General features: G+C 64.9%; 53 protein-coding genes and 1 tRNA gene (1 of these 54 only partly in view). 37 read left to right on the plus strand and 17 right to left on the minus strand.

What is annotated here, in order from left to right; translation table 11 throughout:
• The 4 genes from ACREB4_RS09075 to ACREB4_RS09090 all read left to right on the plus strand — a co-directional run.
• Positions 1–961: pseudouridine synthase (locus tag ACREB4_RS09075; protein WP_431587892.1), on the plus strand; the 961-nt coding region annotated here is incomplete at its 5' end.
• The gene (locus ACREB4_RS09080) at positions 948–2,204 is read left to right on the plus strand and encodes a multidrug effflux MFS transporter (protein ID WP_431587893.1); all 1,257 of its coding nucleotides are present in this window, start codon (positions 948–950) and stop codon (positions 2,202–2,204) included. The genes ACREB4_RS09075 and ACREB4_RS09080, both read left to right, overlap by 14 nt.
• Before the next feature lie 6 nt (positions 2,205–2,210).
• Positions 2,211–3,176 (plus strand): tRNA (adenosine(37)-N6)-dimethylallyltransferase MiaA, encoded by a 966-nt coding sequence (gene miaA / locus ACREB4_RS09085; protein WP_431587894.1) that lies wholly within the window; start codon positions 2,211–2,213, stop codon positions 3,174–3,176.
• Positions 3,177–3,284: 108 nt separating this feature from the next.
• Positions 3,285–5,246 (plus strand): methyl-accepting chemotaxis protein, encoded by a 1,962-nt coding sequence (locus tag ACREB4_RS09090; protein WP_431587895.1) that lies wholly within the window; start codon positions 3,285–3,287, stop codon positions 5,244–5,246.
• Here the strand turns inward: ACREB4_RS09090 and ACREB4_RS09095 are convergent.
• The gene (locus tag ACREB4_RS09095) at positions 5,228–5,776 is read right to left on the minus strand and encodes a MarR family winged helix-turn-helix transcriptional regulator (protein ID WP_431587896.1); all 549 of its coding nucleotides are present in this window, start codon (positions 5,774–5,776) and stop codon (positions 5,228–5,230) included. The genes ACREB4_RS09090 and ACREB4_RS09095 overlap by 19 nt on opposite strands.
• A 100-nt stretch (positions 5,777–5,876) precedes the next feature.
• Between ACREB4_RS09095 and ACREB4_RS09100 the strand changes: the two genes are divergently transcribed.
• From ACREB4_RS09100 to ACREB4_RS09110, 3 genes are read left to right on the plus strand one after another with little or no spacing between them, the layout of a single operon-like run.
• Positions 5,877–7,673 (plus strand): ABC transporter transmembrane domain-containing protein, encoded by a 1,797-nt coding sequence (locus ACREB4_RS09100; protein ID WP_431587897.1) that lies wholly within the window; start codon positions 5,877–5,879, stop codon positions 7,671–7,673.
• 10 nt (positions 7,674–7,683) lie between these two features.
• Positions 7,684–8,529, plus strand: coding sequence for a thymidylate synthase (locus tag ACREB4_RS09105; protein ID WP_431587898.1), 846 nt, complete (start codon positions 7,684–7,686; stop codon positions 8,527–8,529).
• Positions 8,526–9,029, plus strand: coding sequence for a dihydrofolate reductase (locus tag ACREB4_RS09110; protein WP_431587899.1), 504 nt, complete (start codon positions 8,526–8,528; stop codon positions 9,027–9,029). The genes ACREB4_RS09105 and ACREB4_RS09110 overlap by 4 nt, the downstream gene beginning before the upstream one ends.
• Before the next feature lie 31 nt (positions 9,030–9,060).
• Here the strand turns inward: ACREB4_RS09110 and ACREB4_RS09115 are convergent, their stop codons facing one another.
• Positions 9,061–9,978, minus strand: a complete 918-nt coding sequence (locus ACREB4_RS09115) for a LysR family transcriptional regulator (RefSeq protein WP_431587900.1) — start codon at positions 9,976–9,978, stop codon at positions 9,061–9,063.
• 105 nt (positions 9,979–10,083) lie between these two features.
• Here ACREB4_RS09115 and ACREB4_RS09120 point away from each other — a divergent pair, with 105 nt between their 5' ends.
• A complete protein-coding gene (locus ACREB4_RS09120) occupies positions 10,084–10,833 on the plus strand; it encodes an SDR family oxidoreductase (protein WP_431587901.1) in 750 nt (249 codons plus the stop codon).
• Positions 10,834–10,849: 16 nt separating this feature from the next.
• Here the strand turns inward: ACREB4_RS09120 and ACREB4_RS09125 are convergent, their stop codons facing one another.
• Positions 10,850–12,067, minus strand: coding sequence for a DAPG hydrolase family protein (locus ACREB4_RS09125; RefSeq protein WP_431587902.1), 1,218 nt, complete (start codon positions 12,065–12,067; stop codon positions 10,850–10,852).
• A 115-nt stretch (positions 12,068–12,182) separates the two neighbouring features.
• On the opposite strand from ACREB4_RS09125, the gene ACREB4_RS09130 reads away from it, so the two are divergent.
• Positions 12,183–12,767, plus strand: a complete 585-nt coding sequence (locus tag ACREB4_RS09130) for a TetR/AcrR family transcriptional regulator (protein ID WP_431587903.1) — start codon at positions 12,183–12,185, stop codon at positions 12,765–12,767.
• Here the strand turns inward: ACREB4_RS09130 and ACREB4_RS09135 are convergent.
• Together ACREB4_RS09135 and ACREB4_RS09140 are read right to left on the minus strand one after the other, a co-directional pair.
• A complete protein-coding gene (locus ACREB4_RS09135) occupies positions 12,751–13,836 on the minus strand; it encodes an MBL fold metallo-hydrolase (protein ID WP_431587904.1) in 1,086 nt (361 codons plus the stop codon). The genes ACREB4_RS09130 and ACREB4_RS09135 overlap by 17 nt on opposite strands.
• Positions 13,833–14,717 carry a fumarylacetoacetate hydrolase family protein gene (locus tag ACREB4_RS09140; protein WP_431587905.1) on the minus strand — a complete coding sequence of 295 codons (885 nt, stop codon included), beginning with the start codon at positions 14,715–14,717 and terminating at the stop codon, positions 13,833–13,835. Before ACREB4_RS09140 ends, ACREB4_RS09135 begins: the two co-directional genes overlap by 4 nt.
• 98 nt (positions 14,718–14,815) lie before the next feature.
• Here ACREB4_RS09140 and ACREB4_RS09145 point away from each other — a divergent pair, with 98 nt between their 5' ends.
• Complete coding sequence (locus tag ACREB4_RS09145) at positions 14,816–15,445, plus strand: TetR family transcriptional regulator (RefSeq protein ID WP_431587906.1); 630 nt, start codon at positions 14,816–14,818, stop codon at positions 15,443–15,445.
• Positions 15,446–15,505: 60 nt separating this feature from the next.
• Here the strand turns inward: ACREB4_RS09145 and ACREB4_RS09150 are convergent, their stop codons facing one another.
• Positions 15,506–16,069: a TetR/AcrR family transcriptional regulator gene (locus ACREB4_RS09150; RefSeq protein WP_431587907.1), complete on the minus strand. Its 564-nt coding sequence runs from the start codon at positions 16,067–16,069 to the stop codon at positions 15,506–15,508.
• A 94-nt stretch (positions 16,070–16,163) separates the two neighbouring features.
• On the opposite strand from ACREB4_RS09150, the gene ACREB4_RS09155 reads away from it, so the two are divergent.
• The gene (locus ACREB4_RS09155) at positions 16,164–17,810 is read left to right on the plus strand and encodes a GMC family oxidoreductase (RefSeq protein WP_431587908.1); all 1,647 of its coding nucleotides are present in this window, start codon (positions 16,164–16,166) and stop codon (positions 17,808–17,810) included.
• Here ACREB4_RS09155 and ACREB4_RS09160 read toward each other — a convergent pair.
• From ACREB4_RS09160 to ACREB4_RS09170, 3 genes are read right to left on the minus strand one after another with little or no spacing between them, the layout of a single operon-like run.
• Complete coding sequence (locus ACREB4_RS09160; protein ID WP_431587909.1) at positions 17,807–18,514, minus strand: anti-sigma factor; 708 nt, start codon at positions 18,512–18,514, stop codon at positions 17,807–17,809. The genes ACREB4_RS09155 and ACREB4_RS09160 overlap by 4 nt on opposite strands.
• Position 18,515: 1 nt before the next feature.
• Entirely contained in the window at positions 18,516–19,166 is a 651-nt protein-coding gene (locus ACREB4_RS09165) for a sigma-70 family RNA polymerase sigma factor (RefSeq protein WP_431587910.1), read from the minus strand.
• Positions 19,167–19,216: 50 nt separating this feature from the next.
• Entirely contained in the window at positions 19,217–19,735 is a 519-nt protein-coding gene (locus tag ACREB4_RS09170; protein WP_431587988.1) for a fasciclin domain-containing protein, read from the minus strand.
• A 234-nt stretch (positions 19,736–19,969) separates the two neighbouring features.
• Between ACREB4_RS09170 and sodC the strand changes: the two genes are divergently transcribed.
• Positions 19,970–20,491, plus strand: a complete 522-nt coding sequence (gene sodC, locus ACREB4_RS09175; protein ID WP_431587911.1) for a superoxide dismutase [Cu-Zn] SodC — start codon at positions 19,970–19,972, stop codon at positions 20,489–20,491.
• A gap of 74 nt (positions 20,492–20,565) precedes the next feature.
• On the plus strand, positions 20,566–21,351 hold the full coding sequence (gene xth, locus ACREB4_RS09180) for an exodeoxyribonuclease III (RefSeq protein WP_431587912.1): 786 nt from the start codon (positions 20,566–20,568) through the stop codon (positions 21,349–21,351).
• Positions 21,352–21,357: 6 nt separating this feature from the next.
• Here the strand turns inward: xth and mutY are convergent, their stop codons facing one another.
• The 3 genes from mutY to mutM all read right to left on the minus strand — a co-directional run bounded on the left by mutY (position 21,358) and on the right by mutM (position 25,424).
• A complete protein-coding gene (gene mutY / locus ACREB4_RS09185; RefSeq protein ID WP_431587989.1) occupies positions 21,358–22,437 on the minus strand; it encodes an A/G-specific adenine glycosylase in 1,080 nt (359 codons plus the stop codon).
• A 44-nt stretch (positions 22,438–22,481) separates the two neighbouring features.
• Positions 22,482–24,515, minus strand: coding sequence for a dynamin family protein (locus ACREB4_RS09190; protein WP_431587913.1), 2,034 nt, complete (start codon positions 24,513–24,515; stop codon positions 22,482–22,484).
• A gap of 66 nt (positions 24,516–24,581) precedes the next feature.
• On the minus strand, positions 24,582–25,424 hold the full coding sequence (gene mutM, locus ACREB4_RS09195) for a bifunctional DNA-formamidopyrimidine glycosylase/DNA-(apurinic or apyrimidinic site) lyase (protein WP_431587914.1): 843 nt from the start codon (positions 25,422–25,424) through the stop codon (positions 24,582–24,584).
• A 53-nt stretch (positions 25,425–25,477) separates the two neighbouring features.
• Between mutM and ACREB4_RS09200 the strand changes: the two genes are divergently transcribed.
• From ACREB4_RS09200 to ACREB4_RS09235, 8 genes are all read left to right on the plus strand, one after another.
• Positions 25,478–27,313: a tetratricopeptide repeat protein gene (locus ACREB4_RS09200; RefSeq protein ID WP_431587915.1), complete on the plus strand. Its 1,836-nt coding sequence runs from the start codon at positions 25,478–25,480 to the stop codon at positions 27,311–27,313.
• Positions 27,310–27,876, plus strand: a complete 567-nt coding sequence (locus ACREB4_RS09205) for an outer membrane lipoprotein LolB (RefSeq protein WP_431587916.1) — start codon at positions 27,310–27,312, stop codon at positions 27,874–27,876. The genes ACREB4_RS09200 and ACREB4_RS09205 overlap by 4 nt, the downstream gene beginning before the upstream one ends.
• A 1-nt stretch (position 27,877) precedes the next feature.
• Positions 27,878–28,762 (plus strand): 4-(cytidine 5'-diphospho)-2-C-methyl-D-erythritol kinase, encoded by an 885-nt coding sequence (gene ispE / locus ACREB4_RS09210; protein WP_431587917.1) that lies wholly within the window; start codon positions 27,878–27,880, stop codon positions 28,760–28,762.
• A gap of 151 nt (positions 28,763–28,913) precedes the next feature.
• A tRNA-Gln gene (locus tag ACREB4_RS09215) sits at positions 28,914–28,990 on the plus strand.
• A 124-nt stretch (positions 28,991–29,114) separates the two neighbouring features.
• Positions 29,115–30,077 carry a ribose-phosphate pyrophosphokinase gene (locus tag ACREB4_RS09220; protein WP_431587918.1) on the plus strand — a complete coding sequence of 321 codons (963 nt, stop codon included), beginning with the start codon at positions 29,115–29,117 and terminating at the stop codon, positions 30,075–30,077.
• 93 nt (positions 30,078–30,170) lie between these two features.
• Entirely contained in the window at positions 30,171–30,794 is a 624-nt protein-coding gene (locus ACREB4_RS09225) for a 50S ribosomal protein L25/general stress protein Ctc (protein ID WP_431587919.1), read from the plus strand.
• Between the two features lie 91 nt (positions 30,795–30,885).
• Positions 30,886–31,521: an aminoacyl-tRNA hydrolase gene (gene pth, locus ACREB4_RS09230; RefSeq protein WP_431587920.1), complete on the plus strand. Its 636-nt coding sequence runs from the start codon at positions 30,886–30,888 to the stop codon at positions 31,519–31,521.
• Between the two features lie 26 nt (positions 31,522–31,547).
• Positions 31,548–32,033 carry a hypothetical protein gene (locus ACREB4_RS09235; protein ID WP_431587921.1) on the plus strand — a complete coding sequence of 162 codons (486 nt, stop codon included), beginning with the start codon at positions 31,548–31,550 and terminating at the stop codon, positions 32,031–32,033.
• Here ACREB4_RS09235 and ACREB4_RS09240 read toward each other — a convergent pair.
• From ACREB4_RS09240 to rsmD, 3 genes are read right to left on the minus strand one after another with little or no spacing between them, the layout of a single operon-like run.
• Positions 32,025–32,309 carry a YfhL family 4Fe-4S dicluster ferredoxin gene (locus tag ACREB4_RS09240; protein ID WP_431587922.1) on the minus strand — a complete coding sequence of 95 codons (285 nt, stop codon included), beginning with the start codon at positions 32,307–32,309 and terminating at the stop codon, positions 32,025–32,027. The genes ACREB4_RS09235 and ACREB4_RS09240 overlap by 9 nt on opposite strands.
• Before the next feature lie 14 nt (positions 32,310–32,323).
• Positions 32,324–32,833 (minus strand): pantetheine-phosphate adenylyltransferase, encoded by a 510-nt coding sequence (coaD, locus tag ACREB4_RS09245; RefSeq protein WP_431587923.1) that lies wholly within the window; start codon positions 32,831–32,833, stop codon positions 32,324–32,326.
• A 31-nt stretch (positions 32,834–32,864) separates the two neighbouring features.
• A complete protein-coding gene (rsmD, locus tag ACREB4_RS09250) occupies positions 32,865–33,554 on the minus strand; it encodes a 16S rRNA (guanine(966)-N(2))-methyltransferase RsmD (protein ID WP_431587924.1) in 690 nt (229 codons plus the stop codon).
• Between the two features lie 58 nt (positions 33,555–33,612).
• Here rsmD and ftsY point away from each other — a divergent pair, with 58 nt between their 5' ends.
• Positions 33,613–34,767, plus strand: a complete 1,155-nt coding sequence (ftsY, locus tag ACREB4_RS09255; RefSeq protein ID WP_431587925.1) for a signal recognition particle-docking protein FtsY — start codon at positions 33,613–33,615, stop codon at positions 34,765–34,767.
• A gap of 12 nt (positions 34,768–34,779) precedes the next feature.
• Here ftsY and ACREB4_RS09260 read toward each other — a convergent pair whose 3' ends face one another.
• Together ACREB4_RS09260 and ffh are read right to left on the minus strand one after the other, a co-directional pair.
• The gene (locus tag ACREB4_RS09260) at positions 34,780–35,586 is read right to left on the minus strand and encodes a DUF2726 domain-containing protein (protein WP_431587926.1); all 807 of its coding nucleotides are present in this window, start codon (positions 35,584–35,586) and stop codon (positions 34,780–34,782) included.
• Positions 35,587–35,766: 180 nt separating this feature from the next.
• A complete protein-coding gene (gene ffh, locus ACREB4_RS09265; RefSeq protein WP_431587927.1) occupies positions 35,767–37,149 on the minus strand; it encodes a signal recognition particle protein in 1,383 nt (460 codons plus the stop codon).
• Positions 37,150–37,190: 41 nt separating this feature from the next.
• On the opposite strand from ffh, the gene ACREB4_RS09270 reads away from it, so the two are divergent.
• The 15 genes from ACREB4_RS09270 to ACREB4_RS09340 all read left to right on the plus strand — a co-directional run.
• Complete coding sequence (locus ACREB4_RS09270) at positions 37,191–38,045, plus strand: cytochrome C assembly family protein (protein WP_431587928.1); 855 nt, start codon at positions 37,191–37,193, stop codon at positions 38,043–38,045.
• Positions 38,046–38,064: 19 nt separating this feature from the next.
• Positions 38,065–38,313 (plus strand): PP0621 family protein, encoded by a 249-nt coding sequence (locus ACREB4_RS09275; protein ID WP_431587929.1) that lies wholly within the window; start codon positions 38,065–38,067, stop codon positions 38,311–38,313.
• A 3-nt stretch (positions 38,314–38,316) separates the two neighbouring features.
• Entirely contained in the window at positions 38,317–40,176 is a 1,860-nt protein-coding gene (locus ACREB4_RS09280; RefSeq protein ID WP_431587930.1) for a two-component system sensor histidine kinase NtrB, read from the plus strand.
• Entirely contained in the window at positions 40,173–41,741 is a 1,569-nt protein-coding gene (locus ACREB4_RS09285) for a sigma-54-dependent transcriptional regulator (RefSeq protein ID WP_431587931.1), read from the plus strand. Before ACREB4_RS09280 ends, ACREB4_RS09285 begins: the two co-directional genes overlap by 4 nt.
• Positions 41,738–42,331 (plus strand): 1,6-anhydro-N-acetylmuramyl-L-alanine amidase AmpD, encoded by a 594-nt coding sequence (gene ampD / locus ACREB4_RS09290; protein WP_431587932.1) that lies wholly within the window; start codon positions 41,738–41,740, stop codon positions 42,329–42,331. Before ACREB4_RS09285 ends, ampD begins: the two co-directional genes overlap by 4 nt.
• 233 nt (positions 42,332–42,564) lie before the next feature.
• The gene (locus ACREB4_RS09295; protein ID WP_431587933.1) at positions 42,565–45,462 is read left to right on the plus strand and encodes a ribonucleoside-diphosphate reductase subunit alpha; all 2,898 of its coding nucleotides are present in this window, start codon (positions 42,565–42,567) and stop codon (positions 45,460–45,462) included.
• 173 nt (positions 45,463–45,635) lie between these two features.
• Positions 45,636–46,847, plus strand: a complete 1,212-nt coding sequence (locus ACREB4_RS09300) for a ribonucleotide-diphosphate reductase subunit beta (RefSeq protein WP_431587934.1) — start codon at positions 45,636–45,638, stop codon at positions 46,845–46,847.
• Between the two features lie 134 nt (positions 46,848–46,981).
• Complete coding sequence (locus ACREB4_RS09305; protein ID WP_431587990.1) at positions 46,982–47,446, plus strand: histone H1-like DNA-binding protein; 465 nt, start codon at positions 46,982–46,984, stop codon at positions 47,444–47,446.
• Positions 47,447–47,537: 91 nt separating this feature from the next.
• Entirely contained in the window at positions 47,538–47,714 is a 177-nt protein-coding gene (locus ACREB4_RS09310) for a hypothetical protein (protein ID WP_431587935.1), read from the plus strand.
• A gap of 228 nt (positions 47,715–47,942) precedes the next feature.
• Complete coding sequence (locus tag ACREB4_RS09315; protein WP_431587936.1) at positions 47,943–48,437, plus strand: FxDxF family PEP-CTERM protein; 495 nt, start codon at positions 47,943–47,945, stop codon at positions 48,435–48,437.
• 166 nt (positions 48,438–48,603) lie between these two features.
• Positions 48,604–50,268, plus strand: coding sequence for an energy-dependent translational throttle protein EttA (gene ettA / locus ACREB4_RS09320; RefSeq protein ID WP_431587937.1), 1,665 nt, complete (start codon positions 48,604–48,606; stop codon positions 50,266–50,268).
• A gap of 195 nt (positions 50,269–50,463) precedes the next feature.
• Entirely contained in the window at positions 50,464–51,477 is a 1,014-nt protein-coding gene (locus ACREB4_RS09325; protein WP_431587938.1) for a hypothetical protein, read from the plus strand.
• Positions 51,478–51,684: 207 nt separating this feature from the next.
• Positions 51,685–52,737, plus strand: coding sequence for a putative solute-binding protein (locus tag ACREB4_RS09330; protein ID WP_431587939.1), 1,053 nt, complete (start codon positions 51,685–51,687; stop codon positions 52,735–52,737).
• A gap of 108 nt (positions 52,738–52,845) precedes the next feature.
• The gene (locus ACREB4_RS09335) at positions 52,846–54,993 is read left to right on the plus strand and encodes a TRAP transporter large permease subunit (RefSeq protein WP_431587940.1); all 2,148 of its coding nucleotides are present in this window, start codon (positions 52,846–52,848) and stop codon (positions 54,991–54,993) included.
• Positions 54,994–55,070: 77 nt separating this feature from the next.
• Positions 55,071–56,385, plus strand: partial view of a zinc-dependent metalloprotease gene (locus ACREB4_RS09340; RefSeq protein ID WP_431587941.1) — the start only. Its footprint extends 1,376 nt past the window's final position; the window shows 1,315 of its 2,691 coding nt (coding positions 1–1,315); it begins with the start codon at positions 55,071–55,073; its stop codon lies off the right edge, out of view.

Raw genomic sequence — 56,385 nt, forward strand, 5'->3', positions numbered from 1 at the left:
GCATCGGCAAGGCCGCGATGACCGCCCGCGTGGTCCAGCGCCTCAGCGTTTCGATGACCGCCGTCCTGATCCGCGCAACGACCAGCGGCCGCCGCCCCCGGCTCAGCAAGACTTCCGCAAAGACGGCCGCCGTGCCCAGGGCCCACGCCCCACGCCAGTTCCAGCACAAGCCACCGAAGGCAGCGTCGATCACGATGGCCGCATCCGCCTGTCCAAGCTGATGAGCGAGCGCGGCCTGTCCTCGCGCCGCGAAGCCGACGAGTGGATCGAACACGGCTGGGTGCTGGTCGATGGCGAGGTCGTCAGCGAACTCGGTTCGCGCGTCTACCCGCACCAGGAGATCACGATCGACTCCGCGGCCAAGACGCAGCAGGCCCAGCGGGTGACCATCCTGATCAACAAGCCCATCGGCTACGTGAGCGGCCAGGCCGAAGATGGCTACGAGCCCGCCTTCGTGCTGATCCGCCCCGAGAACCAGTGGAAGGAAGGCGACCGCACGAAGCTGACCTTGACGCGCGGCCACCTCAAGCACCTGGCCCCAGCGGGCCGGCTCGACATCGACTCCACCGGCCTGCTGGTGCTGACGCAGGATGGACGCATCGCACGTGAACTGATCGGCGAAGATTCGAACGTCGAGAAGGAATACCTGGTGCGGGTCGAACTGCCCGACAACCCCGAAGAAAAGAACATTTCCGGCGTTTTCCCCGGCGAGTTGATGGACAAGCTGCGCCATGGCCTGATACTGGATGGCATCGAGCTCAAGCCCGCCAAGGTGTCGTGGCAAAACGAGCAGCAACTGCGCTTCGTGCTGCGCGAAGGCCGCAAGCGCCAGATCCGCCGCATGTGCGAGTTGGTCGGCCTGAAGGTGGTCGGCCTCAAGCGCGTGCGCATGGGCCGCATCGTGCTGGGCGACCTGCCGCTGGGCAACTGGCGCTTCCTGCACCCTGATGAGCGCTTCTGAAGAGGCGACGCGCCCGCCCGCCACCTGGGTGGTCGTGGTGGCGCTGTCATTGCTGCTGGGCCTGCAACCCATCACCACCGACCTGTACCTGCCCGCCCTGCCGCAGATGCAACGCGCGCTGGGCGTGAGCCCCTCGGCCTCGCAACTGACCCTGTCGGTGCTGGTGTTGGCCTTCGGCATCGGCCAACTGGTGTGGGGGCCGGTGGCCGACCGCGTGGGGCGCCGCCCCGTGCTGCGCTGGGGCCTGAGCCTGTTCGTGGTGGCCAGTGGCCTGACGGTCATCGCCGACAGCCTGGGCCTGATGGTGGCCGCCCGCGCTGCGCAAGGCGCCTGCCTGTCGGCCGCCGTGGTCTGTGGGCGCGCCATGGTCCGCGATTTGTACGCGCCCGTCGATGGCGCCCGCATGATGGCCCATGGCATGGGCGGCCTGGGCATCATCGCGCTCGCCGGTCCCGTCACCGGAGGCTTCCTGGCCACGCACTGGGGCTGGCGCCACGCGTTGGCGGCGGTCGGCGTGTTCGGCGCCATCACCTTGCTCTTCGTGGCCTGGCGCCTGCCCGAAACCTTGCCCCTGGACCGCCGCACGCGCGCCATGCGTCCCTTGACCTTGCTGCGCGACTGGTGGGACATTGCCCGGCACCCCACTTTCCGGGCCCACGCCATGCTGACCTCGGCCACCTTCGGCGGCCTGTTCGTCTGCCTGGCGGGCGGTCCCTTCGTGTTCATCGATGTGCTGGGTTGCAGCCGCCAGGTTTTTGGCTTCGTGATGGCCTCGTGGTCGATCGCTTACCTGGTCGGCGTGGCCCTGTGCCGCCGCATGTTGCTCAGCCGGGGCCTGATCGGCAGCGTGCGCGTGGCCGGCCTGCTCACCCTGACGGGCGGCTTGTGGATGGCGGGCTTGTCGGCCTACACCGCGCTCTCGGGCACCGTGCCCGGTCTGTTCTGGATCCTGCCCGGCCTGTGGGTCTACGCCTGCGCCCACGGCATCCACCAGCCCTGTGGCCAGACCGGCGTGGTGGCCAGCTTTCCGCGCCATGCGGGCGCGGCGTCGGCCTTGTCCGGCTTCGTCTTGGCGTCCATCGCCTTTGGGGTGGGCGCGCTGCTGGCCGCCGCGATGAAGCTGCCCTTGTGGGTGGGCACCATTTACCCGATGACGCTGGGCGTGTCCGTGGGCGCGGCGTGCACGGCCTGGGTGGCACTGCACTTGGTGCAGCGTGACGGGCTCGCCCCTGCACCGGTCTGACCCACCATGAGCACCAGCCCCCCTCCCACCTTGGTCCTGGCCGGCCCCACCGCCAGCGGCAAGACGGCCATCGCGCTGGGCCTGGCCGCGCTGGCGCCCATCGAAATCATCAGCGTCGATTCGGCCCTGGTCTACCGGGGCATGGACATCGGCACGGCCAAGCCCACGCCTGCCGAGTTGGCCGCCGTGCCGCACCACCTGATCGACATCATCGATCCGCGCGAAAGCTACAGCGCCGCCCGCTTCGTGAAGGACACGCACCGCCTGATGGCCGAGATCCGCGCGCGTGGGCGCCACCCCGTGCTCGTCGGCGGCACCATGCTCTACATCAAATCATTGCTGGATGGCCTGGACGAGATGCCCCCGGCCGACCCCGCCGTGCGCGCCATGCTCGATGCCCGCGCCGAAGCGCACGGCTGGGCCGCTTTGCACGCCGAACTGGCCCAGGTCGACCCGGTCACCGCCACGCGGCTACCGCCAGGCGACACGCAACGCATCCAGCGCGCACTGGAGGTCTGGCACAGCACGGGCAAGCCGCTGTCCAGTTTCCACCAACGCGCGGCCACGCAAAGCGAGGGCACCATCGCCAACACCGTGCTGGTCTCGCTCGAACCCGCCGAGCGGCCCTGGCTGCACCAACGCATCGCCGTGCGATTCGAACAGATGATGCAGGCCGGTTTCATCGACGAGGTGCGCGGTCTGCGGGCCCGCGGCGACCTGCACCTGGACCTGCCCTCCATGCGCTGCGTGGGTTACCGGCAGGTGTGGGAAGCGCTGGACCAAGGCCTGGACCTCGGCCAGGCCCACGCTTTGGCCGAGGTGACCGAGCGCGGCATCGCGGCCACGCGCCAACTGGCCAAGCGCCAACTGACCTGGCTGCGCGGCATGCCCTGGCGCCACGTGGTGCCGGCCGACGCGCCCGATGCCATCGAGCAGGCCCAGTCCCTGTTGCGCCCACATTTCCGGAACTGAAACCACCTGGGCGAGGAGAAGTCGCCGTGCATGTCGGCTTTTCATGCGATGCGGTGAAGGTGGTGCATTGCAACATCGCCTTCTCCTCAGTTCGCATCCTCCGATCACATGCGCTTGCTCAACCATTTGTCTTTCCGCACCCGGCTGATCGGCCTGTGCGTTTTCCTGTCCTTGATGGCCTTGTTGCCGCTCATCTCGCTGCTGCAAAACAAGCTGGGAGAACGTGACTTCACCCACGCTGAACAGCAAGGCATCCAGCCCGCCAGCACCTTGGTCGGGGCCATCGCCCAACTGCAACGGCACCGCGGCCTCTCCGGTCCCTGGCTGCAGGGCAAGGACGGCATGCGCACCCCGCGCCAGGAAGCCATCGCCAAGACCGAAGAGAGCTTCCAGGCCTTCATCCAGCAGTGGGAAAGCAGCAGCCTGGATCCCAAGGTCAAGCACCGCGCCGAAGCCCTGCTCGCCCGCTTCGAACAGTTGCGCCTGCAGATCGACCAACGCGTGCTGACCGCGCCCGACAGCTTCACTCAGCACACCGCCCTGATCGATGATTGCCAGGGCCTGCTCTTCGACGTGGCCGGCGCCTCCAACCTGCTGTTCGACCCGCAGGACAGCACCTACCTCATGATCATCGCGGGCTTCCAGGAAGGCCCGCGCATCACCGAACTGGCCGCGCGCATGCGGGGCCTGGGCACCGCCCTGCTGGCCACGCAAGACCCCCTGGCCAGCGACGTGAAGATGGCGCAGGACTCGCATGGCCGCCTGCTGGAGCGCCTGGCCCACCTGCAGACCCATCTGCGCGCGCTCGCCGAGCGCCGCCCCGATTTGAACGACTCGCTGGTGCAGCCCTCGATCGCCAAGCTGCAGTCGCTCAAGACCTTCTCGACCCAGACCCTGGGCATGATGCAAGGCGAGAACGATTCGCCCCTGGCCAACATGCAGGCCACGGAATTCTTCGCCCATGCCACCCGCTTCATCGACCAGCAGGCCGAGATCACGCAGCAGATCACCGGCGAGGTCAAGGCCGCGCTGGACCAGCGCCAGCGCGACATCACGCACCTCATCGTCCTGCAGCTGAGCGGCGTCGCGCTGATGGCCATCATCGGCCTGTGGGTCATGGTGGACACGGTGCGCAGCATCGTTCGGCCTGTCAGGCAGATGGAGATGATGGCCAGGTCACTGGCCGATGGCGACCTGACCCCCGACTGCGCCACCACGCGCCACGATGAAATCGGCCGCTGCATGAACGCCCTGAACCAGGCGCGCCTGGGCTGGATCCACATCCTGGGCGAGTTGCGCAGCTCCATCGACCTCGTGTCTTCGGCCTCGGCGCAGATCGCCTCGGGCAGCCAGGACTTGAGCGAACGCACCATCAATGCGGCCAGCAACCTGGAATCCACCAGCTCGGCCATCAGCGAACTCACCGGCACCGTCAAGCAGACGGCCGACTCGGCCCAGCACGCCAACCAGATCGCCCACGCCGCGCGCAATGCCGCCGAGCAAGGCGAACAGGTCATGGGCCAGGTCGTCAGCAACATGGACACCATCTCGGCGGCCAGCCACAAGATCGCCGACATCATCAGCGTGATCGACGGCATCGCGTTTCAGACCAACATCCTGGCCTTGAATGCCGCCGTGGAAGCTGCCCGCGCGGGCGAAACGGGCAAGGGCTTCGCTGTGGTCGCCTCGGAGGTGCGGGGCCTGGCGCAACGCAGCGCCCAATCGGCCCGGGAGATCAAATCGCTGATCGACGACAGCCTGGCCAAGGTCGATGCCGGCACGCGGCTGGTTCAGGAAGCGGGCCTGAGCATGCAGACCATCATCAGCAGCAACCACCAGGTCACCGACATCATCAGCGCGATCTCATCGGCCACGCGTGAACAATCAGAAGGCTTTGCCCGCGTCGACAGCGCCATCAGTGAACTGGACGAGACCACCATGCACAACGCGGCCCTGGTCGAAGAGTCGAGCTCGGCGGCCAGCGGCCTGAAGGACCAGGCCGATCGGCTGGCCCGCAGCATCGCGCAGTTCCGCTTCGAGGTCGAGAACGCTCAGGTCTGGGGCCGGTGAATGTCGTGCTCGCCGCCGCTGACCTCGCGGACCCGCTCCGCGTTTTGGGTCATGCGGCGCAAGAAGTCGAGCAGGCTCTGCCATTCACCGTGGCTGAAGCCGGCCAGGAAGGCATTGAGCGTTTCGCACAAGACCTGAGGCACATGGGCCGATGCGGCCAGGCCTTCTTCGGTCAAGGCCAGGTGCACCACGCGGCGGTCCTGCGTTGAACGCTCGCGCCTGACCAGGCCCTTGGCCTCCAGGCGGTCGAGCGTGCGCGTCATCGCGCCGGCGTCCAGCTGCAATTCGCGGGACAACTCGGCCAGCGTGTCAATCCGGCCCTGGCGCAGCAGGAACAAAGGCGTCCATTGCGCGTGGGTGAGCCCATGCGTTTCCAACTGGCGGTCCACGTCGGTGACCAGGGCCTGCATCAGGCGCTTCATCAGGAAGCCCACGCTCTCGCTGCTCTGAAAATTTTCAGGCTTGTAGAAATCCACGCCCTGGAGGGGCAACGGTGCGGGCAGGCCAGCATCCTGGGTCTTGTTCGTCATGCGCCTAAGTTAATTGCCTAAACAAATATTGTCAAGGCACCATAATCACGGCCCTGGTACAAAATCCCGACGTGCCCCCCACGTTCACGGCCTCGATCCCATGACCGCTTCAGCATTGCCCAAGTCCGAGCCCAAAGCGTCGCCCAAAGCCCTGCGGGGGCTGGCACCTTTCCTTCGGCCGCACCGCGGCCGGATCCTGCTGGCGGGCCTGTTCCTGGTGCTGGCCGCGGTCACCACGCTGGTGTTGCCGCTGAGCCTGCGCACCCTGATCGACAACGGCTTCGTGCCTGCCGACCCCGACCAGCGCGTCATGGCCTTGCGCGATCATTTCCTCGCCTTGTTCGGTGTGGGCGCGGCCTTGGGGGTGTTTTCCGCCTCGCGCTATTACGCGGTCAGCTGGCTGGGCGAACGCATCACCACCGACCTGAAGCGCGCCGTGTACGCGCACGTGTTGCGCCAAAGCCCCGAGTTCTTCGAACACACGCAAACCGGTGAGGTGCTGTCGCGGCTGAACTCGGACACCACCCTGATCGAAACCGTGGTGGGCTCCAGCCTGTCGATCGGGCTGCGCAACGTGGTCATGGGCCTGGGGGCGCTGGTGATGCTGATCGTGACCAATCCCTACGTGATGGCGCAGGTGCTGGGCGTGCTGGTGATCGTGGTGCTGCCCGCCATGGCCTCGGGGCGCCGCGTGCGCAGGCTGTCGCGCAGCAGCCAGGACCGGCTGGCCGATGCCAGCGCCATTGCGTCCGAGGTGCTCAACGCCATCCCCGTGGTGCAAAGCCACACCGCCGAAGACCGCGAGGCCGTGCGCTTCGGGGCCTCCGCCGAGGCCGCCTTCGGCACCGCCGTCACACGCATCCGCGCCCGCGCCACCATGGTCGCCTTCATCATCACCGCCACCACCGGCGGCCTGCTCTACGGCCTGTACCAAGGCACCCAGGCCGTGCTGGCGGGCCAGATCACCGCAGGCCACATGAGCCAGACCATCGTCTACGTGATCCTGCTGATCTCGTCGGTGGCCGCCCTGTCCGAGGTCTACGGCGACGTGCTGCGCGCCGCCGGCGCCACCGAGCGCCTGATGGAACTGCTGTCGACCCAGCCCACCATCCAATCGCCCGCCATCCCACGCACCCTGCCCACCCGCCAAGGCGGTGCCAGCGTGAGCCTGCAACACGTCGGCTTCAACTACCCTTCGCGCCCCCATCAAGCTGCCCTGCGCGATGTCAGCCTCACGGTGAACCCGGGCGAGACCGTGGCCCTGGTCGGCCCCAGCGGCGCGGGCAAGACCACCGTCTTCCAACTGCTGCTGCGCTTCTACGATGTGCAATCGGGCCGCATCGAACTGGATGGCGTGTCCACCAAGGACCTGGGCCTGGACGCCCTGCGCGACCGCATCGGCATCGTGCCGCAGGACAGCACGGTGTTTTCGTCCAGCGCCTTGGAAAACATCCGCTATGGCCGCCCCGACGCCACCGACGCAGAAGTGATCGAAGCCGCCAAGGCCGCCCACGCGCACGATTTCATCAGCCAGTTGCCCGAGGGCTATCAAACCTTCCTGGGCGAGCGGGGCGTGCGCCTGTCGGGCGGGCAACGCCAGCGCATCAGCATCGCGCGCGCCATCCTGAAAGACGCGCCCTTGCTGCTGCTGGACGAAGCCACCAGCGCCTTGGACACTGAAAGCGAACGCGCCGTGCAAGCCGCGCTGGAAGCCGCCATGCAGCACCGCACGACCCTGGTCATCGCCCACCGGCTGAGCACCGTCATCAACGCCGACCGCATCGCCGTGATGGACAAGGGCCATTTGATCGACGTGGGCACGCACAGCCAGTTGATGGCACGCTGTGCGCTCTATGCCCGCCTGGCCAACGCGCAGTTCGACGACCAAGCCGCTTAAAATCCGCCCCATGACGCACCCATCCCACAGCCGCCCCATCCGCAGCCAGTATGAAGATTTCATGCGCCATGTCCACGAGCATGGCGTGCTCAAGGCCGACCGCACCGGCACCGGCACGCGCAGCGTCTTCGGCCACCAGATGCGCTTCGATTTGAGCGAAGGCTTCCCCCTGGTCACGACCAAGAAGGTGCACCTCAAGTCCATCATCGTCGAGCTGCTGTGGTTTCTGCGCGGGGACGACAACGTCAAGTACCTCAAGGACCACGGCGTCACCATCTGGGACGAGTGGGCGCGTGAAGACGGCTCGCTGGGCCCGGTCTACGGCGTGCAGTGGCGCAACTGGCCCAAGCCCGATGGCGGCCATGTCGACCAGATCAGCCAGGTCGTGCAGCAACTGAAAAGCAGCCCCGATTCGCGCCGCATCATCGTCAGTGCCTGGAACGTGGGCCTGATCGAACAAATGGCCCTGCCGCCCTGCCATGCCTTCTTCCAGTTCTACGTGGCGCCGGCCACCGAGCCCGGCGGCAAGGGCAAGCTCAGTTGCCAGCTCTACCAGCGCAGCGCCGACATTTTCCTGGGCGTGCCTTTCAACATCGCCAGCTATGCATTGCTGACCCACATGCTGGCCCAGCAATGCGACCTGGACGTGGGCGATTTCGTGTGGACGGGTGGCGATTGCCACATCTACAGCAACCACACCGAGCAGGTCGAGTTGCAACTGAGCCGACTGCCCCATCCCTACCCGCTGCTGAACATCAAGCGCAAGCCCGATTCGATCTTCGACTACCAGTACGAAGACTTCGAAGTGCTGGAGTACCAGCACCATCCCGGCATCAAGGGCGCCGTGGCGGTATGAAGCTGGCCCTGATCGCCGCCGTCGCGCGCCATGGCGCCATCGGCCGGGGCAACGACCTGCTCTGGAACAATCCGCTGGACCAGAAGCATTTCCGCCAGACCACGATGGGTTGCCCGGTCATCATGGGCCGGCGCACCTGGGACTCGCTGCCCGCGCGCTTTCGGCCGTTGCCGGGCCGGCGCAACATCGTGGTCACGCGCAACACCGGCTGGCAAGACACCGGTGCCGAAGTGGCGCATTCGCTGGACGAGGCGATCGCCCTGCTGGCCGGTGCGGAGCGCGCTTTCGTGATCGGTGGTGGCGAGCTGTATGCCCAGGCTGTGCCTTTGGCGCATGAAATGGTCCTGACCGAGGTCGATGCCGACTTCGAGGCCGACACCTTTTTCCCGGATTGGGACCGCGCGGCCTTCACCGAAGTCTCGCGCGAGGCGCACCCCGCGGCCACCCCTGGCGACATCGGCTTCGCCTTCGTCACCTACCAGCGCCGCAACACGCCTTGAACAAATGCCTCGGCCTGAAACACCGTTCGTTTCAGGCCGGCCAGCCCAAACCCTGCACCAAGCGCTTCGCCAACCTCGGCTGCTTGAACTGTTCCAGCCACCAGGTCAGCGCACGTCCCATGTGGTCGCTCCGCCAGGCCACATAGAGCGTGTTGGGCTCGCGCGGATCGGCCATGCGCTTTTCCACCAAGGCGCCACTGGCCAGCAGCCCCGCCACGCGCTGACGCGGCAACCAGCCCACGCCCAACCCTTCGCGCTGCGCCATGATCTTGGCCCGCATGCTGGGCACGGCCAGCACCGCCTGCCCGCCCAACAGCCCATAGCCCCGCGACTCGGGCCGGCGTGAGGAATCCGCCACCACCACGCTCCGGTGCCGGACCACGGTCTCGCGTTCCAGTGGCTCGGCGGCCTTGGCCAGCGGATGGCGCGGCGCCACGGCGAACACCCAGTCCATCACGCCCAGTTCGATCCATTGCAGCTTGGGGATGGCGGGCGGCTCGTTGGTGGCGCCCACCACCACATCGGCGCGCCCATCGCGCAAGGCCTCCCAGGTGCCGCCCAGCACCTCGTGCGTGACGCGCAGGCTCACGCCGGAATCGAGCTTGTCGAAAGACTGGATGACGGGCAGCAGGGTCTCGAACTCCAGGACCTCGTCGGTGACGATCCACAGCCGATCCTCCCAGCCGCCGGCCACCTGCTTCACGCGCCGGGTCATGCGCGCCACGTCCTGCATCAAGCGCCCGGCTTCTTGCGTGAGCAGTTGCCCGGCCGGCGTCAGTTGCAGGCGGTAGCGCCGCCGATCAAAGAGCAAGGCATCGAACTTCGCCTCCAGTTGCCGCGCGGCGTGCGACACGGTCGATGGCGCCTTGCCCAACCGCACCGCGGCCCGCGACAGGCTGCCGCTTTCGTGGATGGCCTCCAGCAGCGCCAGTTCGTCCTCCGTCAACATGTTCGATCCTTTCGAACGAGTTCATCGGATGGATGGTACGGCAAACGGGCCCTGCCCCGTCAACATGGGTTCCACGGCAATGAGCCGGATTCGAAGGAGATCACCATGAACCGATTCCAGACCAAGTCCATCCTCGTCACCGGCGGCAGCAGCGGCATCGGCCTGGCCACCGCGCAAGCCTTCGCCAAAGAGGGCGCCCGCGTCGTCATCACCGGCCGCGACCAGGCCGCGCTGGACGAGGCCGCCCGCCAGATCGGCCACGGGGCGATCGCCCTGCGCCACGACGCGGCCGACCTGGCCAGCGCCAAGGCCGTGGCCAGCGCGCTGGTCCAGCAAGGCATCACGCTCGATGCCGTGTTCATCAACGCCGGCGTGGCACGCTTCGCGGCCTTCCCCGATGTGGACGAAGCCTTGTGGGACAGCACCTTCAACACCAACGTCAAGGGCGCCTACTTCCAGATCCAGGCTTTGCTGCCGGTGCTCAACCAGGGCGCGTCCATCGTGCTCAATGGCTCGATCAATGCGCACCTGGGCATGCCCAACTCGTCGGTGTACGCTGCCAGCAAGGCCGCGCTGATCTCGCTGGCCAAGACGCTGTCGGCCGAACTGCTGCCACGCGGCGTTCGCGTCAACGTGGTCAGCCCCGGCCCCATCACCACACCGCTGTACGGCAAGCTGGGCCTGGACGCCGCCACCTTGCAGGCCACGGCCGCGCAAATCCAGGGGCAGGTGCCCCTGGGCCGCTTCGGCACCCCGGCCGAGGTCGCGTCCACCGTGCTGCACCTGGCCGCGCCCGAATCGGCCTTCATCGTCGGCACGGAAATCATCGTCGACGGTGGCATGAGCCAGCTGTGAGCCGGCCCCTGCGCCGTCACTGGTGCAGGTACTCGCGCTTGTACAGGCGTGGCAGGAAGTACGGCAGCATCTGGAACTCACGCAGGCAGTGCGAGCCCAGGTCTTCAAAGAAGGTGAAGTTGAGGACGCGGGCCAGCGCCGTGTTGACGAAGGTGCTGGTCAGGATGATGCCGTCGCCCGTGGCATTGGGGCGCCACTGGTGCACCAGCGAGTTGCTGGGCAGCAGGCCGGCGATCAGGGTCAGGTCGGTGCGGGCGTAGAAGTAGTCGTCGCCGCTCACGGGCACCGGCGGCAGGGGCGATGCCGCGGGGTCGGCGCCCTTGATGTTCAGCGTCAGCGCCGACTTGCCGATGTATTCCTTGGCTTTCTGCACGGCACCAATGTCGTAGTGCGTGTCGGGGCTGTTGGGCGGCACGGTCCATTCGAAGGACACGTGGTCGATCGGTTGCCACAGGCGATAGCGCGCGGTGTCGCCGATGTGGTCCCACCACCAGGCCAGCATCTCGGCATTGATGCCTTTGATCTCTTGCTCGATGACCAAGGTCACGTTGAGGTTCTTGTCGACCGGGCCGATGGTGTAGCTGCCACGCGTCTTGAGCACGCCATTGAAATAGCGCTCGTTCAGCGCGCTCATCAAGGTGGGTTGCAGGCCGCTCAAGGTCTTGCGCAGGTGGGTGACGTAAGCCTGCGCCACGGCGGGCTGGGCGGCCAGGGTAGCTTCGATGCGCACGGCGCTGTCGGCGAAGGTGCTGCCCACGGGGTTGTACTGGACCAGCACCGTGAAGGCCGGCTTGCCATCGACCGACACGCTTTGCGCCACGAAGCTGTAGGGCTTGCTGCCCAGGTGGTTGTCGGACGGGACGCGGCCGCGCACGGTCTCAGGGTCCAGGTAGCTGACCTCGACCGTGTGGCTGGCGAAGCCGAAGACAGAGGTCGCGCGGTAACGCGCACCGGCCGAGTAGCCCAGGTGTTGCGGCGTGGCGGGCGCCTGGGTCCAGCGAAAGGCCTTGTTCTCGCTGTTGGCGGCCTTGAACATGGCCTCGTCGACGTTGTCCCAAAACCAGCTGAAAGCTTCCGGCCGCACGTCCTTGACCGTGAAACTGGTGGAGGCACTGATGCTTTGCGCGTGGGCCGGCAACTGCCCGGCGAGGGCCATGAGCACCGCGAAGAGCACACCGGGCGCCGCCGCCAGGCACCGGCGCGCCAGGATGATGAATGACCAAGGTCGTGACATGAGGGTCTCCCAAAAAAGAACATCTACAGATGTAGAGAATGCCGCAACTCTACATGTGTATAGTCCAGCAGGGAATCTGTCGTAAACCCGCGATGCAGCACCGCCCCAGCTCCCAATGCCAAAAGACCGCAAGACCCTGATCGCCGACACCGCCATCGACCTGCTGGGTGAACTGGGCGCCCGGGGCCTGACCCACCGCGCCGTGGACGCGCAGGCCGGCCTGCCCGCGGGTTCGACCTCGTTTTATTGCCGCAGCCGACTCGACCTGCTGACCCTGGCCTTGCAACGGCACGCCGCCCTCGACCTGGCCGACCTGGAAACCGATGCCCAACGCATGATGAAAGACCGCGTGAGCCGGGAGGGGCTGATCGACCTGCTCGGTGAGCGGGTGGCGGATTGGTTGTCTCCTCCCAAGCGCCTGCGCCTGGTGGCCAGGTTCGAGCTGTTCATGATGGCTTCGCGCGAACCTGAGCTGGCCAAGATCGTCGGTCAGCAACGCCAGTTCTTCTTGCACGCCACCGAGGCCGCCTTGACCCAGGCCGGCGTGATCGATCCCCCAGGCACAGCGCCCGCGCTGCTGGCCCTGGTCGACGGCCTGTTGCTGGACCAGGTGGGCACCAGCGCGCCCGTGTTGTCGCCCGCCACGCAAAAAGCGGCTTTCAAGCGACTGCTGGGTGAACGGGTCAAAACCGGTGCATGAGTCCGGGCGTGGCCATGGGCAGCTCGAAGGCCAGGATCGCCTGCTGCCTCAACTGGTCCATCACGCCCAGTTTGCCGGGCCACCGACCCGGCTTGGCGCCCCAGTGGCGGTACAGGGTGCAGGCACTGGTCAACAGCCGCTCGGGTGAGTCCCACTGCAGAAAACCCTGTCGCTGGAAGGCGGGGCTGAACAGCAGATCGCGCGACGCTTCGAACGCCGACATGCCCTGGCGGTGGCGCAGGTAAAGGCCCTCCTGCGCCAGGTCCCAATAGTCGATGAGGCGTTGCACATCGTGCTGCGTGGCCAGGGGACCGTGCCCCGGAACGATCACGTCGGCCTTCAACGACATCAGGCGCCGAAGGCCGGCCACGATGTTCTCCACAGGCCCGGACCAGGCCACCGGCGTCACCCCCACGAACACGATGTCCCCCGCGTAAGCCACGCGCTGGTCCGGCACGTGAACAATGCAGTCGCCATCGGTGTGCCCCGGCCCCACCTCCGTGATCACGATGTCGACCCCCTTGACCGTCAAGGTCTTCTGCACCGAGAAACCCTCGGTGGGGTCGGTGATCACCACCTGACCGAAGCCGTAGGGCTTGAACATCTGGTGCATGTAGTGCCCGAACTTGTCGATGCCCGCCAGCGGCACATGGCGCATGAGCCGGCCCCCCAGCTTCAGGGCATGCAACTGGCGCGGGTGTTGGTGGTGCATCTGGTGCATGCAGGCGTGCGTCGCGATGATGGGCTTGTCCCTGAACAACTGGTTGCCCCAGCAATGGTCGCCATCGGCGTGCGTGTTGATGACGAACTCGATGGGCGACCGCTGGACGATGTCGGCCGCGAAGTCCAGCGCCTCCTGCGTGAAGCGCACGTCCCAGCAGGTGTCCACCAGCACGCTTTGGCCGCCACAGTCGATCAGCCCGAGGTTGGTTTCACCCCAGGAGCCATTGGGCACCATCCAGGCATATGCACGCGGGCCCAGGCGGTACAGGCCCTCGTTGAAGCGAGCCGGTTCGCCAAAGCGGGTGACGCCGCGGGACGGGCCCCCCAGCCATTCGGTGTGCTTCATTGGATGCGGTGCTCGACCTCGCCCACCCCATCGATGCCCAGGCGCAGCACATCGCCCGGCTTGACCCAGTGGCCATTCTCCATGCCGCAGCCGTGGGGCAAGGTGCCCGTGGCGATCAGTTCGCCCGGCTGAAGGCGTTCGCCGCAAGACAAGTGCGCCAACAATTCACCCAAGCCGAACAGCATGCCTTGCGTGGAGGTGCGGGACACGACACGGCCATTGAGTTCGACCCACGCCGACAAGGCACCAATGCGTGGCAAGACCTCGTCCGCCGTGACCAGGGTGGCCGACATGGAACTGATGAAGTGCTTGGATTTCTGCGGACCCATGCCGCTTTGCATCTCGGGCCGCTGCACATCGCGGGCCGTCCAATCGTTCACCACGACGAACCCGCCAATCGCCGCCAGGGCTTGCTCAGGTGTGGCGTTGAACAAAGGCTGGGACAGGACCAATCCCAGTTCAAGCTCGTAGTCCAGCACCTTGGAATAGCTGGGGGCGCGCACCGGTGTGCCACTGGGCACAAACGTCAAGTGGTTACCGAAGTAGTAGATGGGCTGGCGGTGCGCCAGGGCATGGGGCTTGAACGCCGGGAAGGGGCGGCCACTCACGATTTCGACCAGGCGGGCCATCCGGTAGGCGACGGGCATGAAGCGCCGCGCATAGCCGCGCGAGGACTGGATCCAATGCTGTTCGAACAACATGCAGTCGCGGAAGGACCGGGGGCTGAAGGGCAAGGCTGGCGCACCTGCTTCAGCGGCATCTGGCGCCAGCGGCGATAACCAGGCCAATTGCTCGCGCACGGCCTGGGGCATGGCCGACAACGCGGTCCACTGCCCAGCCTGGTCGACTTCGATGCCCGCTTCACCACGGCGTATTTTCATGACTTGCCTCGACCAGTTGCATACAATTGGCTGCAATGTATCCACTTGGATACTTTCAGTCAATGCCGGCTTAGCGAAAACTGGTTCATGATCTGGGCATGAGCAAGAAAGCCATCTCCGATGCCGCCGCCCCTCATCGCATGGCGCAAGGCAAGCGCCTGTTGATGGACACCGCCACCCGCTTGCTGGCCCGGCAGACCCTGCAAAGCACGCTGGCCTTGCGCGAGCTCGCGCGCGAGGCCGGACTCAACCACAACACCTTCTACCGGCATTTCAGCAACCTGGAAGAGATGCAACAGACCATCGTCGAGGAGTTCATTGCCGGGCTGCGCGCAGGCCTGACCGAATCACGACAACAGCTGCCCCCCGGTCAATCGGTTTCTCGCGTGGTCATCGGCTGGCTTTTCGATTTCGCCCGCGAGAACAGCGACCCGTTCATCCTGGCCTACCGGATCTGGCATGGCCCGCCCTCGGACAGCCGCGACCTTGTGCAAAAGGCGATGGACCACTTGTGCGAGGACATGCTGCGCGATCTGTTGGCTTTGGGTGTCCTGCCACCACTGAACGAAGCCCGCTTGCGGCGCTTGCTGGCCATCGATGTCCACCAGGTGTTCAGGCTCTGCATCGCCTACCTGGAAGCCCCACGTTCCCGCGCACGCCTGCTCGATGCTGGCGACGAGATGCTGAAGGCGCTGATCGCCGGGGCCATGGCGCTGGAAGGCTCCTGACATGGCGACGGCTCCCCGATGGCATCCCGGTCGCGCCTGAGCGCGCCACGGCCGATCAGTTCAGGTGCCTCGCGGATCCTGCGGGGGCACCGACAAGGCCACGATCATGCGGTTCAAGACCGTTTTGATGCCGGCCATGGCCGGCTCCGGCTCGGCTGACGAGGCGATGATGTGAGCCGATTCCACGAACACCGCCAGCAGCATCTTGGCCAGGGTTTCGCTGCCGGCGCTGGCCAGCAGGTCCGGCGCCACCTGGTGCTCGATCAGGCGGTTCAGCAAGCCTTGTGAGTGTTCGGTGTCGATGGCCCGGCATTCGGCCGCGCCCAACACCACAGGACCGTCCGTGAACAGCACGCGCTGGCAGGCCGGCTCACCCGCGTGGATCAAAAAAGCATGCAAGGCCACCTCGCCCGGCGAGCCTCCAGCGATCGTGCTGGTGGCGACCGCGGCGATCAATTGCCGGGAGACCTCCACATACACCGCCCGGAACAGGGCCTTCTTGTCCTTGAAGTGGTGGTAGACGGCGCCCTTGGTCGTGCCGGCGATCGCTGCCACGTCGTCCAGGCTGGTGCCGGCAAAGCCGACCTCGGTGAAGCGCAGGCGGGCGGCCGCCAGCAAAGCCATTCTCGTGGCTTCGGCATGGACATCCCGAAGGCGTTTGACAGGGCGCGTTTCAGTTGACATACTGACAGTATCTTAAATTTCTTTGGTATGCGCAATGGGCAAACAGGCTGACACGAAGCTCGTGGATTACGTCGTGGTCGGCGGGGGCTCGGCTGGCTGCGTGCTGGCCAGCCGCCTCAGCGAAGACCCCGGGGTGACAGTCTGCCTGCTGGAAGCCGGCCCGTCCGACACCAACCCGACCATCCACGTGCCAGCCGGCATGTTGTGGCTGATGCGCAGCAAAGTGCTGAACTGGCAGTTCAACACCGAACCCGAGTCGCACCTGGCTGGACGCAAGCTGTTCTGGCCACGCGGCCGCATGCTGGGCGGCAGCAGTTCGATGAACGCCATGTGCTACACCCGCGGCCACCCCCAGGACTACGACGGCTGGGCCGCCCAGGGCAATGCGGGTTGGGGCTTCGACGACGTGCTGCCTTACTTCCGGCGTTCTGAAGACCAGTCCCGAGGCGCCTCGACCTACCACGGAGCCGGCGGCCCACTGCACGTGTCCGACTTCCGCGCGCCCTCGCCGCTCACCCGCACTTACATCGCGGCGGGCGTGCAGGCCGGCTTCCCCGAAAACGAAGACTTCAACGATGGTGAGAACCAGGAAGGCGTCGGCTACTTCCAGGTCACCCAGAAAAATGGCCTGCGCTGGAGCGCCGCCAAAGGCTACCTCGACCCCGCCCGAGACCGCCCCAACCTGCACATCATCACCGCCGCCATGGCGCACCGGGTGCTGCTGGAAGGCCAGGGCGACGAACGACGGGCCGTGGGTGTCGAATACCAGCACCAGGGCAAGCTTCACACCATCAAGGCGCGTCACGAGGTCATCCTTTCCGCTGGCGCCTTGCAAAGCCCGCAACTGTTGATGCTGTCAGGCATCGGCCCTGGCCCACATTTGCAGCAGCACGGCATCACCACGCTGGTCGATCTGCCTGGCGTGGGCCAGAACCTGCAGGATCACCTGGACGTGATGGTGGTCCACCAAGGCAAGCGTGCCCTCTCGCGTGGCCTCACGCCGCAGAACATCCTGGGCGGACCCTGGTCGTTCTACCAGCTCATGGCGCACGGTCAAGGCATGTTCACCAGCAACGGCGCCGAGGGCTGTGGCTTCCTCAAGAGCGACCCGTCCGAGCCCATCCCCGACCTGCAGTTGCACTTCATGCCGGCGCGCATGCGCAACCATGGCCGCGACCTGCGCTTCCTGATGGGCCAGGGCTTCTCGATGCACGTCTGCGACCTGCACCCCAAGAGCCGCGGCCAGATCACCCTGAAGGACAAGAACCCCGCCAGCCACCCGGCCATCCAGGCCAATTACCTGTCGCACCCGGATGACATCGCCAAGATGGTGAAGGGCATCAAGCAGGTGCGCCGCATCTTCGCCGCGCCCGCCTTCGACCACGACCGGGGCGCGGAGCTCGCTCCTGGGCCCCAAGTGACCACCGACGAACAACTGGCCGACTACATCCGCCAGCACGCCGAGACCATCTACCACCCCGTGGGCACCTGCAAGATGGGCACCTTCGCCACCGACCCGATGGCCGTGGTCGACGACCACTTGCGGGTGCGTGGCGTGCGCGGGCTGCGCGTGGTCGATGCCTCCATCATGCCCACACTGGTGGGCGGCAACACCAACGCACCGACCATCATGATCGGCGAAAAGGCCTCTGATCTGATCAAGGCCGCCAGACGAGCCTAGACCTGCAGCTTGCCCACCGAGATGACCGGCCCCGTGGGCGTGCCGGTGGGTGAACCACCCGTGGGCTCCACGCTGACGGCAAAGGCCGCCGTGCCTTTGAGCAACTGCTGGCGCAGCACCGTGGTCGCACCATCGGCCGACACCAGGCCCAGTGAACGCGGCGCGCCTTGACCTGGGATGACCCACAGCTCCAGGGCCTTGTCCAGGCCCACGGGCAATTGAGACAATGGCTTGAACACCAGGCTGCGGCCATCACCCGCCACGCTGACCACGAAGGAAGCGTTCTGCAATCCGGCAGGCGTGCCGGGCTGCGCCGCCATCACGATCACGATGGGCGGGGCTGCCACCTGCGGTTGCGCCAGCCAAAGGCCCAACGACAAGGCTGCGACCGTGGAAAAGGCCGTGAACCCTCGCCACAAGGCCAGGCGCTGCCACCAGCCCGACGCACCCTGCGCCATGGCGGCATCGGCAGGCGACGAAAACAATCGCCGCTGCAAGGCCTGCCACACCTGGGGAGACGGCTGCACCTCGGGCACCACGTCCACCAAAGGCACCAGGCGCTCCTGCCAATCGTTCACCGACCGGCGCAATTGCGGGTGCGCAGGCAGCAAGGTTTCAAAACGGCGGCGCGCGCGGCCACTCAAGGTGCCCAGCACGTATTCAGCGGCCAGGCGGTCGGCTCGTTCGGTTCGGCTGTAGTCCATGTCAACCCCGGGCCAGCGTGGCGGCCCGCTCCAAACAGGATTTGAGGGACAGCAAGCCGCGCCGCAACCAACTCTTCACCGTGCCCAGGGGCTGCCCCAGGTGCTCGGCCACTTCGGCATGCGACAGACCTTGGTAGAAGGCCAGCGCCAGGCTGTGCTGCTGTTCGCCGCTCAGCCCTTTCAGGCAATGCTGAACCTGCCTTGCTTCACCGGCCTGCTCCAGCAAGGCTTGCGGCCCGGGCAGATCAGAAGCGACCTCGTTGACCATGTCGCGCTCCTCGCCATCATCGTGGCCAGGTTGGTGGCTGCTGATGGTGTTGGGCTCGGTCTGGCGCCGGCGCAGGCTGTCGATCGCGCGGTTGCGCGCCACGCTGCTCAGCCAGGTGCTGGCCTGGCTGAGCGCGGGATTGAAGCTTTGCGCGGCCCGCCACACGTTCACGTAGACCTCTTGCAGAACGTCCTCGGCCTGGGCACGGTTGCCTTGGATGCGCAGGATCACCGCCAGCAGATGTGGGCTGGACTGGCGGTAGAGCGCCTCGAAAGCGCCACGGTCACCCATGGCGACGCGGGACAGCAACTCGGCCCAGGCTTGCCGGCGCTGCGCCGCGCCGTCCGCCAAAGTGGCCTGGTCTGTGGAAGACGTGCTCGCCATGGATCCTCGGCTTTGAAGGGTGTCCTGCATTCTAGGGCGTCAACGAAAAATCACTTGGGCATCAGCACCGTGTCGACCACATTGATGACGCCATTGCTCTGGTAGACGTCATAGGTGCTGATGTTGGCAACGTGGCCGGCTTCATCCTTGACCTGGATGTTGCTGGGGCCGTTGTGCATGAACCAGAGCTTGCCGCCGCTGGCCGTCTTCAACTCGGCCGTGCCGCCGCCCTGCTTGATGGCCATGCTCAGCGCCTTCATGTCGTACTTGCCGGGCACCACGTGGTAGGTCAGCACCTTGGTCAAGGTGGCCTTGTTTTCGGGCTTGAGCAAGGTGTCCACCGTGCCGGCAGGCAGGGCGGCAAAGGCCGCATTGGTGGGCGCGAACACCGTGAACGGCCCCTTGCCCTTGAGGGTCTCGACCAGGCCCGCCGCCTTGACCGCGGCCACCAGCGTGGTGTGGTCGGCCGAATTCACGGCGTTGTCGATGATGTCCTTGCTGGCGTACATGGCTTGCCCGCCCACGTTGACGGTGTCGGCTGCGTGCACGGCGGCGGCGCCCGAGGTCATGGCCAAAGCCAGCAAGCAAGTCTTGGTGAAGGTCTTCATGGGGAGCTCCTGAGTGGGATGAGTTTGAAAAAGAAAACTGCCAGGAGCTCTTACGCAGCCAGGGCGCAGCTGGATGCGCTTGACCAGTGTTTTTGCGTCACCATCTTTTACGCTTCCATTGGCCGCAAGCCAGCGGTGGACACCTCGGACGGGTTATGTTGCGGGGTGCAGCACCACACACTCAAGAGGATCTCCATGAAAACCCACGTCCTGCTGGCCTCCAGCCTGCTCCTGTCGATGTCCGCGCTCGCCGCCGAGCGGTCGGTGACCTTGAACACCGCCACCCCCACCGGCGATGGCCCTTCCGTGGGCACCGTGCGCATCGTCGAAACACCCCATGGCCTGGTCTTCTATCCCAGCCTCAAAGGCCTGCCGCCGGGCCTGCATGGCTTCCACGTGCACGACAAGGCCTCTTGCGCCCCCAGCCAGAAAGACGGCACGACCACGCCGGCGGGCGCGGCTGGCGGCCACCTCGACCCCAAATCGGCCGGCAAGCATGGCGAGCCCTGGGGCGAAGGCCACCTGGGTGATCTGCCGGCCCTGTACGTGGCGGCCGACGGCACGGCGAGCAACCCGGTGCTCGCGCCACGGCTCAAGCTGGCCGACGTCACCCAACACGCGCTGATGGTGCATGCGGGCGGTGACAACCATGCCGATCATCCCGCCCCGCTGGGCGGCGGCGGAGCGCGCGTGGCCTGCGGCGTCATCGGCGAGTAAGCCAGGCCGGGTGGCGGACAAGGTCGGCGGGATAATGCGGTGACCGACGCCCCACGACGACCAAGCCGCCACCCATGAAACTCGCCACCTGGAACATCAACTCCCTGACCGTGCGCCTGCCCCAGTTGCTCGACTGGCTGGCGGCCAACCCGGTCGACGTCATCGTGCTGCAAGAGACCAAGCAAACCGATGACAAGTTCCCGATGGCCGAGTTGCAGGCCGCCGGCTACCAAGCGCATTGCTTCGGCCAGAAAACCTACAACGGCGTCGCCCTGCTGACCCGTGAAGGCGTAGACAGCAGCACTGTGCTGAAAAACATCCCAGGCTTCGCTGATGAACAAGCCCGCGTCATCGTGGGCACGGTGGCCCATGCCACCCTGGGCTCGATCCGCGTGGTAGGCGGCTACTTCCCCAATGGCCAGGCGCCCGACAGCGACAAGTTCGCCTACAAGATGGGCTGGCTGGAAGCGCTGAACCAGTTTCTGAAACAGGAGTTGGTCACGCACCCGAACCTGGTCCTGATGGGCGACTTCAACATCGCGCCCACCGATGCCGACGTGCACGACCCGGTCCTGTGGGCTGGCCAGATCCACTGCACCCCGCAAGAGCGTGAGCACTTCCAAAGGCTGGTCGCGCTGGGGCTGGTCGATGCTTTCCGCCTGTTCGAGCAGCCGCCCAAGCCCTGGAGCTGGTGGGATTACCGCAACCTGGCCTTCCGCAAGAACCAGGGTTTGCGCATCGACCACATCCTGGTCAGCGAGGCGCTGAAGCCGCACGTCAGCGCCTGCGTGATCGACAAGCTGCCGCGCAAGAATGAACGTCCCAGCGACCATGCGCCGGTGATCGTCACCCTGGGCTGACCAGCCTCACTGGCCTTCCAGCAGCTTCCTGAATGGCGCCGGCAACCCGATCGAGGCCAGTTCATCCAAAGGCACCCAACGCCCGGTGATCTCGGCATCGGCACCGATGCCATGCGGCAACGCGGTGTCTTTCAAGGATTGCAAGCTCACCGAACGCAGGGGGTGCAAGCGCCAGTCCAGGTGCGTGAGCACATGGTTGACCACCGGTTGCGCTTCGGGCTCGGGCAAGCCCAAGGCCTGGGCCGCACTTCGCAGCTCCGCTTCGCTGTCGTACAGGGGCAAGGTCCACAAGCTGGCCCACACGCCCTTGCCGGGCCGCTGCACCAGCCACACCGCCCCACGGTGTTCCACCCACAGGCACCAGCTTTCGCGCTTGCTGCGCTTGAGCTTGCGGGTCTTGATCGGATAAGTCTCGGGTTGGCCCAGCACCCGCGCCTGGCACAAGTCCACCCACGGGCACACCAGGCACGAAGGCTTGCGCTGGGTGCACACCGTGGCGCCCAGGTCCATCAGGCCCTGGGTGTACGACGGCATGTCCACGCCATGGCGTGGCAACACCACCGCCGCGGCTTGCCACAGCGCTTTTTCGTTGCTGGAGACCGCCAGGTCCTGCCCCCAGGCCATCACGCGCGTCAGCACGCGCTTGACATTGCCATCGAGGATGGTGGCGCGCTCGTCGAAGCAGAACGAGGCAATCGCCGCTGCCGTGGAGCGCCCGATGCCGGGCAAGGTCTCCAGCAATTCGGCCGTGGCCGGGAACTGCCCACCATGCTCGCTCATCACCGTCTGCGCGCACTTGTGCAGATTGCGGGCGCGGGTGTAGTAACCCAGGCCAGCCCACAGGGTCAGCACATCGTCCAGCGGCGCCGCGGCCAAGGCGGCTACATCAGGAAAGCGTGCCAGGAATCGGTCGAAGTACACCAGCACGGTGCTGACCTGCGTCTGCTGCAGCATGATCTCCGACAGCCAGACGCGGTAAGGATCGCGCACGCCTTGCCAGGGCAAGTGGTGGCGCCCGTCCTGGCGTTGCCAAGCCACAAGGCGGTCCGCCAGATCCGGGTTCAGTGAACTGGCCCGTTGCTGCAACTCGTGTGAAGAATCGGTCAACGCGGCCTGGGTCGCCCGCCGCGTCATGCCCCTTGCGAGACCTCGTCGGTGCCAGACAGGTTCAGCGAAATGGGATCGATGTGGGCCGCCTTCAAATACTCGGACACGGAGGCATGCCCCTCATGACCGGCCAGCACCACTTCTGATTGGGCCTGCGTGACGAGTTCGTCGATCAAGGTGTTCAAGCGTGTCTGCAATTGCAGCACGCGCTCGTCTTGAGCCTGCACTTCCTGCAGGCGGGTGTCCAATTCGTTGGAAGCCGACTGGATGCGGTCCAGCGACTCGTAACGGCGCTTGAAGTTGCGGCGGCGTTCGCGCAATTGGCTGTCCACCTGGGCGGATGCTGTCTTGTTCCACAGCTCGATGTCGTTGCTCACGGTCTCGAACACCACGCGCAGACGAGAGATCAGCATGCGGCGGAACTGCTCCTGGAAACCCGGCTGGGCCAGGCGGAAAGCCTGACTCAGGCCCAGGTACTGCACATAGTTGCGCTCGATCAGGGTCAGGTCGTCGGTGTACTTGCGCACATCGAGTTGCTGTTCGGCCAGCAGGCTGAAACCGAACTCGGCATTCAGCTTGGCGAACGAGGCCACCAGCATGGAATGGGTTTCATCGTTGCGCTGCTGGGCCTGCTCGATCAACAGGCGCAGGCGCCCGCACAGTTCAACGAAGGCTTTCTTGGCGCCCAAAGGCAGCCATGAGCCGCCCAGCACTTGCCCCAGCACGTCAACCTCCTGGCGAAGGCGATCGGACGACAGGTCGTGCAAAGCGGCCTTCAGCATCCGCGAGTGAACACTGCGCATGGCCGACAAACGGGCCGTGCATTGCTCGAACTCGGTGGCCTCGGCCTGCACACGCTGCAGCATCAGCTGGACCTTGCCCGTGCTCTTGCCGCGCAGGCCGCGCAATTCAAGCAATTGCTCGGCGTGCTGGCGACGCAGTTCGCCAAACCGGCGACCCAACTGCGATTGGAACTGGCGTGCACCATCAACGGCCGAATCGGCCAGCATCTGACGACGCTTGGGCAGCAGGCCTTCGGACAAGGCGGTTTCAAACGATTCAAGCCGGCTGGCGCTGAGACCGGCGGCGTCGCCTCCGAGGCGCGCGGCCAAGGCCTGTCGGGCAGAAATCGGGAACACGTGCTCGGGGGGGATCTCCAGCGTCTGCGCCACGCTGTCGCATTGGCGCGCGATCACGTCTTCCACCTGCTGGGGCGTGCTCAAGGGATCGGACAGCGAGTCGATCTTGTTCAAGGCCACGAAGCGGGCCAAGGCCGGGCCGCACAGGTGGTCGCGCCAAATGCTCAGGTCGGACTTGGTGACGCCGGTGTCGGCCCCCAGGATGAAGACCGTGGCGTGCGCCTGCGGCAACAGCCCGAGTGTCAGTTCGGGCTCGGTGCCGATGGCGTTGAGGCCAGGCGTGTCGAGGACCACCAGCCCACGTTTGAGCAGGGGATGCGGCAGGTTGATGCGGGCATGGCGCCACACGGGCACCTCGACCTTGTCGCCTTCCTGCAGCGGCGGGTTGTCTTCCACGCGCTCGTCGTCCCAGAAACCCAGCAGCTTGGCTTCTTCCTTGGTGACCAGGCGCGTGCGCACGACCTCGCCCAGGGCCTGGGCCATGCCGTCGGGGTTGCTCAGGTCAAGGGCGATGTGGGTCCAGGCCTGCGGCTGCAGGCGGAACTCGGCCAGCGAAGCCGCTTCAAGGCGGGTGTCGATGGGCAGCAGGGACAGGCCGACCGGATCGGCAGCGTCGTAGCCCAGTTCAACCGGGCACATGGTGGTGCGGCCGGCCGAAGCGGGCATCATGCGCCGGCCCTTGTCCGAGAAGAAGATGGCGTTGATCAGTTCGGATTTGCCGCGCGAGAACTCGGCCACGAAGGCCACCATGAGCTTCTCGCCGGACAGCCGATGCCGCATGGCTTCGAACCATTCCGAGGATGCCTCGTTGAGCAGGTCCTGCTCGCGCGCGAAACGCGCCAAGTCGGCAAGCTTGGCATCGGTGGCAACACGCCACTGTCCCAGGGCGTCCAGGTTACTGGCGAAAGTAGGCATCATGGGAGCTCATCCTAGCGTAAGCCGGCAATGTAAAGACATGAAAAGGGCGCCTGTAACCACGCCTTACTATTTTTTCTGGCAAACCGGGCAAAAGAACGTGGAGCGTTGCCCTTGGACCAGCCGACGCACCGGCGTCGCACAGCTTCGGCAAGACTCGTTCTCGCGGCCATAGACGCGGGTACTGAGCTGAAAGTGCCCCTGGCTGCCATAGGCATCTTTGAAATCGCGCAGGCTGGAGCCCCCCATGGCCAATGCCTGGCGCAGCACCTCCTGCACCGCCAGCACCAGCCGATCGCAGCGTGGCCGGCTCACCCGCCCCGCCGCCAGTTCGGGGTGGATGCCCGCCATGAACAAGGCTTCGCAAGCGTAGATGTTGCCCGCGCCCACCACGATGTCACCGGCCAGCAGCGCCTGCTTGATCGACACCTTGCGGCCCTTCAGCCGCTGGTGCAGATGGGCCCCGGTCATGGCATCGTCGAACGGCTCCAGCCCCAGGCTGGCCAACAGACGCGCCGGCATCCCGGAGGCCATGGAAGCACCCCACACCACGGCACCGAAACGCCGGGGGTCCGTCAGGCGCAGCAGGCCCTCGGTGGTGTCGAGCTCGAAGTGATCGTGGGGACCGGCGGGTGCCAGGGCCTTGGCAAAAGTCAGCGCCCCAGACATGCCCAGGTGCACCAGCAAGCCTTCGGGCGGGCTGTCGGGCGCGCTGCCGGCCAGGGTCAAGGGCACCCACAAATATTTACCTCGGCGCAACACGGGGCCCACGGTGGCCCCTTCCAATCGGCCTGGGTCGCAACCCAAGGGCCAACGCAAGGGCTTGCCCATCCGCAATGACAGAACCTTGGCGCCCAGAATCCGCGACGCGAAACTCTGGCGGGTGACTTCAACCTCGGGCAATTCAGGCATGGGCCGCATTATCGGTGCCGTATCAATAGAATGGCCACAAACACGGAGAGTTCATGCCTGCACCGACTGCACCCAAGCGTTCACATTCCTTGACGGCCCTCGGCCAGGCCCTGGCCTTCGCCGGGCTGATGTTGATGGGTCCTGCCGTGGTTCACGCGGCCGATGCCGCCACCGCAGCACCTGCCCCCGCCGAGCCATCGTCCTCGGTGCAGAACTCCCGCATGGACGGCGCCCTCTTCTACCAATTGCTGGTGAGCGAGGTCCAGGCCCGCAGCGGCAACGTCGGCACCGCCTACCAGATTTACCTGGAACTGGCGCGCAAACACAAGAGCCCGGAATTGTTCAAGCGCGCGGTGGAAATCGCACTGCAAGCCCGCGCGGGCGAAGAAGCTCTGACCGCGGCCAAGGCTTGGCGGCAGGTCACGCCTCAGTCCAAGGAGGCCGCCGAGTTCAATGTCCAGATCCTGCTGGCCATGGGCCGCACCACCGACCTGGCCGATGCCCTCAAGTCCCTCATCCAGCTCAGCCCTGCCCCGCAGCAGCCCCTCATGATCGCCTCGCTGCCACGCTCGTTGGCACGCCTGCCCGACCGCAAAGTGTCCGCACAGATCATCGACGAAGCCACCCTGCCGTGGCGCCAACGCCAACCCGCGTTGGCGGAGGCCTGGGTGGCCAGTGGCGAAGGCTGGCTGGCCGCCAAGGACATCCCCAAAGCCCTTGAGGCCGCCAAGAAGGCCAGGGCCTTGCAGCCGCAAAACCTGGGTGCGGGTCTGCTGGCCGTCAACCTCATCGACGAAGACCCCTCCGCCGAAGACCTGGTCCGCCAGCAGCTCGCCCGCGGCGATGCGCCCAATCTGCTGCGCCTGGCCTACGCCCGCAAACTGGCCGGATTGCAGCGGATGAATGAAGCCGCCCAGCAACTGGACACATTGCTCCAGACCCAGCCCGACCAGATCGGCGCCTGGCTCACGCTCGCGGCCGTGCGGCTTGAGCTGCACCAGCCGGACCAGGCCGAAGTGGCCTTGCAGCATTACCTGGCCCTGAAGAAGCGCACACCCGAGACCGCCCCTCCCAAGACTGGCGCGCCCGAGCAGGCACCGACCGCCGTGGACACCGCCGAGGCCAGCGATGAGCAGGCCTTCACCCTTCTGGCCCAGGTCGAAGAGCAAAAAGGCAATTGGCCAGCCGCCCTCGAATGGCTGGACCGCGTGGAGAATGCCAACAGCAGCCTGCTGATCCAGACCCAACGCGCCAAGCTGATGGCCAAGCAAGGCAAGCTGGCCGAAGGCCGCGCCCTGATCCGCGCCATGCCCGAAAGCGAACCACGCGACGCCCTGGCCAAACTGCAGGCCGAAACCCAGTTGCTGCGCGACCTGGACCAATGGGACACCGCCTATAGCGTGATGGCCGAAGCCAACCAGCGCTTCCCGGACGACCCTGACCTGCTCTACGAACAAGCCATGCTGGCCGAACACCTGAAGAAGTTCGACGAAATGGAAACGATGTTGCGCCGGTCCATCGAGCTCAAGCCCGACAACGCCAACCCCTACAACGCCCTGGGCTACAGCCTGGCCGACCGCAACCTGCGCCTGGATGAAGCCCGCGCCCTGATCCGCAAGGCCCTGGACCTGCGCCCGGGCGACCCGTTCATCACCGACAGCCTGGGCTGGCTGGAGTTTCGCGCCGGCCGGGTGGCCGAAGCCCTGGCCTTGTTGCGCCAGGCCTACCAAGCCCGCCCCGACCCTGAAATCGCCGCCCACCTGGGCGAGGTGATGTGGTCGCAAGGCGAGCGCGACGAAGCCATCAAGATCTGGCGCAAGGCCCAGGCCCGCGACGCCAAGAACGAAGCCCTGCTCGACACCGTCAAGCGACTGCAAGTTCAACTGTGACCGTGACACGCGCCTGGATTGCCGCCGCCGCGCTGCTGGCCTGCCTGAGCGCCTGCTCACAGTTCCCGGCCAGGCAGCACGACGCGGCCCCGGCCGCCAACGGGGCCAGCCAGTTGGCCCTGCAAGGCCAGCTCAGCGTCAAGTTGCAGGCCTTCCAGGGGCTTGAGGCCAAAGGCGTGAGCATGGGGTTCTTCTTCAATGGCGGACCGCAAGGCGGCCAGTTGGACCTGATGACCCCCATGGGCAGCCAGGTCGCCCGCGTGCACTGGACACCCACCGACGCCTGGCTGCAAACCGACCAGGGCGACCGCCATTTCGACACCCTGGGCGAACTCAGCGCAGAGGTGTTGGGCGAGCCCCTGCCGCTGGCCGCCCTCATGAACTGGGTGCAAGGCCAGCCCGACCCCGACCTGCCCGCCGCCAGCCGGGTCACACCGCAGTCATTCGAGCAAAACGGCTGGCACATCGACACCACTGACATCGGCATCGGACGGCTCAACGCGCAACGCCCCGCCAGCGCGCTGCTGCGCGGCATCACCGTGCGCATCAGACTGGACCGCTGACATGCCCAGCCTGCACCACCTGCCTGCACCGGCCAAGCTCAACCTTTTCCTGCACGTCACCGGCCGACGCGACGATGGCTATCACTTGCTGCAATCGGTGTTCGTGCTGATCGATTGGGCCGACACCCTGCACATCGACACCCGCGATGATGGGCAATTGCAGCGGCACGATCTGGGCCCGGCCTTGCCCCCCGACGACCTGTGCCTGCGCGCGGCACGGCTGCTTCAGCAAGCCAGCGGCAGCCCACTGGGCGCGGACATCCACATCGACAAGGAAGTGCCCTGGGGCGCAGGGATGGGCGGCGGCAGCTCCGACGCGGCCACGGTGCTGCTGGCGCTCAACCAGCTGTGGCAGTTGAACTGGCCCCGCGAACGCCTGGCCGAACTGGCGGTGCAACTGGGCGCCGACGTGCCCTTTTTCGTCCAGGGCCACAACGCCTGGGTGGAGGGCATCGGCGAACAGATCATGCCCATCGCCCTGCCCACCGAGTTGATCGACACGCCCTTGGCGGTTTTGAAACCCCCTGTGGCCGTGCCGACACAGGCCATTTTTGCCAGCCCGCTTCTTTCCCGCGACACGGAAGCTGCTACAATTTCGCTCTTTCTTGCAGCGCCCAAGTGCTTTGGCCGCAACGACTTGCAAGCTCCCGCAGAGCACTACAGCAGTCAGATCAGCCAGGCACTTGAGATCATGCAAAGCCGCTTTGGCAACAGTCGGATGACCGGTTCCGGCAGCGCGGTGTTCTCCTGGTTGAATTCACACCACGAGAACCCACCCGCCCCACCGTCGTTCGGCCCCGCCGATGTGGCCTCGGATGATCCCGCATGGGCCGGACGCCTCTGTCGCGTTCTGGTTCGTCACCCGCTGTTTGATGTGCTGGCCTGATTTTCAACGCCGCACACAAACTTCGAAAAACGAACCAAGAACTTGCAACAGTCGAAAAAAACCGGCTATAATGCAAGGCTTCTCGCATGAGAGAACAAGCTACCGGTTTCGGTGATCTGAGCTGAAAAGCAAAGTGCACCGAATCCTGTGTAGGGGAGTCGCCAAGTTGGTTAAGGCATCGGATTTTGATTCCGACATGCGAAGGTTCGAATCCTTCTTCCCCTGCCAAATGTTTTCAGTCAGTTCTTAGTACGCACATTGCCCGCCACCTCCGCCTGCCGTTGACCTTCAGCGGCACCGACACCAGGGCAAGGCGTACGGGCAAGATGCAATTCAACGCCATCTGTCGCCCATGCTTTCCGACACCGTCCTGTTCACTGGCAACTCCAATCCGGCGCTTGCCCAAGAAATCGCTTCCCACCTGGGTGCCGAGCTGGGCAAGGCTGCCGTGGGCAGTTTCTCGGATGGCGAAACCACGGTCGAGATCCAGCAGAACGTGCGTGGCCGCGAAGTCTTCGTGGTGCAATCCACCTGCGCCCCGACCAACGACCACCTGATGGAACTGTGCATCATGGTCGACGCGCTCAAGCGCGCCTCGGCCCAGCGCATCACCGCCGTCATCCCCTATTACGGCTATGCCCGCCAGGACCGCCGCCCGCGCTCCACCCGCGTGGCCATCTCGGCCCGCGTCGTCGCCAACATGCTCGAAGCCGTCGGTGTCAGCCGCCTGCTGACCATGGACCTGCACGCCGACCAGATCCAAGGCTTCTTCAACATCCCCGTCGACAACATCTACGCTTCGCCCGTGCTGTTGTCCGACCTGCAATCCAAGGGCTACCAGGACCTGGTCGTGGTCTCGCCCGACGTCGGTGGCGTGGTGCGCGCGCGCGCCCTGGCCAAGCAACTCGGTTGCGACCTGGCCATCATCGACAAGCGCCGCCCCAAGGCCAACGTCTCTGAAGTCATGCACGTCATCGGTGAAATCGATGGCCGCAACTGCGTGATCATGGACGACATGATCGACACCGCCGGCACGCTGGTCAAGGCGGCCGAGGTGCTGAAAGAGCGCGGCGCCAAGAGCGTCTACGCCTATTGCACGCACCCCGTGTTCTCTGGCCAGGCCATCGAGCGCATCAAGAATTCGCAGCTCGACGAAGTCGTCATCGCCAACACCATCCCGTTGAGCGACGCGGGCAAGGAGTGCAAGAAGATCCGCCAACTGTCGGCCGCCTTCCTGTTCGCCGAAACCATTCGCCGCATTTCCGATGGTGACTCGGTCACCTCCCTTTTCTCGGAGCAGAACAACAACTTCTGATCCGACTTCCCCGACCGCTGGTGGGCGCGAGCCTCAGGCGGTCTTTTCCTCAAGCGCCTGGTCGCGGGCGCTTTATCCACACTGGAGTTATCCATGAAATTCACCGCTTTTGAGCGTAGTCTGCAGGGGACCGGAGCGAGCCGCCGCCTGCGTCTCGTCGGCAAAGTCCCTGGCATCGTTTACGGTGCTGGCGAAGCCGCCACGATCGAAGTCGATCACAACGCGCTGTACCACGCCATGCGCAAGGAAGCCTTCCACTCGTCCATCCTCGAGATGGAACTGGCTGGCAAGGTCGAGAAGGTCCTGCTGCGCGACTACCAGCTGCACCCCTACAAGCAGCAAGTGCTGCACGTGGATTTCCAGCGCGTCGATGCCACCACCAAGATCCACAAGAAGGTCCCGCTGCACTTCATCAATGAAGCTGAAGCCCCTGCAGTGAAGATCGACAAGTGCACCATCACCCACGTGGTGAGCGAGCTGGAAATCGAATGCCTGGCAGAACAACTGCCCGAGCACTTGACCATCGATCTGGGCGCCCTGACCAAGGGGCAGACACTGCACCTGGACGACGTCAAATTCGACGCTCACATCAAGGTGCTGACGCACGGCCGCAAGAACCCGTCCATCGCGACAGTGGTCGAGCCCGTGTCTGAAGAAGTCATCATCGCCCCCGTGGCCGCCGCTGAACCCGCCAAGGGCAAGAAGGGCAAGAAGTAATCTTCTTGGTCTCTTGAGCCAAAGGCCCCGTCAAGCCCCGCTTTGGCGGGGCTTTTTTTTGGACGAAGCCCTTTCATAATCGCAGCCCATCATGATTCGACTGTTTGTTGGCCTGGGCAACCCCGGCCCTGAATACGAAGACACCCGCCACAACGCTGGCTTCTGGTGGATCGACTCGTTGGCACGCCGCCTGAACGTCAACCTGGCGGCCGACCGCAGCTACTTCGGCTTCGTGGCGCGCGCCAACCTGCCCGGCGGACCCGTGTGGCTGCTGCAGCCGCAGACCTACATGAACCTGTCGGGCAAATCAGTGGGCGCCCTGGCCAAGTTCTTCAAGATCATGCCCAACGAAATACTGGTGGCCCACGACGAACTCGACTTGCTCCCCGGCCAGGTCAAGCTCAAGAACAGTGGCGGACATGCGGGGCACAACGGCCTGCGCGACATCCACGCACAACTGGGCTCGCCCGACTACTGGCGGCTTCGGCTGGGCATTGGCCACCCCGGCATCAAAACCGAGGTGGCGGGCTATGTGCTGCGCAAGCCGCCGCAGGCCGAACGCCAGGCCATCGAGAAGTGCATTGATCAAGCCCTTGGGGCCACGGAAGCCTTCCTCGCGGGCGACATGGCCAAGGCCACCTTGCTGGTCCACGCGCAACCACCGCGGCCCAAGCCGCCCAAGCCTGCGGCACCACCACCGCCTGCGGCGGATGCCAAGCCAGACTGACCAAATACAAAGGGAGGACCAGAGAAATGCCGAAAGATTCAAGCCATGGCGCCAGCAAGGCTGGCAGCCGTTCAGTGCGCCTGACAGCAGCGGGCGCCTTCACCGTGGTGATGCTCGCGTTGTCCATCGCCCCGCCGCCCGCCCATGCCCTCGCCTACCGCTGCGAAAGGCCCGCCGGTGCCGCCGGCCAAGCGCCCGAAGTGCATTACCAGGGCCATGCCTGCGATGGCGGGCGGGCCTTGCGCCACGCGGACGACCACCGCACCGACGCACAACGCACGGACACCGCCAAGGCCACCCAGGCGAACGCCAAACTGGGCAGGCAGCTTGAACGTGAACGGCACCGCCAAGAAAAGCAGGGCGCCGGCCGGCGCCCTATCGCCATGGACAAAGCCAAGCCTCCAGTCGCACTGGGGGCCAACTCGACGAAGGGCCCGACCTTGAAGCGCGAACGCCCCTTCACCGCCAAGGTGCCCAAAGCCAGCCCCGCCAGCCAGGGCAAATCAGATTGAGGTGTGGGACAAGGCCTTGGCTTGGGCAGCAAGGCCCTGAAGGCGCTTGTACTTCGCCATCAGTTGCTCGGCCGATTCGGCGTGAACCGGGTCCACCGGGATGCACTCGACGGGACACACCTGCACGCATTGCGGCTCGCCAAAATGGCCCACGCATTCGGTGCAGCGGTCAGGATCGATCACATAGATGGATTCGCCCATCGAAATGGCCTGGTTCGGGCATTCCGGCTCACAGACATCGCAATTGATGCATTCGTCGGTGATCTTCAGGGCCATGGTTCAAGCGCCTTTCATGCGCCGGTCTGCGAAGCCACGACACGGGCTTTGAGCCGGTCCAGCACGCTGGGCGCCACGAACTTGGACACATCGCCGCCCAGCATGGCGATTTCTCGAACGAAGGTGCCCGACACGAACTGGTATTGATCGGAAGGTGTCAGGAACACCGTTTCCACGTCGGGCATCAACTGGCGGTTCATGCCCGCCATCTGGAATTCGTATTCGAAGTCGCTGACCGCACGCAAACCGCGCACCACCACCTTGCCGCCATGGCCGACCACGAAGTCGCGCAGCAGGCCGGCAAAGGCGATCACCTCGACATTGGGATGGCTGGACGCCAGCTCCTGTGCCATGGACAGGCGCTCTTCGACGCTGAACAGGGTGCGCTTGTGGTGCCCCGCCGCCACCGCAACGATGAGCCGGTCGAACAGACGGGCCGCGCGGCGCATCAGGTCGGCGTGGCCCAGGGTCATGGGATCGAACGTGCCAGGGTAAACGGCGGTCAGGGGCGAAGACGAAGGCATCGGCGCAAACATTCAAGGTGAGGCCGCCAGTTTAGTCGCCAGCCGCCTGGCGCGACACGCCCGGCGCGCCTTCCACACGCTGAAAGAGGTGATAGTGCACCGCGCCAGCGCTCCCTTTCCGGTGCAAGCGCAGTCCGGGCACCGCGTCGGTCGCTGAACTGGCGTCCGAAAAAGCCTCGGGGGATTCGAGGTAGATCCAACCATGTTCGGGCACGCAATGAACCGCGGCCCGCAAGGCTGCTTCAAACAGGTCATCGCTGAACGGTGGGTCGAGCAGCACCAGGTCGAAGCCAGGCGCACGGCCCGACAGGCGGCCCATCCACGCCAGGGCGTCGGCTTGCACGATCTGCACCTGCGTGGCGGCCAACTTGGCTTGCGTGGCCCGCAAGGATTTGACCAGCACGGCCTCCCGTTCGACCAGGCACACGGACTCAGCCCCCCGTGATGCCGCCTCGAAACCCAGGGCACCGCTGCCGGCGAAGGCGTCCAGCACGCGCCAGCCACCCATGTCCTGGCCCAACCAGTTGAAGAGGGTTTCGCGCACCCGGCTCGGCGTGGGCCGCAAACCGGCCACCACCGGCACGGCCAGGGGCGTGCGTTTCCAGCGGCCACCGATCAGGCGAACTTCCTGCGCGGCCTTGGCCGCCACCTTGGCAGGGTCGATCGGGCGGGAGGGCCGTTGCGGGTCGGCGGTCGTGCGGGCTGAACGGGGTGGCTTCATCAAAAGATGCTCAATGGGAAAGCACCGATTGTAGAAACCCCCACCCTACAATCCACGCATGTTCAGTTTCATCAAGAAAAAGCTGGGCCTGGGCGGCAGCCCCGCGCCAGCAGAGCCACCAGCCTCGCCCCCTCCAGAGCCGCGCGCAGCCCCCGCGCCGGTGCCCACCAGCACGCCTGCGCCTGCAAGCGCACCAGTGACCGCGGCACGGGCGTTCACCCCGCCCACGCCAGCGCCCATGCCGGCGCCTGTGGTCACCACGGCCGCCATCCAGCCCGCCCCGGAACCCGTGGTGGAGCGGCGCTCCTGGATGGACAAGCTCAAGTCCGGACTGCGCAAGACCAGCTCCAGCATCTCGCAGGTGTTCACCGGAACCCAGATCGATGACGCGCTGTACGAAGAGCTTGAATCCGCGCTGCTGATGGCCGATGCCGGCGTGGCCGCCACCGAGCACTTGCTCGCCGACCTCAAGCGCCGCGTGAAAGAGGCCAAGGCCAGCGACCCGGCCGCCGTGAAGGTCCTGCTGATCGAGGCCATCACCGAGCTGCTCAAACCGCTTGAGAAATCGTTGCAGGTGGGCCAGCACACGCCCACCGTGATCATGGTGGCCGGGGTGAATGGCGCAGGCAAGACCACCACCATCGGCAAGCTCACACGCCACCTCAGCGATGCCCACCAACGCGTGCTGCTGGCCGCCGCCGACACCTTCCGCGCCGCCGCGCGCGAGCAGCTCTTGGTGTGGGCCGACCGCAATCGCGTGGACATCGTCAGCCAGGACAACGGCGACCCGGCCGCCGTCACCTTCGATGCGGTCCAGGCAGGGCGTGCCCGCGGTTGCGACGTGGTCATCGCCGACACCGCCGGCCGCCTGGCCACCCAACTGCACCTGATGGAAGAATTGCGCAAGGTCAAGCGTGTGATCGGCAAGGCCATGGACAACGCCCCGCACGAAGTGCTGCTGGTGGTCGATGGCAACACCGGGCAAAACGCCTTGTCACAAGTCAAGGCCTTTGACGAGGCCCTGGGCCTGACGGGCCTGGTCGTCACCAAGCTGGACGGCACGGCCAAGGGCGGCGTGCTGGCCGCGATCGCTTTGTGGTCACGCGGCCGCCCGGGTGGCGCGGTGCCGGTGTACTTCGTGGGCGTCGGTGAAAAGCTGGAAGACCTTCAAACCTTCAACGCCCGCGAATTTGCCCAGGCCCTGCTGACCTGAGCAGCACGGGGCTCAGTGGTGGCTGGAGGTTTCTTCCAGCGGCACGGGACTCGACTCCAGGTCGTCGAACCAGGTGGATGGCGGCGGCTCCTTGCGCTCCGCCTCCTCGTCCGCGAAATCGTCCGGGTTGAAATCGACGTCGTCTTCGTTCACCGACATGCCGTGCATGGCCCCTGCGGATTGCATGGACGCGACCACGGCGGCCGCTTCGGCGCTGCGGCGCGTCTGGCTGTTGGTGCCCACAGGACGCTTGGTCATGGTCAAAGCCGCGCCCAGCACGGCTTCGCGCGCCACGGCGGGGCCGGGCAAGGCGCCTTCCAGCCACACATAGACAGGGATGCCGGCGGCGGTCAGGACGCGGTCCATGCGGGCATGGCGGCGCACAGTGCGGGGCTTTTCCTGTTTGACGGGTTGGCGCAGCTCCACCACCGCGATCACTTGGGACGACTCGTCGCACACCACGAGGTCCGCGCAGATGGACCCCACACGGCGCAGCCATTCGCTGTAGGAATTGCGGGTAGGCACGCGCAGAAAGCGCGCCAGGGGCACCTGGGCCAGCACCATGTGCTCGGGCAAGGCCTTGCGCAGCACGTGGAAGGCCTCGCGCTCGGAACGGGTCAACACCCGCGTCGCCGTCGGGCTCCAGGCCGCGAGGGTGTCCCCAGCGTCGGTGGGCGATTTGCTCCCCCCCCCGCGCCGGGATGAGGATTGGGGAGCACCGTGCTTCTGACGCGCCTTCAGCGCGAGGAAAACACCGCCCAAGCCCACCAGGATCAGAACAGCCAGCACCGCTGGCCACCATGCATTCAAAACTGCCATTGAAACCGTCCACGCCCAAAACAAATCGACACCGCCCCGATCACGCAGGCCCCATCGACAACATCGGCACACGGCCGGCATTTCTCAAGCGGAAAGTACCAGCCCAGGGGGTGGGGGTCAATGCTGGCTTGCCGTCAGGCGGTGACAAAGGGTTTCAAACGTAGCAGTGGTTACGCCATGTCAACGACCGCCCATGCCGGGCAGGCCTTTCATGCCGCCCATGCGCTTCATCATCTTCATCAGGCCGCCACCCTTCATTTTCTTCATCATCTGGCGCATCTGGTCGAACTGGTTGAGCATGCGGTTGACGTCCTGGATCTGCACGCCAGCACCCGTGGCGATGCGGCGCTTGCGGCTGGCCTTGCTCTTGCCATCCATCAGCAGCGAGGGCTGGCGACGCTCTTTGGCGGTCATGGCATTGATCATGCCTTCCATGCGGCGCATGTCGCGCTCTGCCTTGTCCATGTCGGCGCCACCGGCCTTGCTGGCGAGTTCGGTGGGCAGCTTGTCCATCAGGCCCGACAGGCCGCCCATTTTCTTCATCTGGCTGAGCTGGGCCAGGAAATCGTCCAGGTCGAAATCGGCGCCGGACTTGACCTTGTCGGCCAGCTTCTGCGCCGCGGCCACGTCCACGCCCTTGGTCACTTCTTCGACCAGGGCCACGATGTCGCCCATGCCCAGCACGCGGCCGGCGTGGCGGTCGGCGTCGAACACCTCCAGGCCATCGATCTTTTCGGAAATGCCCGCGAACTTGATGGGCACGCCGGTGATCTGCCGCACCGACAGGGCCGCGCCACCGCGCGAATCGCCGTCCAGCTTGGTCAGCACAACGCCCGTGAGGGGCAAGGCGTCCTTGAAGGCCTTGGCGGTGTTGATGGCGTCCTGGCCCTGCATGGCATCGACCACGAAGAGGGTCTCGACCGGGTTGAGCAAGGCGTGCAGTTCCTTGATCTCGGCCATCAAGGCTTCGTCGATCGCCAGCCGGCCGGCCGTGTCGACCAGCAGGACGTCGACGAAATGCTTGCGGGCATGGTCGATGGCGGCCAGCACGATGTCGCGCGGTTTCTGATCAGGCGTGGACGGGAACCACTCGGCACCGGCCTGGCCCGTCACGGTCTTGAGCTGCTCGATGGCGGCCGGACGGTAGACGTCGGCGGACACCGTGAGCACCTTCTTCTTGCGCTTCTCGATCAGGTGCTTGGCCAGCTTGGCGGTGGTCGTGGTCTTGCCCGCGCCTTGCAAGCCGGCCATCAGGATGATGGCGGGCGGTTGCGTGGCCAGGTTCAGGTCGGACACGCCATCGCCCATGGTGGCGGACAGCTCTTTCTGGACCAGGCTGACCAGCACCTGGCCCGGGGTGAGCGAGGCCACCACTTCCTGGCCCAGGGCTTTGTCCTTGACGCGGGCGATGAAGTCGCGCACCACGGGCAGGGCCACGTCGGCTTCCAGCAGGGCCATGCGCACTTCGCGCAGCATGTCCTGCACATTGGCCTCGGTGATGCGGGATTGGCCCCGCATGGTTTTGACCAGTTTGCTCAGACGTTCGGTGAGGTTGGATGCCATGGAGATGCGTTGGATGCGGTGGACGACCTTAAACTGTGGGGATGATTCTATCGCCCGCCTCCCTGACCGTCTGGCCCAGTGTCATCGCCGTGCTGGCCTATGGCCTGGGCAGTTTGCTGCCGGAAGGAGAAGGCGAAGCCATCGCCGCGAGAAGCCGGCGCATCTGGGCGGTCCTGGCCGTGGCCTGGTTGGCGCACGCCCTGTCCATCGTGCTGGACACCTTCGCCTGGAACAACCCGACGCCCGCCGCCCGGTTCGGATTCGCCCCCGCCTTGTCCGTCACCGCCTGGCTGGTCCTGGCGGTCTACGCCATCGAAAGCCACCGGCTCGGGCTGCCTGCCGCGCGCCGCGCGCTGGCATGGCTGGCGGCCGGCACCGTGGTCCTGTCCTGGGCGTTTCCCGGGCAAGAGCATCCCAGCAGCGGATCGCCCTGGGCACCCTTGCACTGGATCTCCGGCTTCGCGTCCTACGGCCTGATCGGCGCGGCCCTGATGCACGCCGCCTTGATGCGCGTGGCTGAAAAGCAGTTGCGGGCACGCCCTGGCGCGTCGCCGAGCAAGCCCACGTCGCTCCACGCGCCTCAGGCTTTGGGCATGCCTTTGCTGAGGCTCGAGTCCCTCACCTTGCGCTTCGTGGCGGCGGGCTTCGCCATGCTGACACTCACCCTGGTGCTGGGCATCTGGTCGTCCAACCCATGGCACTGGGACCACAAGTCCGTTTTTTCCGTGCTGTCCTGGCTCGTGTTCGCCATCTTGTTGGTGGGCCGCTACCAGTTCGGCTGGCGAGGCCGTCAGGCGGTGCGCTGGCTGTACGCCGGCTCCACCTTGCTGCTGCTCGCTTACGTGGGGTCCCGCTTCGTGATGGAAGTGGTGCTGCACCGCCCTGTCAGCGCCTGACCGACACCGAAGTCCGAACATGATCAAGTATCTGCTGCTGGGTTTGTTGATTGCCTGGCTGTTCTTCGCCTCGCCATGGGGCCGCCCACGGCCGCGCAATGCCCCTTCGCGCAAGCCCGCCGCCCCCCCATCGCCGCTGCAGATGGTCGCCTGTGCCCATTGCGGCATGCACCTGCCGGCGAATGAAGCCCTGGTGTCCTCACAAGCGGGCGAACAGCACCATTTTTGCAGCGAGGATCACCGCCGCGCCGGTCCTCGCGCTCACTGATTGATGCCCCAAAACACCGTCCCGCCCGACCCGATGCGCGGCCCCGCAGGCGGGCCTTCGGGCACGAACGAGGCCCAAGGCTCCTGGTTTGGCGGCCACGGGCATGAAGATGAAGCGCTCACCGTGGCGGCCGACGCACGTCATCCGGCCCCACCTGCAACGCCCGACACCAACCGGTCCGACAAGGGGCGCAGGCCCCCTTCGTTCTTCCGCATCTACCGGGCCTTCTTGACCGCGCGGGCCGCCTTGGCGATCCTGCTGATCGGCATCACCGCCGGGGCATGGCTGCTGGGCAACCGACCCTCGACCTGGGTACTGGGCCTCACCTTGACCTACAGCGTCCTGACCCTGGTGGTGTGGTGGTGGCCCTCGCGGCGCGCGCCCCGCAACCCGGAACAACGCAGCCTCAAGCACCGACAGGCCCTGGCCACCATCGGCATCGACCTCGCCGCCTTCGCCTGGCTGAATTTCCTGACCGGCAGCAACCTCAATTCACAGGCCCTGCTGGCCTTGCCGGTGCTGATGGCGGCCATCCTCATGCCACGCATCATGTCCTTGGGCGTGGCCGCCGCGGCCACCTTGAATCTGCTCGCCGCCGCCTGGTTGCAGTCGGCCGAAGGCGGCAACCTGTCCTCGCTGATGACGCAGGCCGGGCTGACGGGTTTCGGCCTGTTCGCCGTGGCCGTGATGGGGAGCGAACTGGCGGGCCGACTCGCCCGCGAGGAACGCACGGCCAAAGGCAGCCTGGAATTGGCCCGCCAGCAGGCCCAGCTCAACCGACTGGTCATCGAGGAGATGGCCGAAGGCGTGATGGTGACCGACCGCCAGGGCCGCGTGCGCACCGCCAACCCCGCCGCGCGCCGCTTGCTGGCCGTGCACGGCAGCACCGGAGCCCCGCCGTTTCAACTCAGAGGCGTGCCCGCCTGGCGCCCTTTGGTACAGGCGGTTGAGCAGGCTTTCGCCAACCCCTCGCACGCCGATGTCGGCCACGAGCTGAACCTGCGCTTCGACGACCAATCCAGCCGGGCACTGCGCCTGCGCGTGCGCTTCACCAAGGGCCGTGAAGACCAGGCCATCGAGGACGTCTGCGTGATGTTCATCGAAGATTTGCGCACCGTGATGGCACGCCAGCGCCAGGACAAACTGGCGGCCATGGGCCGCATGTCGGCCGGCATCGCGCACGAGATCCGCAACCCCCTGTCGGCCATCGCGCAAGCCAACGCGCTGATGGGCGAAGACGCCACCACCCCCACCCAAAAACGCCTGACCCAGATGGTGGCCGACAACGTGGCCCGGCTTCAACACATCGTGGACGACGTGCTGGCCGTGGCCCCTGGCCTTCGCCCGCCCGCGCCCGCGATCGACCTGCTGGAAACCGTGGCCGCCATCTGCAATGACTGGCGCCAGACCGAAGGCCTGCCCATGGGCCCCGACAGCCCCTTTGAGATCGACTTGTCGGCCTGCAAGCCTCAAGCCGGCCGGCCGGCGCCTCGGGTCCGCTTTGAACCCGACCACCTTCACCGCGTGCTGGTCAACCTGCTGGACAACGCGGTGCGTTACAACAGCGGCCAACCCGGCGCCATCCTCGTGAGCTTGCGTTACCAGGCGGGCGGCAACAGCCCCCGTGCCGTGGTCCTGTCCGTGCGCAGTGATGGCGAGGTCATCAACCACGACACGGAACAATCGCTGTTCGAGCCCTTCTTTTCCACACGCAGCCGAGGCACCGGACTGGGCCTGTATATTTGCCGTGAATTGTGCGAGCGCCATGGCGCCAGCATCGACTACCGCCAGCACCCTGGCGCCGTGCGCCACCGCAACGAATTCTTCGTGACGATGCCCCAAGAACCGCCCCTCACCGCATGACCGCATCGACCCCCTACAGCCTGCTGGTCGTCGACGACGAGCCCGACCTGCGCACCTTGTACGAGCTCACGCTGCTGCGCGAGGGCTACGACGTGGAAACCGCGGGCACGGTTGAAGACGCCTGGCAGCACCTGAAGGACCGCAGCTACAGCGCCATCATCACGGACATGCGACTGCCCGATGGCACGGGCCTGGACCTGCTGCGCCGCATCGATGCCGAAGGCCGCCGCGAAAAAGCCATCGTCATCACCGCCTATGGTTCGGCCGAGAACGCGGTCGAATCACTCAAGGCCGGCGCTTACGACTACCTGACCAAGCCCGTCGACCTGCGCCAGTTCCGCGCGGTCGTGTCGTCGGCCCTGGGCCGCACGCCGGCCATGGCCATGCCCGCGCCCAACTCGGTTCAAGAGCCAGCGTCGGCATCACCGCTGACCGCGCCGCCGTTGGCCCTGCACCGTGGCGCCCGCAAGCCCGAGGCCACCGCGCTGTCACGCATGGTCGGCGACTCTGACGCACTGCAGCATGTCCGCGAACTGATCGACAAGGTCGCGCGCAGCATGGCGCCCGTGCTGGTGTGGGGCGAGTCGGGCACCGGCAAGGAGCTGGTCGCGCGCGCCATCCACGATGTCAGCAGCCGCCATCACCAGCCCTTCATCGCGGTCAACTGCGGCGCCATCCCCGAACAACTGTTGGAAGCCGAGTTCTTCGGCTACCGCAAAGGCGCGTTCACCGGCGCCAACGAAGACCGCGAAGGCTTCTTCCAGGCCGCGCATGGCGGCTCCTTGTTCCTCGATGAAATCGGCGATCTCCCGCTGTCGATGCAGACCAAGTTGCTGCGCGTCATCCAAGAGCGCGCCGTGCGGCCGGTCGGCGCCGTGGCCGAGGTGCCGATCGATGTGCGCATCATCAGCGCCACGCACAAGGACTTGAGCACGGAAGTCGCCGCCAAGCGCTTCCGGCAAGACCTGTTCTACCGCCTCAACGTCATCCAGATCCAGTTGCCGGCCTTGCGCGAAAGGCTGGAAGACCTGCCCAGCCTGTGCCTGCGCATCCTCGAACGGATCGCGGCCGAATCAGGACTGGGCACCGTGCCTCAACTGGGCCGCACCGGCCTCGCGGCTTTGCTCGAACAGCCTTTCCCAGGCAACATCCGCGAGCTGGAAAACATCCTGCACCGCGCGGTCACCTTGGGTGGTCATGAGGTGATCGAAGCCGGCGACCTCGGACTGGCCCACACGCCGCACCAGGGCATCGAAGACATCCTCACGACCAGCGCCTTCGATCTGCCGCCAGTCCTCGAAGCCACGCCAGATGCCATCTTCGCGGCGCCGGCCCCCGTGCCGCCCACCCTGCCCTCCGACCTCGTCTCCCACCTCGACCAGGTCGAACGCGACATTTTGGTCCTGGCCCTTGAAAAGTACCGCCTGAACCGCACTGCCGCGGGCGCCAGCCTGAGCCTGTCCTTGCGCCAGATGCGCTACCGCATGGCCCGGCTGGGCGTGAAGGTCACCGACCAGGGCATCGTGCTGGGCGAGCGCTTCGACCCCGAGGCCGACGCGGAATGAGCGAGCCCGCGCCCCACGAGGCCTGGCTGCAAGGCTGGCACCCCCAGGCACGCCGGATCGACTCGCCCAACTTCGGACCACGCCCAGCCGACACCGTCATCGACCTGGCCGTGATCCACTCGATCAGCCTGCCGCCCGGCCTTTATGGCGGCGACGAGATCGAGCGCCTGTTCACCAACCAGTTGGACTGGAACGCGCATCCCTATTTCGAGCAGATCCGCGGCGCCGAGGTCTCGTCCCATTTCGTGATCCGCCGCAATGGCGAACTGCTGCAGTTCGTCTCCAGCCATGACCGCGCCTGGCACGCGGGCCAATCGTCGTGGCAGGGCCGCGACAACTGCAACGACTACTCCTTGGGCATCGAGCTCGAAGGCCTCGAAGACCAGCCCTTCGAACTCGCGCAATACACGGCCTTGGCGCAGCTGCTGCAACAGGCGCGCAAGGCCCATCCGATCAGGCAGGTGGCAGGCCATGAGCACGTGGCTCCAGGCCGCAAGCGCGACCCCGGCAAGGCCTTCGAATGGGGCGCCTTGCGCACCCTGCTGGGCTGGGATCCAAGCTGCTTTCCCAGCGCTATCACAAGCCCTTGAGAATGCCCAGCCAGGGGTGCCCCGCTGAGCACTTTCCCTGGAATTTATCCCCCCCGATTGCGGGGGCGGCAAAAATAGCGTTATAGTCACACCCAGACGCTACCTGTAGTGCCCAGCGCACTTAAAAACACCAGATATAGCGTTTCAAGTTGTCGGCGCCGCCTACCACATCAGCGCAAAAACTAAGGCCTCCCTGTCGTTTTCAGAGAGGCCTTAACCCCGAAGGGAATCACATGCAAACGACCCCGTCCAGCACCGCCCAATCCACGGCCAACGTCTTCCCCAACAGCCCCAGCGACGCCGCCAACGAGCCTCGTCAATCGGCCTTCACCGGCTACCAGATCATCCGCCGCAATGGCGCCGTCGTGTCCTTCGAGCCCAGCAAGATCGCCGTGGCCCTGATGAAGGCTTTCCTGGCCGTGCACGGCACGCAAGGCGCCGCCTCCGCCAGTGTTCGCGAAACCGTCGATGGCCTGACCGAAAACGTCGTGCGCGCCCTGATGCGCTCGCGTCCCGGCGGCGGCACCTTCCACATCGAAGACGTGCAAGACCAGGTCGAACTGGGCCTCATGCGCGGCGGCCACCACGAAATCGCGCGCGCCTATGTGCTGTACCGCGAACGCCGCTCGCAAGAACGCGCACAGCAAAAGGCCAGCGCCCCAGCCGCTGACCAACCCCTGCTGACCGTCATCGACCGCGGCCAACGCATCCCGCTCGACCTGGCCCGCCTGGAAGGTTTGATCGAAGCCGCCTGCGAAGGTCTGGGCTCCGACGTCAAGGCCGCCCCCATCCTGGCCGAAACGCACCGCAATCTGTACGACGGCGTCGCGCTCGACGAGGTCTACAAGGCCGCCATCCTGGCCGCCCGCACCCGCATCGAACACGATCCCGGCTACACGCACGCCACCGCCCGCCTGCTGATGCACACCATCCGCCGCGAAATCCTGGGCGAAGAAGTCACCCACGGCGAAATGGCCACGCGTTACGCCGAGTACTTCCCCACCTACATCAAGAAGGGTGTGCAAGTTGAACTGCTCGACGAGAAGATGCAGCAGTTCGACCTGGCCCGGCTGGGTGCCGCGCTCAAGCACGAACGCGACCTGGACTTCGATTACCTCGGTCTGCAGACCCTGTACGACCGTTACTTCCTGCACACCGACGGCCAGCGCATCGAAATGCCGCAAGCCTTCTTCATGCGCGTGGCCATGGGCCTGTCGCTGAACGAAATCGACCGCGAAGCCCGCGCCATCGAATTCTATGAAGTGCTGTCGTCCTTCGACTTCATGTCGTCGACGCCCACGCTGTTCAACGCCGGGACCCGCCGCTCGCAGCTGTCGAGCTGCTACCTGACCACCGTCCCCGACGACCTCGACGGCATCTACGAAGCCATCAAGGAAAACGCCCTGCTGTCCAAGTTCGCCGGCGGCCTGGGCAACGACTGGACGCCCGTGCGCGCCCTCGGCTCCCACATCAAGGGCACCAACGGCAAATCGCAAGGCGTCGTCCCCTTCCTGAAAGTGGTCAACGACACCGCCGTCGCCGTCAATCAAGGTGGCAAGCGCAAGGGCGCCGTCTGCGCCTACCTTGAGTCGTGGCACCTGGACGTCGAAGAATTCCTGGAGCTGCGCAAGAACACCGGCGATGACCGCCGCCGCACCCACGACATGAACACGGCCAACTGGATCCCCGACCTGTTCATGCGCCGCGTGATGGAAGGTGGCCAGTGGACCCTGTTCTCGCCCGCCACCTGCCCCGACCTGCACGACAAGTTCGGCAAGGACTTCGAAGAGGCCTATACCCGCTACGAAGAAAAGGTTGCCCGCGGCGAGATCAAGCTCTTCAAGCAACTGCCCGCCAACGACCTGTGGCGCAAGATGCTGTCGATGCTGTTCGAAACCGGCCACCCCTGGATCACCTTCAAGGACGCCTGCAATGTGCGCTCGCCGCAGCAACACGTCGGCGTGGTCCACTCGTCCAACCTGTGCACCGAAATCACGCTGAACACCAACGGCGGCGAAATCGCGGTCTGCAACCTGGGCTCGGTCAACCTGTCGCAGCACATCCTCAACGGCGACATCGACCACGACAAGCTGAAGAAGACCATCACGACCGCCATGCGCATGCTGGACAACGTGATCGACATCAATTACTACGCCGTCAAAAAGGCGCGTGACTCGAACCTGCGCCACCGCCCCGTCGGCCTGGGCATCATGGCCTTCCAGGACAGCCTGTACCAGATGCGCATCCCGTACGCCAGCCAGGCCGCCGTCGACTTCGCCGACCGCTCGATGGAAGCCGTCTGCTACTACGCCTACTGGGCCTCGACCGTGCTGGCCGAAGAGCGCGGCCGCTACTCCAGCTACCGTGGCTCGCTGTGGGACCGCGGCATCCTGCCGATCGATTCGCTCAAGCTGCTGGCCGAACAACGCGGCGGCTACGTCGAAGTCGACACCTCGCACACCATGGCCTGGGACGCCCTGCGCCACCGCATCCAGCAATACGGCATGCGCAACTCGAACTGCGTCGCCATCGCGCCCACCGCCACCATCTCCAACATCGTGGGCGTGGACGCCTCGATCGAACCTTGCTTCGGCAACCTGTCGGTCAAGTCCAACCTGTCGGGCGAGTTCACCGTGGTCAACCAGTACCTGGTCCGCGATCTGAAAAAGCTCGGCCTGTGGGACGACGTGATGGTGATGGACTTGAAGCACTTCGACGGCTCGCTGCGCCGCATCGACCGCGTGCCCGAAGAGCTCAAGAACCTGTACGCCACCGCCTTCGAAGTCGAGCCCGTGTGGTTGGTCGAAGCCGCATCGCGTCGCCAGAAATGGATCGACCAGGCGCAGTCGCTCAACATCTACATGGCCGGTGCATCGGGCAAGAAGTTGGACGAGACCTACAAGCTCGCCTGGTTGCGCGGCCTCAAGACCACGTACTACCTCCGCACCGTTGGCGCCACGCATGCCGAGAAGTCCACCGTGTCACGCGGCCAACTCAACTCGGTGTCCAACATGAGCGGCACTTCCAGCATCAATGCTGCACCGCAAACAGTCGAGCCTTCAATGAGCGAGCCTGCCACCGACATCAAGTTCTGCGCGATCGACAACCCCGATTGCGAAGCCTGTCAGTGATGCATTGAACAAGGCCTCGAAAGAGGCCTTGTTCATCTCGCGGCTTAACTTTGTTGATTCAATGAGAGCACTTCGACGCAAGACCGCAACAAACTGGGCCTTGTACTGTCAAGAAGTGCTTGGTGTTTTTCACAACACCCTTTCATAATTCGAACCCATAGGATGTATACACCATGTTGGTCTGGGAAGACGACGCACCTTCAAGCTCTTCAGTATCTGGCGCTTCCGCTCCTTCATCGCAACGCGATGTCCGGGATGTGAATGCGTCGGCCCTTCAAACTGTGACAGCTGCATCCTTCAACCACCCCGTTCCAAGCACCGCATCGGCCGCCACAGCGCACGTGCAACGCGCCGCTGCGCCAGTCGCGCGCCGCGTGAATGCCGCCGACAAGCGCATCATCAATGGCCAGACCGACGTCAACCAGTTGGTGCCCTTCAAGTACAAGTGGGCCTGGGAAAAATACCTCGCCACTTGCGCCAACCACTGGATGCCGCAAGAAGTGAACATGTCGCGCGACATCGCCTTGTGGAAGGACCCCAATGGTCTGACCGAAGACGAACGCCGCATCGTCAAGCGCAACCTCGGCTTCTTCGTCACCGCCGATTCGCTGGCCGCCAACAACATCGTGTTGGGCACCTACCGCCACATCACGGCGCCCGAGTGCCGCCAGTTCCTGTTGCGCCAGGCTTTCGAAGAAGCCATCCACACCCACGCGTACCAATACATCGTTGAATCGCTGGGCCTGGACGAATCCGAAATCTTCAACGCCTACAACGAAGTCCAATCCATCCGCGACAAGGACGAGTTCCTGATCCCCTTCATCGAAGCGATCATGGACCCGAACTTCCACACCGGCACACCGCAGACCGACCAGACCTTGCTCAAGTCGCTGATCGTGTTCGCCTGCCTGATGGAAGGCCTGTTCTTCTACGTCGGCTTCACGCAGATCCTGGCGCTGGGTCGTCAGAACAAGATGACCGGTGCCGCCGAGCAGTACCAGTACATCCTGCGCGACGAGTCCATGCACTGCAACTTCGGCATCGACCTGATCAATCAGTTGAAGCTCGAGAACCCGCACCTGTGGACCGCCGACTTCAAGGCCGAGATCAAAGCGCTGTTCCTCAAAGCTGTCGAACTTGAATACCGGTATGCCGAAGACACCATGCCGCGTGGCGTGCTGGGCATGAACGCATCCATGTTCAAAGGTTACTTGCGCTACATCGCCAACCGCCGTGCCGCCCAGATTGGGCTGGAAGAACTCTTCCCGAACGAAGAGAACCCCTTCCCGTGGATGAGCGAAATGATCGACCTGAAGAAAGAACGCAACTTTTTCGAAACCCGAGTCATTGAATATCAGTCGGGCGGCGCCCTGAGCTGGGATTGATCCTTGCACAGAGCACCGCACCGGCGTACCCCATTCATCACACCGCGCTCAGATCCTAGGGGGCGTTGGGTGATGAATCGCTGTACCGCATTCAGCGGTGCAGTGCTCTTTGCAACTTGATCAAGGAGATCCGTATGGCAACTGCGAAAAAAGCGGCAGCAAAGAAAGCTGCTCCGGCCAAGAAGGCCGCTGTGAAGAAGGCCGCTCCGGCCAAGAAAGTCGCTGTGAAGAAGGCAGCGCCGGCTAAAAAGGCCGCCGTGAAGAAGGCCGCTCCTGCCAAGAAGGCAGCAGTGAAGAAGGCAGCACCGGCCAAAAAAGCCGCTGTGAAGAAGGCCGCTCCTGCCAAGAAGGCAGCAGCCAAGAAGGCCCCCGCCAAGAAGGCAGCACCGGCCAAAAAGGCCGCTGTGAAGAAGGCAGCTCCCGCCAAGAAGGCAGCCCCCGCTGCCAAGAAGCCAGCAGCCAAGAAGGCCGCTGCCAAGAAGCCTGCCCCTGCCAAGCCTGCCCCTGCGGCCAAGAAGCCCGCTTCGGCCAAGCCCGCCGCGAAGACCACGTTGAGCCCCCAAGCCGCGTGGCCCTTCCCGACAGGCAACAAGCCCTGAGTTCAGCCGCAAGGTTGAACCGGCGGATGGCACCAGCCCCCGCCTTCCAAACCCGGCTTCGGCCGGGTTTTTCTTTGCCTGAACGACCGACATGGCGCCAAGAAGCAACGCTGAATCGCCCACCACACGCCCAACCTGGCCTTGCCTGCGCCTGGAAGGCCAAGGCGAACGCCGGCGCATCGTCATCGACCTCAGCGCCTCACCCTTGCCGCCGAGTCACATCGAACTGCTGAGGGGACCGCCAGTCGACGAAAACAGTGGTCGTTGAACACCGATCCGGACAAAGTGCACCATTGGATCGAAGATTTGATCGACTCTGGCCAGCTCCCTGCACCAACATCGTGAAACAACTTCGACCCCCTTGAATGCGGGGTTCCTCATATCAGGGTTATTGCTCGAATCCCAGGCAACCCCTATAACCGAGCCTGCATTAACTGGCCCATGGCGGTGCATCGGCATCACCATGATTCCAAGAATTCAAGAACAGGAGTATTCAATGAAACTTAAATCAGTCGTTGCCGCCAGCATGATGGCACTGGCCCTCGGAGCCCAAGCCAGCACCTGGGACCTTTCCCTGGCCGATTTCAACACCCAGGCCACCTTTGACAAGCCCGTGACGTTCTCCGGCCCTTCGGCCATCACGTACGACTTCACGTTCTCGGGCTCGCCCAGCATCTTGCTGTCGCTGAGCTTGAGCGAACTCAAGTTGGGCTCCATCAAGGACATCGATTTCACCTCGATCAAGGTCGTCGACTCCACCAACACCGTGGTGAGCAGCTGGACGCCCGCCGCGCTGGCCACCTTCACGCTCGATTCCCTGCCCATCACCTCGTCGTTCTCGCTGGTGCTCGAAGGCAGCGTGCTCAAGGCCGGTCACTACGACCTGTCCGTGACCGCCGCGGCCGTGCCGGAACCCGAAACGTATGCCCTGCTTTTGGCAGGTGTGGGCGTGGTGGGCTTCACGGCCGCGCGCCGTCGTCGCAGCAACTGATGCTTTCCAGCCAACGCCAACGCGTTGGCATGCGGACTTTTCCAGGCCAAGCCTCTCAGGCTTGGCCTTTTGCTTTTGAGCTTTGAACAAGGTATTGGCGGCCAACACCCCTGCCTTGCCTTAAGCTACACGGTTTGACGAAAGTACCTCGCAAAGCGAGCATCCCATGGCCCAGTACGTTTTCACCATGAACCGCGTCGGGAAGATCGTTCCCCCGAAGCGCCAGATCCTCAAAGACATCACCCTGAGCTTTTTCCCGGGCGCCAAGATCGGCGTGCTGGGCGTGAACGGCTCGGGCAAGTCCACCTTCCTCAAGATCATGGCGGGCGTGGACAAGGACATCGAAGGGGAAGCCGTTCCGATGCCCGGCATCAAGATCGGCTACCTGCCCCAGGAACCGGTGATGAACGCCGAACAGACCGTTCGCGAAGCCGTTGAAGAAGGCATTGGTGGCGTCCTGGCGGCCAAGAAGCGCCTGGACGAGGTGTACGCGGCCTACGCCGAAGAAAACGCCGATTTCGACGCTCTGGCCGCCGAGCAGGGCGAGCTGGAAGCCATCATTGCCGCTGGCGGCTCCGAGAACACCGACCTGCAGCTCGAACTGGCCGCCGACGCTTTGCGCCTGCCCGCCTGGGATGCCGTGATCGGCCAGTTGTCCGGCGGGGAAAAGCGCCGCGTGGCCCTGTGCCGCCTGCTGCTGTCCAAGCCCGACATGCTGCTGCTCGACGAACCCACCAACCACTTGGACGCCGAATCCGTGGACTGGCTGGAACAATTCCTCAGCCGCTTTTCCGGCACCGTGGTGGCCATCACCCACGATCGCTACTTCCTGGACAACGCCGCCGAGTGGATCCTTGAACTCGACCGTGGCGCAGGCCACCCCTACAAGGGCAATTACTCCGACTGGCTGGACCAGAAGGGCAAGCGCCTGGAAGCCGAACAGAAGAGCGAAGACGCCCGCGCCAAGGCCCTGAAGCAGGAACTGGAATGGGTTCGCAAGAACACCAAGGGCCGCCAAGCCAAGAGCAAGGCGCGCCTGGCCCGCTTCGAGGAACTGAGCGACGTCGACTACCAAAAGCGCAACGAGACCAACGAAATCTTCATCCCCGTGGCCGAGCGCCTGGGCAATGAGGTGATCGAGTTCACCGGCGTTTCCAAGAGCTTCGGCGACCGCCTGCTGATCGACAACCTCAGCTTCAAGATCCCCGCTGGCGCCATCGTCGGCATCATCGGCCCGAACGGCGCCGGCAAGTCGACCCTGTTCCGCATGATCCAGGGCGTCGAGCAACCCGACAGCGGCACGGTCAGCATCGGCAAGACCGCGCAACTGGCTTTCGTCGACCAGAGCCGCGAAGGCCTTGCCGCCGACAACACCGTCTGGCAGGACGTCTCCGGCGGCCTGGACAACATCGTCGTGGGCAAGTTCGTGATGCCGTCGCGCGCCTATTTGGGCCGCTTCAACTTCAAGGGCAACGACCAGCAAAAGCTGGTGGGCAACCTGTCGGGCGGTGAACGTGGCCGTCTGCACCTGGCCAAGACCCTGGCCCAGGGCGGCAACGTCCTGATGCTCGACGAACCCTCCAATGACCTGGACGTCGAAACCTTGCGCGCGCTGGAAGACGCGCTGCTGGAGTTCGCGGGCAGCGCGATGATCATCTCCCACGATCGCTGGTTCCTCGACCGCATCTGCACGCACATCCTTGCGTGCGAAGGCGATTCGCAGTGGTTCTTCTTCGATGGCAACTACCAGGAGTACGAAGCCGACAAGAAAAAGCGACTGGGTGAAGAAGGCGCGCGCCCCAAGCGTGTGCGTTTCAAGCCGATCCGCTGAGCTCCGTTTCACCCCCATCACAAACCCGCGACAAGCGGGTTTGTTTTTTGGCGCGTTTCACGCCGGGCAGGGGTCATCCCTAGGGTTTCCAATCTCGGCGCATGGAGCTTGGGGGCTAGAATTTCGTGGATTATTGGCGCGCATTCGCGCCCCTGAAAAAACACCCTCCTGGAGACCCCTTCAATGATTCCTCGGATGACCCGAATCCTCACCGCCTCCGTGGTGGCTCTTTCCACCTTGACCATGAGCGGATGTGCCTTGCTGGAGTCGGCCACCAGTGGTGTCACGCTGAATATCCTGGAAGAAGGCTTCACGCCGCCAGCGCTGAAAAACGGCGACGTCGACATGGGTTGCACCTTCGCCACCGCCAACGGCCCGCTGGTGGGCGCTGCCCGCAATTTCTACGGCGATCCATCGCTGATGGAAACCGTGCTGCTGCAAGCCTCCGCCGTGTGCTCCGACGCCCGGGCGATCGAAGAGGAACTCCGCTACATCCGCGCCTCCCGCGAGAAACGCTCCGATGAAGCCCAGGATGCACGCATTGCCCAGAAGCGCCTGATGGCCGTGTCCGCGCACCGCCAAGTGGGCTCATTCGACCGCATGCGCGTCAAGCTCGAGCAAAAGTACTTCTTCAAGTACGGCAGCACCTGTCCCAAGTTCAAGCGCGACTTTGACGAGATGGTGTACCTGCTGGGCTCCATTTCCGGCCTGCAAGCCGTTCAGAGCGACATGGGTGCACAGCAATCCGTGGGCGTGTCCCTGGACATCCCGCCCCAGGTCGAATTCGCCATGACCTGCCTGGACAACAAGAAGTGGTGGGGCGCTCCGCAGGCCCTGCGTGCGGCGATCTGGAGCATCGTTCCTGGCGGCAGCGAAGGCAAGGACATCAAGGGCACTTTTGAAGCCAACATGGCCATTGGCGAGAAGGCCGGCGTTCGCCTGCCCCACGTGATGGCCGCCCTGGCCGCCCAATCGGCCGACGACACCGCGGCCGTGCGTGCCGCCATCAAGCGTTTCGCCACCGTCGAAAACTTCAAGGTCAGCAGCGACTACCGCTTGGTGGACGCCATCGCCGAAGCCCAGATGGTGATCATCTCCGACCGCATGTGGACCCAGAACACGGGCACCCGCACGCCCATCAACAGCCTGGGCAAGTTCTGGGATGACAAGGGCGAGAAGGCCATCGACGCCGACAGCTTCCTCAAGTAAAGGCGTTTAACGCCTTTGATTTACTAGGGAAATCCTTCCCCCGCGGGCGGGGGGCGGGGTTTACCTGGAGGAACATTTAGGCGGCTATAGTTACAAAACTAACGATCACGCCCACGGCCGTGGTCAGATTCGATGCACTGAAAAACAAGTGTTGTTGGCGCCGAACTCACCATCGGCGCACGTTTTTTCTGGTACCTAGGAGACTTCATGAAGATGGTCATGACCATGAGCAAGATCGGCGCCGCCGCCATTGTGGCGTTGAGCGCATCATCAGCAGCGCAGGCCGCGCAGCGCATTTGCGTGTACGACTTGTTGGGTGCCTCGGGTGACCTCTTCAACATGGCCAAGGACTATGTGATCGCCGCTCAAAGGCACGGCGTCTCGATTGAACTGAAGGGTTACACCGACGAACGCGTCGCGACCGAAGACTTCCGCACCGGCCAATGCGACGGCGTGATTGCCACGGCTTTCCGCACCCGTCAGTTCAACCCGGTGGCCGGCGCCATCGACTCGCTGGGTGCCACGACCATCGTCAAGGACGGCAAGATCGACATGGCGGCCAGCTATGAGGTGGTCCGCCGCATCGTGCAAACCTATTCCGACCCCAAGGCCGCCAAGCTGATGGTCGATGGCAACTACGAAGTCGGCGGCGTGGTGCCCCTGGGTGCGGCCTACCCGGTCGTCAATGATCGCAAGATCAACACCGTGGAAGCCTTGGCCGGCAAGCGCATCGCCTCGTTCGACTACGACAAGGCCCAGGCCGTCATGATCCAGAAGATCGGCGCCCAACCCGTGTCGGCCGACATCATGAATTTCTCGTCGAAGTTCAACAATGGTTCGGTGGACTTCATCGCGGCGCCCACGCTGGCCTACAAACCGCTTGAACTGCACAAGGGCATCGGCAAGAACGGCGCGATGGTGCGTTTCCCGATCCTGATCCTGACCTACCAGGTCATCCTGAACAGGACCAAGTTTCCCGAAGGCTTCGGCGACAAGTCCCGCGACTACTGGCTGACGCAATTCGACCGTGCCTTGCAACTGGTCAAGCAGTCCGACGCCAGCATCCCGCCGTCCACCTGGATGGACCTCAGTTCCGAGAATGCCTACAAGTACACCCTGATGCTCCGCGAATCGCGCATCGACATCGCGCAAAAAGGCCTGTACGACAAGCGTGGCCTGAAGATCATCAAGCGCATCCGCTGCAGCGTGAATCCGGCCGATCCGGAATGCGCCACCAAATCAGAAGAGGATTGGAAATAAGCGTTCAGGCCGCATGACGGCCTGACCATCCAGCTACACCCGGGGGCCCACAGCCCCCTTTTTCCTAATGGTGGACGCATTTTGCTGCGCTGCACCAACCGAGCGATCATGATCACTTCTAATTCTCGACAAATCCTGGGCCGTTCCCCGCTGGAATGGTTCTCCAGCCTGCCGGTTTTTGCACTCCTGTTGCTGACCCTGATCATTGGTACCGGTGAAATGGTGCACGGGCAGTTGCTGCGCTTGGGTGAGTCCATGTTTGGAGACCCTTCCGCCCAGGTGCAGTACTTCATGCTGCGCGCCGAACCCAGCAAGCCCAGCTGCGATGCCAACCAGGACATCGAGGTCGAGCTCAAGAAGCAATCCGAGGTCAAGCCCAAGGGCGACGACGACATCGACAACCTGTTCGGCGACCAAGCACCCAGCGATCCGACCGTGGCACGCCGCTCGATGGAGCAAGCCATTGCCATCTGCAAGGCCAAGCACGACCTGTACAACCGCGTGAAGGAACACCAGACGCCGCAGGTCAAGCTGTACCGCACGATCGAGACCAGCTTCTTCGGCCTGTTCCAGGTGGGCACCGACAACCGTCCGCTGATCCTGCTGCTGATGGTGGCCATCGCCGCCATCACGACCACGCTGGGCTTCCACCACATCGGCATCCGTCCTGGGCACTACAGCCGGGACTACCTCCTCCAGTCGATCACCCAGTCCATCGCGGCTGGCCTGCTGCTGTACTCGTGCATCAGCTACTACCAGATCCTGAACAACTCGGGGGTGCCGATCGAGCATGCCTTGCTGCACTACACCTGGATGGCCTTCGCCTCCATCATCCTGCTGATCAACCTCAAGCGGGTGGTGATGCCGGTGAAGTCTGAGCACGGCGAAGGCACCTGGGGCGGCGCGTTCCTGGCCATCCCTTTGTATGCGCACATGGGCATCTCGGCCGGCGTGTACTTCCTGCTGCACCACCACCCGGCTGGCCTGGCCATCTACATCAATCAGTTGATGGAGCTGCCCACCATCTTCCTGAACCTGGGCCTGTTCATCTGGGCCGGCATGCTGCTCAAGCAGAGCCGCATCGTCGACCTGTTCATGGACCTGCTGCGTCCGTGGCGCCTGTCGCCCCAGCTGCTGACCTACATCATCCTGCTGGCCGCCGCCGTGCCCACCGCCTACACCGGCGCCTCGGGTATTTTCGTGATCGCCGCCGGCGGCATCATCTACCACGAGGTTCGCGCTTCGGGTGGTTCGCGCCAGTTCGCGCTGGCCGCCACGGCCATGTCCGGTTCGCTGGGCGTGGTGCTGCGTCCCTGCCTGCTGGTGGTGCTGATCGCCGCGTTGAACAAGCAAGTGACGACCAACGGCCTGTACCACTGGGGCTTCTATGTCTTCCTGCTGACCTCGACGCTGTTCTTCCTGACCTCGCAGATGCTGCGCACCCAACGTGCTTCGATCGAGTCGTTCCGCGTGGCGATCCCTGCCACTTTGCGCGCCGTCATGCCCACGCTGCCCTACGTGGGCGTGGTGATCGTGGTCATCGCCCTGTACGAGTACGCGCTGGACACCAAGCTGAACGAAATCACGGCCCCCACGATCATGCCGGTGATGCTGTTGATCATCCTGATCTTCGACAAGATCATCAACCGCGGCAAGACGGAGATCACGCCCGACTACGCCAGCCACCGCCAGCCCGGCGTGGAGCGCTCCATCCGCTTCGCCACCAATGAAACCATCGGCCACATCGGTGCACTGCTGAGCCTGATGACCCTGTCGCTGGCCATGGGCGGCGTGATCGAACGTTCGGAAGTGATGAACAACTTCCCGCACGTCTTCGAGAACCATTGGACGGCCATGGCCTTCCTGGTGGTCACGAAAGTGTTCCTGGGCATGATCATGGATCCGTTCGGCGCCGTGGTGCTGGTGTCGGGCACCCTGGCCCCGATCGCCTTCGCCAACAACATCGACCCGGTCCACTTCTGGATGATGGTGCTGGTGGCCTTCGAGCTGGGTTACCTGCTGCCCCCCGTGGCCCTGAACCAGTTGCTGACCCGCCAGGTGATCGGCGAGCCCGAGGTCAAGATCGCCGACGGCGAGGTCAAGCACCTGGGCTTCTACCGCCGCTACGAGCGCTGGATCCTGCCCACGGTGGTCATGACCATCGGCCTGTCCATCGTGGCCTTCGGCCCGCTGGCGGTGGCTGACTTCCCGCAACTGGCCTTCATCAAGGAGTGGTTCCCCCACCCCACCCAATAAGCCCTGAAAGCCACTTCTCGGCGAACCCGGCCCCTGCCAACGCAAGGGCCGGGTTTTTTATTTGGTACGCTGGCCGCATGACTGTGCTTCGCCTCCGCCCCACCTGGTTCGCCGCCCGCATCGCGATGGTCCTGGCCCTGCCCCTGTCTGGGTGCAGCACCTTGCAGAATGGCCCCATCCAGTGGATTGGCTGGGCAGCCTCTACCGCGCCGCCCCCCACCGCGGCCACCCCGGCCCCAACCCCTGCACCCGGACAGGCGCCCGCCTTTGACACCGTCGTCAAGGGAGCCGAGCGCATGGATGGCCTGCTGCCTTTGTGGAAACGGCAGGACAAGGTCTGGATCGAGTTGTCGCCTGCCAACCTGAACCGGGCTTTCTTCCTGTCGCCCACGGTGGTGACGGGCATTGGCGAAGCGGGGCTGTTCGGCGGCCTGATGACCAGCCGCTCGGCCCAGGTCGGACGTCCGCAGTGGGTGGAGTTTCGCCGGGTGCAGCAGCAAGTCCAATTGCTGGCCATGAACGCCGCCTACACCGCGCAGAAGGGCACGCCGCAGGAACTGGCGGTCCAGGCCGCGTTCTCGCCCAGCCTGCTGGCCAGCGTGAGCGTGGCCAGCGCCCCCCAGGCCCAGACCGGCGCGATCCTGATCGAAGCCAACCCCTTGTGGGTGAACGACATGCTGGGACTGGGGCTGCAGTTGCAGCGGGCCTACCGGCAAAGCTATTCGCTGGACTCGCGCAATTCGGCACTGTCGGTGGCCCGCGCCCAGAGCGACCAGCTCACCTTCGACATCCTTCACCACTTCGCCACCAGCTCCATCGCATCGGGCGGCAGTGGCGGGCAGTCTCCGGGTGTTCCCACCTCGGTGCCCGACCCCCGCAGCCTTTTCATCAATGTGCGTTACAGCCTGCGGGCGCTGCCGGCCACGGCCATGAAGTCACGGGCCGCCGACCCGCGCGTGGGCTACTTCACCACCACGGTGGCCGACTTCACGCAGGACCTGGCGCGCACCCCCCGGCAGCGCTTCATCAGCCGCTGGCGCCTTGAGAAGAAAGACCCCGCCGCGGCCTTGTCCGAACCCGTGCGGCCGATCATCTACCAGTTGGAGCCCAGCATCCCGGTGGCCTACCGACCCACCATCATCGAAGGCATCCTGGCCTGGAACAAAGCCTTCGAGGCCATCGGCATCAAGGATGCGATCCAGGTCCGTGCGCCTTCACCCACCGCTGCTTCGGACGAGTCCTTCAACCAGGCCCGCGCCACCGTTCGCTGGATGACGAACAGCCAGCCCGGCTTCGGGGCCATCGGCCCCACCCATGTCGATCCGCGCACGGGCGAAATCCTGCAAGCCGACATCGCCCTGGAAAGCCTCTCGTCGCGCAGTATCCGCACCT

It is taken from the genome of Aquabacterium sp. (assembly GCF_050725395.1).
Classification (GTDB): domain Bacteria; phylum Pseudomonadota; class Gammaproteobacteria; order Burkholderiales; family Burkholderiaceae_C; genus Aquabacterium.

Coding starts and splice junctions, on each gene's coding strand:
- ACREB4_RS09080 (WP_431587893.1), top strand. CDS start 948: ATGAGCGCTTCTGAAGAGGCGACGCGCCCGCCCGCCACCTGGGTGGTC.
- miaA (WP_431587894.1), top strand. CDS start 2,211: ATGAGCACCAGCCCCCCTCCCACCTTGGTCCTGGCCGGCCCCACCGCC.
- ACREB4_RS09090 (WP_431587895.1), top strand. CDS start 3,285: ATGCGCTTGCTCAACCATTTGTCTTTCCGCACCCGGCTGATCGGCCTG.
- ACREB4_RS09095 (WP_431587896.1), bottom strand. CDS start 5,776: ATGACGAACAAGACCCAGGATGCTGGCCTGCCCGCACCGTTGCCCCTC.
- ACREB4_RS09100 (WP_431587897.1), top strand. CDS start 5,877: ATGACCGCTTCAGCATTGCCCAAGTCCGAGCCCAAAGCGTCGCCCAAA.
- ACREB4_RS09105 (WP_431587898.1), top strand. CDS start 7,684: ATGACGCACCCATCCCACAGCCGCCCCATCCGCAGCCAGTATGAAGAT.
- ACREB4_RS09110 (WP_431587899.1), top strand. CDS start 8,526: ATGAAGCTGGCCCTGATCGCCGCCGTCGCGCGCCATGGCGCCATCGGC.
- ACREB4_RS09115 (WP_431587900.1), bottom strand. CDS start 9,978: ATGTTGACGGAGGACGAACTGGCGCTGCTGGAGGCCATCCACGAAAGC.
- ACREB4_RS09120 (WP_431587901.1), top strand. CDS start 10,084: ATGAACCGATTCCAGACCAAGTCCATCCTCGTCACCGGCGGCAGCAGC.
- ACREB4_RS09125 (WP_431587902.1), bottom strand. CDS start 12,067: ATGTCACGACCTTGGTCATTCATCATCCTGGCGCGCCGGTGCCTGGCG.
- ACREB4_RS09130 (WP_431587903.1), top strand. CDS start 12,183: ATGCCAAAAGACCGCAAGACCCTGATCGCCGACACCGCCATCGACCTG.
- ACREB4_RS09135 (WP_431587904.1), bottom strand. CDS start 13,836: ATGAAGCACACCGAATGGCTGGGGGGCCCGTCCCGCGGCGTCACCCGC.
- ACREB4_RS09140 (WP_431587905.1), bottom strand. CDS start 14,717: ATGAAAATACGCCGTGGTGAAGCGGGCATCGAAGTCGACCAGGCTGGG.
- ACREB4_RS09145 (WP_431587906.1), top strand. CDS start 14,816: ATGAGCAAGAAAGCCATCTCCGATGCCGCCGCCCCTCATCGCATGGCG.
- ACREB4_RS09150 (WP_431587907.1), bottom strand. CDS start 16,069: ATGGCTTTGCTGGCGGCCGCCCGCCTGCGCTTCACCGAGGTCGGCTTT.
- ACREB4_RS09155 (WP_431587908.1), top strand. CDS start 16,164: ATGGGCAAACAGGCTGACACGAAGCTCGTGGATTACGTCGTGGTCGGC.
- ACREB4_RS09160 (WP_431587909.1), bottom strand. CDS start 18,514: ATGGACTACAGCCGAACCGAACGAGCCGACCGCCTGGCCGCTGAATAC.
- ACREB4_RS09165 (WP_431587910.1), bottom strand. CDS start 19,166: ATGGCGAGCACGTCTTCCACAGACCAGGCCACTTTGGCGGACGGCGCG.
- ACREB4_RS09170 (WP_431587988.1), bottom strand. CDS start 19,735: ATGACCTCGGGCGCCGCCGCCGTGCACGCAGCCGACACCGTCAACGTG.
- sodC (WP_431587911.1), top strand. CDS start 19,970: ATGAAAACCCACGTCCTGCTGGCCTCCAGCCTGCTCCTGTCGATGTCC.
- xth (WP_431587912.1), top strand. CDS start 20,566: ATGAAACTCGCCACCTGGAACATCAACTCCCTGACCGTGCGCCTGCCC.
- ACREB4_RS09190 (WP_431587913.1), bottom strand. CDS start 24,515: ATGATGCCTACTTTCGCCAGTAACCTGGACGCCCTGGGACAGTGGCGT.
- mutM (WP_431587914.1), bottom strand. CDS start 25,424: ATGCCTGAATTGCCCGAGGTTGAAGTCACCCGCCAGAGTTTCGCGTCG.
- ACREB4_RS09200 (WP_431587915.1), top strand. CDS start 25,478: ATGCCTGCACCGACTGCACCCAAGCGTTCACATTCCTTGACGGCCCTC.
- ispE (WP_431587917.1), top strand. CDS start 27,878: ATGCCCAGCCTGCACCACCTGCCTGCACCGGCCAAGCTCAACCTTTTC.
- ACREB4_RS09220 (WP_431587918.1), top strand. CDS start 29,115: ATGCTTTCCGACACCGTCCTGTTCACTGGCAACTCCAATCCGGCGCTT.
- ACREB4_RS09225 (WP_431587919.1), top strand. CDS start 30,171: ATGAAATTCACCGCTTTTGAGCGTAGTCTGCAGGGGACCGGAGCGAGC.
- pth (WP_431587920.1), top strand. CDS start 30,886: ATGATTCGACTGTTTGTTGGCCTGGGCAACCCCGGCCCTGAATACGAA.
- ACREB4_RS09235 (WP_431587921.1), top strand. CDS start 31,548: ATGCCGAAAGATTCAAGCCATGGCGCCAGCAAGGCTGGCAGCCGTTCA.
- ACREB4_RS09240 (WP_431587922.1), bottom strand. CDS start 32,309: ATGGCCCTGAAGATCACCGACGAATGCATCAATTGCGATGTCTGTGAG.
- coaD (WP_431587923.1), bottom strand. CDS start 32,833: ATGCCTTCGTCTTCGCCCCTGACCGCCGTTTACCCTGGCACGTTCGAT.
- rsmD (WP_431587924.1), bottom strand. CDS start 33,554: ATGAAGCCACCCCGTTCAGCCCGCACGACCGCCGACCCGCAACGGCCC.
- ftsY (WP_431587925.1), top strand. CDS start 33,613: ATGTTCAGTTTCATCAAGAAAAAGCTGGGCCTGGGCGGCAGCCCCGCG.
- ACREB4_RS09260 (WP_431587926.1), bottom strand. CDS start 35,586: ATGGCAGTTTTGAATGCATGGTGGCCAGCGGTGCTGGCTGTTCTGATC.
- ffh (WP_431587927.1), bottom strand. CDS start 37,149: ATGGCATCCAACCTCACCGAACGTCTGAGCAAACTGGTCAAAACCATG.
- ACREB4_RS09270 (WP_431587928.1), top strand. CDS start 37,191: ATGATTCTATCGCCCGCCTCCCTGACCGTCTGGCCCAGTGTCATCGCC.
- ACREB4_RS09275 (WP_431587929.1), top strand. CDS start 38,065: ATGATCAAGTATCTGCTGCTGGGTTTGTTGATTGCCTGGCTGTTCTTC.
- ACREB4_RS09280 (WP_431587930.1), top strand. CDS start 38,317: ATGCCCCAAAACACCGTCCCGCCCGACCCGATGCGCGGCCCCGCAGGC.
- ACREB4_RS09285 (WP_431587931.1), top strand. CDS start 40,173: ATGACCGCATCGACCCCCTACAGCCTGCTGGTCGTCGACGACGAGCCC.
- ampD (WP_431587932.1), top strand. CDS start 41,738: ATGAGCGAGCCCGCGCCCCACGAGGCCTGGCTGCAAGGCTGGCACCCC.
- ACREB4_RS09295 (WP_431587933.1), top strand. CDS start 42,565: ATGCAAACGACCCCGTCCAGCACCGCCCAATCCACGGCCAACGTCTTC.
- ACREB4_RS09300 (WP_431587934.1), top strand. CDS start 45,636: ATGTTGGTCTGGGAAGACGACGCACCTTCAAGCTCTTCAGTATCTGGC.
- ACREB4_RS09305 (WP_431587990.1), top strand. CDS start 46,982: ATGGCAACTGCGAAAAAAGCGGCAGCAAAGAAAGCTGCTCCGGCCAAG.
- ACREB4_RS09310 (WP_431587935.1), top strand. CDS start 47,538: ATGGCGCCAAGAAGCAACGCTGAATCGCCCACCACACGCCCAACCTGG.
- ACREB4_RS09315 (WP_431587936.1), top strand. CDS start 47,943: ATGAAACTTAAATCAGTCGTTGCCGCCAGCATGATGGCACTGGCCCTC.
- ettA (WP_431587937.1), top strand. CDS start 48,604: ATGGCCCAGTACGTTTTCACCATGAACCGCGTCGGGAAGATCGTTCCC.
- ACREB4_RS09325 (WP_431587938.1), top strand. CDS start 50,464: ATGACCCGAATCCTCACCGCCTCCGTGGTGGCTCTTTCCACCTTGACC.
- ACREB4_RS09330 (WP_431587939.1), top strand. CDS start 51,685: ATGAAGATGGTCATGACCATGAGCAAGATCGGCGCCGCCGCCATTGTG.
- ACREB4_RS09335 (WP_431587940.1), top strand. CDS start 52,846: ATGATCACTTCTAATTCTCGACAAATCCTGGGCCGTTCCCCGCTGGAA.